Source organism: Chitinophaga tropicalis, from assembly GCF_009758205.1.
Classification (GTDB): domain Bacteria; phylum Bacteroidota; class Bacteroidia; order Chitinophagales; family Chitinophagaceae; genus Chitinophaga; species Chitinophaga tropicalis.
In genome coordinates this window covers 519,042-576,712 of sequence record NZ_WRXN01000003.1, presented here as the reverse complement: position 1 = coordinate 576,712, position 57,671 = coordinate 519,042, and the positions used below count along the sequence as shown (strand labels likewise).

At 46.2% G+C, this 57,671-nt stretch carries 51 protein-coding genes (2 of these 51 cut by a window edge); 20 read left to right on the top strand and 31 right to left on the bottom strand.

The features are described from left to right. Both recF and GO493_RS10310 read left to right on the top strand, forming a co-directional pair. Positions 1–867, top strand: partial view of a DNA replication/repair protein RecF gene (recF, locus tag GO493_RS10315; RefSeq protein ID WP_232538803.1) — the 3' portion only. Its footprint begins 210 nt before the window's first position; 867 of the gene's 1,077 nt are visible here — the last part of the coding sequence; the start codon falls outside the window, past its left edge; the stop codon is at positions 865–867. 24 nt (positions 868–891) lie between these two features. Further along, positions 892–1,179 (top strand): DUF721 domain-containing protein, encoded by a 288-nt coding sequence (locus tag GO493_RS10310; RefSeq protein WP_157306067.1) that lies wholly within the window; start codon positions 892–894, stop codon positions 1,177–1,179. Between the two features lie 370 nt (positions 1,180–1,549). Here GO493_RS10310 and GO493_RS10305 read toward each other — a convergent pair whose 3' ends face one another. The 7 genes from GO493_RS10305 to GO493_RS10275 all read right to left on the bottom strand — a co-directional run bounded on the left by GO493_RS10305 (position 1,550) and on the right by GO493_RS10275 (position 7,326). Continuing rightward, positions 1,550–2,614 carry a hypothetical protein gene (locus GO493_RS10305; protein ID WP_157306066.1) on the bottom strand — a complete coding sequence of 355 codons (1,065 nt, stop codon included), beginning with the start codon at positions 2,612–2,614 and terminating at the stop codon, positions 1,550–1,552. 375 nt (positions 2,615–2,989) lie between these two features. Then, positions 2,990–3,508, bottom strand: coding sequence for a DUF4252 domain-containing protein (locus GO493_RS10300; RefSeq protein ID WP_157306065.1), 519 nt, complete (start codon positions 3,506–3,508; stop codon positions 2,990–2,992). 5 nt (positions 3,509–3,513) lie between these two features. Further along, on the bottom strand, positions 3,514–4,032 hold the full coding sequence (locus GO493_RS10295; RefSeq protein WP_157306064.1) for a DUF4252 domain-containing protein: 519 nt from the start codon (positions 4,030–4,032) through the stop codon (positions 3,514–3,516). A gap of 41 nt (positions 4,033–4,073) precedes the next feature. Beyond that, the gene (locus GO493_RS10290) at positions 4,074–4,562 is read right to left on the bottom strand and encodes a hypothetical protein (protein ID WP_157306063.1); all 489 of its coding nucleotides are present in this window, start codon (positions 4,560–4,562) and stop codon (positions 4,074–4,076) included. After that, positions 4,549–5,067, bottom strand: a complete 519-nt coding sequence (locus tag GO493_RS10285) for an RNA polymerase sigma factor (RefSeq protein ID WP_157306062.1) — start codon at positions 5,065–5,067, stop codon at positions 4,549–4,551. Before GO493_RS10285 ends, GO493_RS10290 begins: the two co-directional genes overlap by 14 nt. A 114-nt stretch (positions 5,068–5,181) precedes the next feature. Then, positions 5,182–6,234: an ABC transporter permease gene (locus GO493_RS10280; protein WP_157306061.1), complete on the bottom strand. Its 1,053-nt coding sequence runs from the start codon at positions 6,232–6,234 to the stop codon at positions 5,182–5,184. Between the two features lie 3 nt (positions 6,235–6,237). Then, positions 6,238–7,326: a BT_3928 family protein gene (locus GO493_RS10275; RefSeq protein WP_157306060.1), complete on the bottom strand. Its 1,089-nt coding sequence runs from the start codon at positions 7,324–7,326 to the stop codon at positions 6,238–6,240. A 98-nt stretch (positions 7,327–7,424) separates the two neighbouring features. Here GO493_RS10275 and folP point away from each other — a divergent pair, with 98 nt between their 5' ends. Beyond that, the gene (folP, locus tag GO493_RS10270) at positions 7,425–8,279 is read left to right on the top strand and encodes a dihydropteroate synthase (RefSeq protein ID WP_232538802.1); all 855 of its coding nucleotides are present in this window, start codon (positions 7,425–7,427) and stop codon (positions 8,277–8,279) included. Between the two features lie 70 nt (positions 8,280–8,349). Then, positions 8,350–9,159 carry a diadenylate cyclase CdaA gene (gene cdaA, locus GO493_RS10265; RefSeq protein ID WP_157306058.1) on the top strand — a complete coding sequence of 270 codons (810 nt, stop codon included), beginning with the start codon at positions 8,350–8,352 and terminating at the stop codon, positions 9,157–9,159. Between the two features lie 156 nt (positions 9,160–9,315). Here the strand turns inward: cdaA and GO493_RS10260 are convergent, their stop codons facing one another. Together GO493_RS10260 and GO493_RS10255 are read right to left on the bottom strand one after the other, a co-directional pair. Further along, positions 9,316–10,197 carry an FKBP-type peptidyl-prolyl cis-trans isomerase gene (locus tag GO493_RS10260; RefSeq protein ID WP_157306057.1) on the bottom strand — a complete coding sequence of 294 codons (882 nt, stop codon included), beginning with the start codon at positions 10,195–10,197 and terminating at the stop codon, positions 9,316–9,318. Positions 10,198–10,227: 30 nt separating this feature from the next. Further along, entirely contained in the window at positions 10,228–11,172 is a 945-nt protein-coding gene (locus tag GO493_RS10255) for a DHH family phosphoesterase (RefSeq protein WP_232538801.1), read from the bottom strand. A gap of 221 nt (positions 11,173–11,393) precedes the next feature. On the opposite strand from GO493_RS10255, the gene GO493_RS10250 reads away from it, so the two are divergent. The 3 genes from GO493_RS10250 (at position 11,394) to GO493_RS10240 (ending at position 13,873) form a co-directional block, all read left to right on the top strand. After that, positions 11,394–11,813, top strand: a complete 420-nt coding sequence (locus tag GO493_RS10250) for a nucleoside-diphosphate kinase (protein ID WP_157306055.1) — start codon at positions 11,394–11,396, stop codon at positions 11,811–11,813. Between the two features lie 83 nt (positions 11,814–11,896). Continuing rightward, positions 11,897–12,793 carry a site-specific tyrosine recombinase XerD gene (xerD, locus tag GO493_RS10245; RefSeq protein WP_157306054.1) on the top strand — a complete coding sequence of 299 codons (897 nt, stop codon included), beginning with the start codon at positions 11,897–11,899 and terminating at the stop codon, positions 12,791–12,793. A 108-nt stretch (positions 12,794–12,901) separates the two neighbouring features. Continuing rightward, positions 12,902–13,873 carry a phosphatidylinositol-specific phospholipase C gene (locus GO493_RS10240; RefSeq protein ID WP_157306053.1) on the top strand — a complete coding sequence of 324 codons (972 nt, stop codon included), beginning with the start codon at positions 12,902–12,904 and terminating at the stop codon, positions 13,871–13,873. A 194-nt stretch (positions 13,874–14,067) separates the two neighbouring features. Here the strand turns inward: GO493_RS10240 and GO493_RS10235 are convergent, their stop codons facing one another. Further along, complete coding sequence (locus tag GO493_RS10235; protein WP_157306052.1) at positions 14,068–14,946, bottom strand: hypothetical protein; 879 nt, start codon at positions 14,944–14,946, stop codon at positions 14,068–14,070. Between the two features lie 420 nt (positions 14,947–15,366). Between GO493_RS10235 and GO493_RS10230 the strand changes: the two genes are divergently transcribed. The 5 genes from GO493_RS10230 (at position 15,367) to GO493_RS10210 (ending at position 19,062) form a co-directional block, all read left to right on the top strand. After that, positions 15,367–15,771 (top strand): hypothetical protein, encoded by a 405-nt coding sequence (locus GO493_RS10230; RefSeq protein ID WP_157306051.1) that lies wholly within the window; start codon positions 15,367–15,369, stop codon positions 15,769–15,771. Between the two features lie 194 nt (positions 15,772–15,965). Continuing rightward, entirely contained in the window at positions 15,966–16,466 is a 501-nt protein-coding gene (locus GO493_RS10225; protein WP_157306050.1) for a hypothetical protein, read from the top strand. Then, positions 16,463–17,266 carry a sensor histidine kinase gene (locus tag GO493_RS10220; RefSeq protein ID WP_157306049.1) on the top strand — a complete coding sequence of 268 codons (804 nt, stop codon included), beginning with the start codon at positions 16,463–16,465 and terminating at the stop codon, positions 17,264–17,266. The genes GO493_RS10225 and GO493_RS10220 overlap by 4 nt, the downstream gene beginning before the upstream one ends. Positions 17,267–17,395: 129 nt before the next feature. Beyond that, complete coding sequence (locus GO493_RS10215) at positions 17,396–18,055, top strand: response regulator transcription factor (RefSeq protein ID WP_157306048.1); 660 nt, start codon at positions 17,396–17,398, stop codon at positions 18,053–18,055. Positions 18,056–18,219: 164 nt separating this feature from the next. After that, positions 18,220–19,062: a DUF2911 domain-containing protein gene (locus GO493_RS10210; protein WP_157306047.1), complete on the top strand. Its 843-nt coding sequence runs from the start codon at positions 18,220–18,222 to the stop codon at positions 19,060–19,062. A gap of 54 nt (positions 19,063–19,116) precedes the next feature. On the opposite strand, the gene GO493_RS10205 is transcribed toward GO493_RS10210, so the two are convergent. From GO493_RS10205 to GO493_RS10190, 5 genes are all read right to left on the bottom strand, one after another. After that, positions 19,117–20,823, bottom strand: a complete 1,707-nt coding sequence (locus GO493_RS10205; protein WP_157306046.1) for a sodium:solute symporter — start codon at positions 20,821–20,823, stop codon at positions 19,117–19,119. 200 nt (positions 20,824–21,023) lie between these two features. Then, positions 21,024–21,188: a hypothetical protein gene (locus GO493_RS30830; protein ID WP_198315671.1), complete on the bottom strand. Its 165-nt coding sequence runs from the start codon at positions 21,186–21,188 to the stop codon at positions 21,024–21,026. Positions 21,189–21,197: 9 nt separating this feature from the next. Continuing rightward, on the bottom strand, positions 21,198–23,675 hold the full coding sequence (locus GO493_RS10200; protein WP_157306045.1) for a PIG-L family deacetylase: 2,478 nt from the start codon (positions 23,673–23,675) through the stop codon (positions 21,198–21,200). Between the two features lie 77 nt (positions 23,676–23,752). Then, positions 23,753–24,082: a DMT family protein gene (locus GO493_RS10195; protein ID WP_157306044.1), complete on the bottom strand. Its 330-nt coding sequence runs from the start codon at positions 24,080–24,082 to the stop codon at positions 23,753–23,755. Positions 24,083–24,282: 200 nt separating this feature from the next. Continuing rightward, complete coding sequence (locus GO493_RS10190; protein WP_157306043.1) at positions 24,283–24,600, bottom strand: carboxypeptidase-like regulatory domain-containing protein; 318 nt, start codon at positions 24,598–24,600, stop codon at positions 24,283–24,285. Positions 24,601–24,984: 384 nt separating this feature from the next. Here GO493_RS10190 and GO493_RS10185 point away from each other — a divergent pair, with 384 nt between their 5' ends. The 3 genes from GO493_RS10185 to GO493_RS10175 all read left to right on the top strand — a co-directional run bounded on the left by GO493_RS10185 (position 24,985) and on the right by GO493_RS10175 (position 30,098). Next, positions 24,985–25,527 (top strand): RNA polymerase sigma-70 factor, encoded by a 543-nt coding sequence (locus GO493_RS10185; protein WP_157306042.1) that lies wholly within the window; start codon positions 24,985–24,987, stop codon positions 25,525–25,527. 119 nt (positions 25,528–25,646) lie between these two features. Next, positions 25,647–26,636: a FecR family protein gene (locus GO493_RS10180; RefSeq protein ID WP_157306041.1), complete on the top strand. Its 990-nt coding sequence runs from the start codon at positions 25,647–25,649 to the stop codon at positions 26,634–26,636. Between the two features lie 99 nt (positions 26,637–26,735). After that, positions 26,736–30,098, top strand: coding sequence for a SusC/RagA family TonB-linked outer membrane protein (locus tag GO493_RS10175; RefSeq protein WP_198315670.1), 3,363 nt, complete (start codon positions 26,736–26,738; stop codon positions 30,096–30,098). Positions 30,099–30,167: 69 nt separating this feature from the next. Here GO493_RS10175 and GO493_RS10170 read toward each other — a convergent pair whose 3' ends face one another. Both GO493_RS10170 and pyrR read right to left on the bottom strand, forming a co-directional pair. Continuing rightward, complete coding sequence (locus GO493_RS10170) at positions 30,168–31,097, bottom strand: aspartate carbamoyltransferase catalytic subunit (RefSeq protein WP_157306039.1); 930 nt, start codon at positions 31,095–31,097, stop codon at positions 30,168–30,170. A gap of 50 nt (positions 31,098–31,147) precedes the next feature. After that, a complete protein-coding gene (gene pyrR / locus GO493_RS10165) occupies positions 31,148–31,675 on the bottom strand; it encodes a bifunctional pyr operon transcriptional regulator/uracil phosphoribosyltransferase PyrR (RefSeq protein WP_157306038.1) in 528 nt (175 codons plus the stop codon). A 68-nt stretch (positions 31,676–31,743) separates the two neighbouring features. Between pyrR and GO493_RS10160 the strand changes: the two genes are divergently transcribed. Continuing rightward, a complete protein-coding gene (locus tag GO493_RS10160) occupies positions 31,744–32,250 on the top strand; it encodes a peroxiredoxin (RefSeq protein WP_232538800.1) in 507 nt (168 codons plus the stop codon). 42 nt (positions 32,251–32,292) lie between these two features. Here the strand turns inward: GO493_RS10160 and pruA are convergent, their stop codons facing one another. Together pruA and prfB are read right to left on the bottom strand one after the other, a co-directional pair. Further along, positions 32,293–33,924, bottom strand: a complete 1,632-nt coding sequence (gene pruA / locus GO493_RS10155; protein WP_157306037.1) for an L-glutamate gamma-semialdehyde dehydrogenase — start codon at positions 33,922–33,924, stop codon at positions 32,293–32,295. A gap of 132 nt (positions 33,925–34,056) precedes the next feature. Continuing rightward, a protein-coding gene (prfB, locus tag GO493_RS10150) for a peptide chain release factor 2 (protein WP_157306036.1) occupies positions 34,057–35,143 on the bottom strand; the annotation gives its coding sequence in 2 pieces (ribosomal slippage) (positions 34,057–35,082 and positions 35,084–35,143; 1,086 coding nt in all). Positions 35,144–35,230: 87 nt separating this feature from the next. On the opposite strand from prfB, the gene GO493_RS10145 reads away from it, so the two are divergent. Then, positions 35,231–36,037: a hypothetical protein gene (locus GO493_RS10145; protein ID WP_157306035.1), complete on the top strand. Its 807-nt coding sequence runs from the start codon at positions 35,231–35,233 to the stop codon at positions 36,035–36,037. Positions 36,038–36,158: 121 nt separating this feature from the next. Beyond that, positions 36,159–37,811 (top strand): glucose-6-phosphate isomerase, encoded by a 1,653-nt coding sequence (gene pgi, locus GO493_RS10140; protein WP_157306034.1) that lies wholly within the window; start codon positions 36,159–36,161, stop codon positions 37,809–37,811. 158 nt (positions 37,812–37,969) lie between these two features. On the opposite strand, the gene GO493_RS10135 is transcribed toward pgi, so the two are convergent. From GO493_RS10135 to GO493_RS10115, 5 genes are all read right to left on the bottom strand, one after another. After that, positions 37,970–38,404 (bottom strand): DUF3276 family protein, encoded by a 435-nt coding sequence (locus tag GO493_RS10135; protein WP_317165414.1) that lies wholly within the window; start codon positions 38,402–38,404, stop codon positions 37,970–37,972. A gap of 159 nt (positions 38,405–38,563) precedes the next feature. Continuing rightward, entirely contained in the window at positions 38,564–40,360 is a 1,797-nt protein-coding gene (locus GO493_RS10130; RefSeq protein WP_157306033.1) for an ABC transporter ATP-binding protein, read from the bottom strand. Positions 40,361–40,434: 74 nt separating this feature from the next. Continuing rightward, positions 40,435–41,364 carry a phosphoribosylaminoimidazolesuccinocarboxamide synthase gene (locus GO493_RS10125; RefSeq protein WP_157306032.1) on the bottom strand — a complete coding sequence of 310 codons (930 nt, stop codon included), beginning with the start codon at positions 41,362–41,364 and terminating at the stop codon, positions 40,435–40,437. A gap of 84 nt (positions 41,365–41,448) precedes the next feature. Next, complete coding sequence (locus tag GO493_RS10120) at positions 41,449–42,819, bottom strand: exonuclease domain-containing protein (RefSeq protein WP_157306031.1); 1,371 nt, start codon at positions 42,817–42,819, stop codon at positions 41,449–41,451. Positions 42,820–43,127: 308 nt separating this feature from the next. Beyond that, positions 43,128–43,703, bottom strand: a complete 576-nt coding sequence (locus GO493_RS10115; protein WP_157306030.1) for a DUF4142 domain-containing protein — start codon at positions 43,701–43,703, stop codon at positions 43,128–43,130. 188 nt (positions 43,704–43,891) lie between these two features. Between GO493_RS10115 and GO493_RS10110 the strand changes: the two genes are divergently transcribed. Further along, positions 43,892–44,464, top strand: coding sequence for a TetR/AcrR family transcriptional regulator (locus tag GO493_RS10110; protein ID WP_157306029.1), 573 nt, complete (start codon positions 43,892–43,894; stop codon positions 44,462–44,464). A 57-nt stretch (positions 44,465–44,521) separates the two neighbouring features. Further along, positions 44,522–45,556: an alkene reductase gene (locus tag GO493_RS10105; RefSeq protein ID WP_157306028.1), complete on the top strand. Its 1,035-nt coding sequence runs from the start codon at positions 44,522–44,524 to the stop codon at positions 45,554–45,556. Between the two features lie 217 nt (positions 45,557–45,773). Here the strand turns inward: GO493_RS10105 and uxaC are convergent, their stop codons facing one another. The 7 genes from uxaC to GO493_RS10070 all read right to left on the bottom strand — a co-directional run. Continuing rightward, entirely contained in the window at positions 45,774–47,213 is a 1,440-nt protein-coding gene (gene uxaC, locus GO493_RS10100; RefSeq protein ID WP_317165413.1) for a glucuronate isomerase, read from the bottom strand. A 29-nt stretch (positions 47,214–47,242) separates the two neighbouring features. After that, positions 47,243–48,880, bottom strand: a complete 1,638-nt coding sequence (locus GO493_RS10095) for a UxaA family hydrolase (RefSeq protein WP_157306027.1) — start codon at positions 48,878–48,880, stop codon at positions 47,243–47,245. Positions 48,881–48,890: 10 nt separating this feature from the next. Beyond that, on the bottom strand, positions 48,891–50,336 hold the full coding sequence (locus GO493_RS10090; protein ID WP_157306026.1) for a tagaturonate reductase: 1,446 nt from the start codon (positions 50,334–50,336) through the stop codon (positions 48,891–48,893). Between the two features lie 18 nt (positions 50,337–50,354). Beyond that, entirely contained in the window at positions 50,355–52,244 is a 1,890-nt protein-coding gene (locus GO493_RS10085) for a glycoside hydrolase family 88 protein (protein ID WP_157306025.1), read from the bottom strand. A 10-nt stretch (positions 52,245–52,254) separates the two neighbouring features. Then, entirely contained in the window at positions 52,255–54,450 is a 2,196-nt protein-coding gene (locus tag GO493_RS10080; RefSeq protein ID WP_157306024.1) for a glycosyl hydrolase family 28 protein, read from the bottom strand. Positions 54,451–54,520: 70 nt separating this feature from the next. Further along, positions 54,521–56,155, bottom strand: a complete 1,635-nt coding sequence (locus tag GO493_RS10075) for a RagB/SusD family nutrient uptake outer membrane protein (protein ID WP_157306023.1) — start codon at positions 56,153–56,155, stop codon at positions 54,521–54,523. Positions 56,156–56,172: 17 nt separating this feature from the next. Beyond that, positions 56,173–57,671, bottom strand: partial view of a SusC/RagA family TonB-linked outer membrane protein gene (locus GO493_RS10070; protein ID WP_157306022.1) — the 3' portion only. The gene runs 1,462 nt beyond the window's last position; only the last 1,499 of its 2,961 coding nucleotides appear in the window; its start codon lies off the right edge, out of view; it ends in the stop codon at positions 56,173–56,175.

Genomic DNA, 57,671 nt, shown 5'->3' with positions numbered 1-57,671 from the left:
GCCTATATGGATAAAAAAGGACAGGAAGGCAAGATAGTATGTACTGTAAAAGACGGGAAAAAAGATATCTCACTGAATGACGAGCCATATGACCGCTTTTCCCACCATATCGGTAAATACCCGGCAGTTATGATAGCTCCTGACGATGCAGAGATCATCCTGGGAGGCAGCGAGGAACGCCGCAAATGGCTGGATGCCCTTCTTTGTCAGTTACACCCGGGCTACCTGGACAATCTCATCACCTATCAGAAAATACTCCAGCAACGTAATAGCCTGCTCAAAACCATTGCTACCCAGGGAGGCAACCAGGATGCCCTGCTGGATGTATTTGATGAACAGCTGGTATACCATGGCACTCCCGTTTTTGAAGTCCGCCGCGATTTTCTGCCGTCTTTTATCAGACAGGTCCAGGAACTCTATGATTATCTTGCAGGACAACATGAAGTAGTGAACATCCAGTACCAATGTGGCCTGCATGAACAGCCATTCAATAAACTGCTTGCCTCCAACAGGTACAAGGACATGATGATGCAAAGGACCACAGGAGGTATTCACCGGGATGATCTTCAATTTCTTTTGGATGATCATGCAATGAAAACAAGTGCCTCCCAGGGACAACGCAAAAGCTTCCTCTTTGCACTTAAACTGGCACAGTTTGAAGTGATCCGTCAACATAAAAAATTTCCCCCTCTCCTGTTACTTGACGATGTTTTCGAAAAACTTGACAGGGAAAGAGTGTCAAGGCTTATCAGTCTGGTGAGTGGTCCCACCTACGGACAGGTATTTATCACCGATACACATGCTGAAAGATTACTGGACGCATTTAAAGAAAATGAAGATAGTTTTCAACTTATAAAGATGCGGTAAAAGGGAATCCGTTACCTTTGCATCATGCGTCATGGAATTACATCAATGGGGGATGCCCTTAAGGAATTTATGAACAAAAGCCGCTTAAAACCACGGCTTACAGAAGTACGTATACAGGAGAACTGGGAACAACTTATGGGCAGGACCATTTCGCGTTATACTGAACAAATTCAACTGATTGACGGCAAACTGCTGATCACTACAACTGTGGCTCCACTAAAACAGGAGCTTTCCTACTCTAAAGACAGGATTATCAAGCTGGTCAATGAAATGCTGGGGGAACCGGCAGTGAGGGAAGTGGTGATTAAATAGGCCATTTCTGATATTTTCCTGACTTCACTTATTTTGCCTGTTTGATTTCACCATGAAAATTATTCAATCCCTTAATCCTTTCCTGAAAAAATGGGCTCCTATCATAACAATGTGCACGGGTGCAATAATAATTATCCTGGCATTTATCGGGCAAATGAACGGAATAGAATATTATAATTATTATGATACTCTTACCTTCAAGCACAAGCTTCCTTATCGGTTTAATAATATAAGTAGAACAAAATTGAAAATTTACTACAATTTTCTTTCCTGATCCGAAGGAGATCTCTCTGGTATGAATTCATCGCAATTAACCGGCATTTTCCAGTTCTTACGTTATAACAATTCATCTATTGTATATAGGTTAAAACTATTTCCTTTCTTTCTGAAGCTCTTTTATCTGGAATTTCATCCCTTCGAGTTCCTTTTTTATTTCCTCTTTCTCCTTATGCTCCTGTATTAACAGCAATGTCAGTTCTTCTACTTTCTGCAGCAATACCTTATTCATCTCCCCCACATCAATCCCATTCTCCTTTACCTCATTAGTTGACGGCACATCCGGCAAATGCCTGTTCACTTTGATATACTGCTCTACTTCCATCAAAGAAGGCAACTTATATCCCGGATCAAACACAAAGTCAGCCCATGTTCCCTGGTCAATTCTCAGCCTGCGGGCGCCGATGGTACCTTCAACCGCTAATTTGTATTGCTGGGTGGCAGTAGTTCCTATACCAACATTCCCGTTGGCATCTATCCTCATTCTTTCCACTCCTGTGTTTGTAGAAAATGTCATAAAACCACCAGTCATATCCCCTCCTCTATAAAAATTAATTGCGCTATTCAGCTTTCCATAAAACTTATGCTCCAATGCAAATGATTTTACCTGTCCACCGGTTGTACTATAAGCCTCCACTCCAATATAAGTGCCGGCATCAACGTCATTACCCTCGGGCAATCTTGCCAGTACACTGGCCCTGACATTATTGGCGGCAAAAGCCACATCAAAGTAAGCGCGGGGATCATTTACACCTATACCTACATATCCTTTTGAAGTAATACGCATTTTTACCGTGGGAATAGCATTGTCAGCTGTCGCAAAAAACAGATCTCCTGTAGCATTCGTGGTTGCATCCTGCATTGTACGGGCTGCAATATAGGCTACACCTTTATTACCGGTAGAATTTGGTGTCATCCATGACAATGTCCCTGTAGAGCCAAAATTACCGGTTGCGCCAGTACTCAATATCAAATGTGCCTGGCTGTTGGCCGAAGTATTGGAATTAAATATTTCCAGTCCCATGTTATTTCCACCATGATAATAAAAACTTGGAGTTTTAGTGCCAATGCCCAATGCAGAAGAAGTAGTATCTATTTTATTCTGCGCGCAAACAGTTAGAGTTCCCATAACGGGTAACAGGATGAAAATTGCTTTCATAAAACATTTATTTTTATTAAATTGTCCCAAAGAATTAAAATCAAGAGATCACATTCACATATTTTCAGCCATAATAATTTTTACCAGTTTATTGTTGTTAACAATATCGACAAGTCCATAATTTTCAGAAACAAACATTTGAATGCTCTGCAGGATACAGGAATTGAACAATGCTGATAAATTACATCTGAATGTGAGTAATATAGCCGAAGCAAAGTAAGTATAGGAACATTTACACCGATAAGGCGATAAGGTCCTCACCCAACAAAGTTATAAATGATAAGCACATACGATCATAACACCTTTGTGCTATAAATCAGCCACAAATAAAAAAACCGGACCTTCCAGTCCGGCTTTACAATATATTTCTAAAACCTAATTCTTCGCAAAATGATTTACCAGTGAATTCACATCTTTCATCTTCAATGTTGTCTTCAGATAAACTATCACAAAATCTGTCTCATCCTGGACCAGTATCACCATATTACCTAATTCATCCTCTTTCCCTTTATTCAATACATGCACTAAACTGCTTCCATCCCGTACTTCCACAAGCTGATCATACTTTTCCTTATTGATCAGTGTATTCTTTAACCGTTGCACATCTTCGTTTTTAACCGGAGGATGCGCCGGATCATATCCTTCAATGGTGTAGATCTTCATGCGATGCAGGTGAGAAAGCATATGTTTCAAGGGTACACTATCTTCGCTCATAGCGCTGGCAGGTACCACCCAGCTGGCCAGTTTCAACATCACTCTCCCAAGACCAAAGCGGAATGTTGAAGTTGATTCGCCCCGGTATTCCTTAAAAAATTTGCGAAGTTCTCTCTTCTGTGCTACTGCAGGGCTAACAACCAAAATCAATGCTACAACAAGGATGGAAAGATATTTCATAACAATTACTTTTTGATATTTTTCAGTTTATCGAATCCACCGATGTTCATATTCCCCGCTATCTGGCTGATCTCATTCAGATCAATATCTCCTACCAGGCTCATAGCAAGGAATTCATCATCACTACCCATCAGCATAATTAATTCCGCGATGTTCCCTTTCGCATTTTCCTTTACCATAAAACGAAGATCATCCTTTCCGTCCCGGATGGTCATCAGTTCTTCAAACTCTTTACTGAGCAAGCCTGAAGCTTCTTTAAACAACCGGGGCCCGTCTTTGGTATTTTCCTTGGAAAGCATCCGTAACCCACGGATCTTTTTAACTACCTGCATAAAATGTTGTCCTTCCGATGAGCCGGCATCCAGCTTGCTGAACATACTGAACATCTTAGGGGTTACACTTATAAGCGTGAAAGACTCATCACTCTCATACTTCTGGAAAAAACGGTCTATTACACTACCCTGCTGGGCAAAGAGTTCCGTGCCGGTCATTATCACCAGCAATAATAATACTAAGCGTTTCATAATTCGTTGTTTATATTATGTTTTAGAATGGCCTTCGTTCACTATTCCGCTTTCAGCTTTTCTGTCGCCTCATTGAAATAAGACAGCTTCTGTACCTGTGACGTTCCTTTGTTCAGGTTCTTAGCCAGCAGCTGTAATGCTTTCTGTGTGGCGGCAAATGCTTTCTGCGGATCATTATAGGTATCATGGTTTGCATCAGCAAACAGGATACGCTCCTGGCGCGACTGGAAACTTCTGGCTGCATATCCGACTCCCACTGCCATCAGGAAAATAGCGGCATATTTCATCCAGTGTTCCCATGGCCGTGGTGGCGGCATCTGCACAACAGGGGCTTCCATCTCCGGTAGTTCAGGCAATTCAATCGCCGCCTCTGCTGCAAAGTAGCCAAAGAGTGGCTGTGCTTCTTTCAGATCAGCAGGCAGGTCCTGCCTGTTCGTTGAAAAGAAACTGCGTAACTGTGCCTCATCCTCCAGAGAGGATTCTCCTTCCCAATACCGGTCCAGTAGTTCCCTGATCTTATTGAACTCCATACACTTGCACTTTTTGTAATTGTTCACGCACCGATTTTCTTGCACGGTGCAGGTTTATCTTCACATCTGCCATTTCAATTGCCAGTATATCAGCAATCTCCAGGTAGCTATACCCGTCAATATCCCTTAATTGTATAATAGTACGGTATTTTTCCGGCAATGACGCAATGATACTATGTACCCGCTTCATCACATCCTGTTGTTCTGCCGCTGCATACGGATTTTGCTGCTGCATGGCCGGCACATCCCCTGCTCTCTCCAGCTCTTCCGAACGCCTGTATTTCTTTGATTTCAGCCTGTCCAGAGCCAGGTTACGTACTATACGCATACACCAGGCTTCCAGGTTTTGCAGCTCTGTCATCCGCTCCTGCTGCTGCCAGACCTTCATCAACGCATCCTGTACCACATCCATTGCATCTTCTTCGTTACCAAGTAACCGGTAGGCAAAGCGATAAAGCTTGGGCCTCACGGGAACTACTTCTGAAAGAAAAAGCGCTAAAGACATATAATAACAGATTCCGGTTCGAATTTACAAATTCCCTACAGGGCGTTTATACAAAGAAGACGACTGGTATTATGCTTTGTTACAAAAAAAGCGAAATAAATTTAAGCCGTTGAATTACAGCTTAATACGTGGGTCAACAATACTATAAAGCAGGTCTGCCAGTAAATTTATAACCACAAAGATCCCGGCAGTAAAAAGCACGGAACCCATTAATACAGGGAAGTCAAACTTCTCAAGGGCATCTACGGTCACTTTACCAATACCCTTCCATCCAAAAATATATTCTACAAAAAAAGCACCTGCCAGCAATTCAGCAAACCAGCCGGTAATAGCAGTAATAACAGGGTTAAGGGCATTCCTCAGGGCATGACCGAAGATAACGGCCCTTGCCGGAAGCCCCTTTGCATAAGCAGTACGGATATAATCCTGGTGAAGTACATCCAGCATGGCACTGCGTGTCAGTTGTACTATAATAGCCAGCGGACGGATACCCAGGGTGATGGCAGGAAGTACCAGGTTACGTAAACTGAGCACCCGGCCGGAAAAAGGATCTGTATCAAAAAGACTGCCTGTCATATGCAAACCGGTATAATCACTCAGTACAAATCCGAAAAGATAAGCTACTACGATCCCCATGAAGAATGAAGGAGCTGAAATACCTACCACACTGGCAAAGACAGCCCCACTGTCCATCCAGGTATTCTGCTTCACAGCTGAGAGTATACCCAATGCTATTCCCACTACAGTAGCAAACAACATAGCAGCTACTGCCAGTACCAATGTGCCGGGAAGTGCTTCTGTAAGTATCTCCCATACATCCTTTTTCCCCTGGTAGGACCGCCTTAAGTAAGGCGTTTTCAATACCAGGATACGGTCCCCGGAAAAATGTAATAATGTAATATAGTTCAGGGAAGCATCCGCTTCCTGTTTGGAATGAAGGCTAATAGGCAACAGGTCATTCAGATACAGAAAGAACTGCACAGGGACCGGTTTGTCCAGGTGCAGTTCTTTACGTACGTTTTCAAGCGATGCCACATCTGCGCGTTGCCCCAGTGTAAGACGGGCAGGATCGCCCGGTAATACATTAAAAAGGAAAAACACCAGGATAACTACCCCAAGTAAAACCAGCAGGCCATAACTGAGTTTACGCAGCAGGAATCTGAACATGAATTATGGTATATCGTTATAATGCCATTTGCCTTTGATAGTTCCTTTTTCCAGCAGGATCAGGCAAGGATTGCTCCTCCCTGCGGTCTTGATGGCCGTACCGTCCATCTGCACAAAGGGGAACTGCAACCCGTGCGCAGCGGTAAAAGCCGACAAATCAGCTTTGCCGGAAGCTGTCACACCATAAATGTATATCTTGCCGTCCTGGAACTGTTTCTGCAAAGCATGCATTTTCTCATCCCAGCCTTTACCGGCTTTGGTTACATCTTTTACCAGGAAAAGATATACCGGCTGTGATTCAGAAAGGATAGCCTGCGTCTGGTTCACACCATCAAAGTCTGTCAGGATAAAATCCTTAACAGCTGCCTCTCCGGTAGCTTCTCTCACCAGCTTGTCCTTACGGTCCACAAACACCCAGGTACTGTCTGACCATGGATAGTTCTCTGCCGTAAATTCTTTCTGCTTACCATCCTTTTCATAGATCAGCACTGTTTCATATTCAGCCGGACGCGCACCGGGAGGCAGTTTCATTGCCTCGGGAATATTGTTGCCTACTTTATAACCAAGACAGTCCACAATAGGCAGGTGCTCCAGCGTATACCACTGAATACCGCCTGAAAACACCACAGATAACACCAGCACTGCAATTGATGCCTTTTTACCAAATAACGGCTGTATACGCTTATGATAGATAAAGATGATAAGGATCATTACCAGCAGGATAACATCTTTCCAGAAGGTTTCAGCAGGAGTAAGTTTAATACAATCCCCAAAGCAGCCGCACTCCTTGATAGTACCACTGAATAACGCATAGGCGGTCAGGAAAGTAAAGAATGCTATCATCAGCAATAACAGCCAGGATACAAGACGCATACCGTAGCCAAGCAGCAAAGCTACTCCCAGTATGATCTCAAGGCTGTTCATAATCACTGAGTAAGCCAATGAGTAGGGCGAGAGAAATGTCAGGTGTAACACTTCAAAGAATTCATCCATTTTATAACTAAGCCCCAGGGGATCGTTCGCTTTGATCAACCCGGAGAAAATGAACAATACGCCAACAATAATTCTTAATAGGTTCAGGAACAGTTTCATGGATACAACTTTAAAGGGTATTGATATACGTGTGTGCAGATCAACACATTGTTCTATTTTTGTGAAGCAAAATAATCAATAAAAAGCAAATGGTTACCATGGAAAGGAAGAACGGCAGTTACCGGGGAAGTATTAACTGCAGAGGCACATTACTGGATTTGTCCAAACCAGTTATAATGGGCATCATTAATATTACGGAAGATTCCTTTTACGCTAACAGCCGTACGCAGCATATTGATAACATACTTGAAAAAGCCGCGCAGCACCTGGAAGAAGGGGCACAGATACTGGATATAGGAGCCCAAAGCACCCGCCCGGGCGCTGTAACAGTCGGGGCGGACATAGAGCTGGAAAGATTGCTCCCTGCTATCAGCGCGCTGGCAGAACATTTTCCCGGGGCTATCCTCTCTGTGGATACTTATCACGCCATAGTAGCCGAAAAGTCAATAGAAACTGGTGCCGCCATTATCAACGATATCAGCGCAGGTGAGTTGGATAGCAACATGATAGCCACTGTCGCCAGGCTCCAGGCCCCTTACATAGCCATGCATATGCAGGGCACACCTGCCAATATGCAGCAGCAGCCACACTATGACGATGTATTGCAGGAAGTACTGGATTACTTTATCCGTAAACGGGCACAATGCCTGGAAGCTGGTATTAAAGACCTCATCATTGATCCCGGCTTTGGTTTCGGGAAAACACTGGCACACAATTATACATTACTCAAAAAACTCTCAGTTTTTCACATGCTGGATTGCCCGCTGCTGATCGGTATCTCCAGGAAGTCTATGATCTATAAGATGCTGAACAGCACGGCTTCTGAAGCTCTGAATGGTACTACCGTGCTGAATACCCTGGCGCTTCAGCAGGGCGCACATATACTACGTGTACATGACGTAAAAGCAGCTGCAGAGGCCGTGAAAATTACTCAATATATGCAGGCATTATAACAACTGCTGTCAGGCAAAGGGATATATTGATGCCCTTTAACTCAATAAATATTTACTATTTTTACAATCTATGGAGGAGTTGTTTAATTTTTATGGCTACAAATTCCACTGGCTCAACATCGTTGACCTGGCGATTGTAATTTTCCTGGTGGTGCAACTGTACCGGCTGTTAAAAGGCAGCCTTGCTTTTAATATTTTCGTAGGCCTGTTAATGGTATATATGGCTTACTTCATAGTGCAGATGCTGCACATGCCCATTCTTACCATTATACTGCAGAACTTCATCAACGTTGGCCTTATAGCTATCATCATCATTTTTCAGCCGGAGATCCGGAAATTCCTGCTGGTATTGGGTAAGAAAGCGCCATTAAGCAAGGACAGCTTTCTCACCAAACTGTTCCTGCCGGATAAGTTCAAGAGTTACCGGGAAGAAGAGAATATCATCAACGAAGTGATTACCGCCGTTGCACGTATGGCCGCCAGCCGCACAGGAGCGTTGATAGTAATAGCCAACACCTACCGCGTGAAATTTGATACAGCTTCCAGCATTGCTATCGACGGCAACATAAATGCAAAACTGCTGGAAAGCATTTTCTGCAAAGGCAGCCCACTGCACGATGGTGCGCTGATCATTGTAGGAAGTAAGATACTGGCAGCTAAAGTAATACTTCCCGTATCTGAAAACCCTAACCTGCCAACGCGTATAGGCCTGCGTCACCGTTCAGCAGTAGGTATTACAGAACACAGTGATAACCTGGCTATCGTTGTATCAGAAGAAAGGGGCAGTATTTCTTATGCGCAGGATGGGAACCTGGTACAGGATATATCGCTGGAGGAACTGAAAGTGAAGATGTACGAAGTGATGGTAGATGGATATTGATCAACTCATCAGGTATAAAAAAAGAAGAGGATGTATCAAAAATAAATAAACGTCCTGAGAATCACTTATATGACTACCTGACTCCATCAGGTATCCGAATAAAAAGAGCCTGTATCAAAAGTATGATACAGGCTCTCCTTTTTTTTATTCTTTCTATTATTTTTTACCAGGTACTACCGGAGCGGCAGCAGGTGCAGCCGGAGCAGGAGCACCAGGCTTAACGTCTACCAACTGTACTTCAAATGTCAGTACGGAGTTGGAAGGAATTGCCGGAGGACTGCCCTGTAAACCGTAAGCCAGTGTAGAAGGGATCAACAGAGTAGCTTTGCTGCCTTTTTTCAGTGCAGCAATACCTGCATCCCAGCCTTTGATAACAAAACCACGGCCCAGAGGGAATTTAATTGGCTCCAGCTTCATACCAGGCCTTAAAGTGCTGTCCAGGCTGGAATCAAAAGTTTTACCATTCAGCAGCTTACCGGTGTAATGAACAAAAACGGTATCACCTTCTTTAGGCTGTACACCTGTACCTTCCTGGCTAACGGCAACATAAACGCCTTCAGGAGTGGTAGTAGCTTTCAGCTTATTTTTATCCAGGTATTCTTTGATTTCTTTTTCGTCAGCTTCTTTCTGCTTTGCGGCAGAGTATTTACCTACTACAGCAAAAGTAACTTTCAGCTTATCGCCTTTTTTACCAAATGGAGGACGAGGCTCTGGTAAGCTATCGAAAGGAATGATGAAAGTAGCACTGTCACCTTCTTTCAGAAGGGCCAGACCTTCCATCAGATCGTATTTCTCAACGGATTTGGCGATCAGTACAGGTACGGGAGCACCTAACACCTTACGTGATTCTGCAAGTACGGAATCGTTCAGGCGTTGGCTGATGTTCATCAGAACAGTGTCACCCAGCTTCAGCTGCGCACCACTTCCGGATTTATGAACGATATATTCCACGCCACCAGGAGTTTTTTTCTGCCCGGTACCGCAGCTGGCCATAATCAGGCCTAATGCTGCAACTAACAACTGTTTGTTCTTTTTCATTTGACTGTATTAGTAGGATTGAATAACAAATTATTGTAACTGTTCCTCATTTTCCCTGATAGCACTCAGGAAACGTTGTACGGTCCTTTCAAGAGAGTCTGAACTGTGCCCGCCGGCTGCGTGGAAATGTCCCCCGCCATCAAAATATTTCCTGGCAAAGGTATTTACATCGAAATCGTCTTTGGAACGGAATGAAAGCTTAATTTCTACATGCCGGTCTATAATGAGGGCGGCCAGTTTGATACCCTGGATGGAAAGCAGAAAATTTACCACTCCTTCCGTATCTCCCGTCTGCAGATCAAAACGTTTCAGGTCAGCATAGGGAATGGCTATCAGTGCCGTGTTATATTCATAATATACCTCCATACGGTTCAGCAGGCTATGCCCCAGGAAACGCAGGCGGTTTTCGAGGAAATTATCGTAAATGGCCGAATGAATGATCTCATGCCTCAGGCCGCGGTCAAACAGGTCTGCCACCATCCGGTGTACCCGAGCAGTAGTAGAGGCAAAACGAAAAGACCCCGTGTCTGTCATAGTACCCGCATAGATACATTGGGCCATCTCTTCGTTAATATATTGCTCGTCACCTAGTTTATAGATAGTTTCATATACCAGCTGCGCCGTAGAGGAAGCAGAAGTATCGCTGACACCGTAATCAAAAGTAGGTTGTGGTTCCAGGTGATGATCTATCAGTATTTTAGTACAGGATAGCTGGGCAAGGTAAGGCTCCATTGATTTGGTACGGTAAAGGGCATTAAAATCAAGACAGAAAAGGAGATCAATACCATCCAGGGCCTTCAGGGCTTTCTCCTGCATAGATTCGAAATCAAGTACATCCTTCGCTCCCGGCATCCATATCAGGAAATCAGGAAAATTGGTAGGAGAAATAACCGTTACATCATGCCCTTTTTGTTTCAGATAATGGAACAAGGCCAGGGATGAGCCCATTGCGTCTGCATCTGGTTTCTGATGCATTGTTATCACCGCTCTTTTAGGGTCTTGCAGCAAGGGCTTAATTTCCTCTATCCTCTTCATTCTTAACCTTTAAGTACACAGGCTTACCTGCATTTAATATTAATAATAAAAAATAACTGTTTTTACCGAAAAATGAAGTGCGAAGTTCTCTTTTTTTTCATCACTAAACAAATTCTGGTTACATTTGCGCGCAAAATTAGTTAATTAGGAATTCTAAATATATGGCTAACAACAGAACTTTTACAATGATCAAGCCCGATGCCGTAGAAAACGGGCACATCGGGGGTATCCTGGACAAGATTAACGCTGCAGGTTTCCGCATCGTAGCAATGAAAATGACCAGGCTCTCGGCCGAAAAAGCAGGTGAATTTTATGCAGTTCACAAAGAAAGACCTTTCTATGGTGAGCTGGTAGAATTTATGAGCAGCGGTCACATCGTGGCAGCTATCCTGGAAAAAGCCAATGCTGTGGAAGATTTCCGTAAACTGATCGGCGCTACCAACCCAGCCAACGCTGAAGAAGGTACTATCCGTAAGATCTACGCTGAATCTGTAGGCCGTAACGCCGTACACGGTTCAGATTCTGATGAGAATGCCGAAATTGAAGGTAACTTCTTCTTCTCCGGCCTGGAAAAATTCTAATCACCTGCCGGCAACACCGGTAAGCATATAAAAGCGTCCCGCGGTAATACCCGGGACGCTTTTTGTTTGTTAATTTGCCATCTATGTGGGATATATATCTTAAAGGATTCAAAGCATATCTGCAGCTGGAACGTTCCCTGTCTGCCAATTCCATAGAAGCCTACCTTCGCGATGTAGAGAAACTGGTACAATACCTTTCATCCTCCGGTAACCGGCAAACACCCGATCAGCTGACTCTTGATCAGCTGCAATCCTTCGTTCACTGGGTAGCAGAACTGGGTATGACGGCCACCTCCCAGGCCAGGATCATCTCAGGAGTCAAAGCCTTTTATAAATACCTCCTCCTGGAAGACATGGTAAAACAAGACCCTACACAACTGCTGGAAGCCCCTAAAACCAGAAGACAACTGCCAGACGTCCTGAGCTTTGAAGAAATAGAACAGATCATTTCCCAGATAAAAGCCGGTACCCCCGAAGGACAACGCAACCGGGCCATACTGGAAACCATGTACAGCTGCGGCCTCCGTGTCAGTGAAGTCGTGAACCTGAAGATATCACAGCTTCATTTTGATGCAGGATTTATCCGTGTAGTGGGAAAAGGCGACAAAGAAAGACTGGTCCCCATAGGCAGTGACGCTATTAAATATATCAACATATACAAAGAAGAAATACGGGTACACGTACCGGTAAAACCCGGACAGGACGATATCCTGTTCCTCAACCGCCGGGGAAGTGCCCTGAGCAGGGTGATGATCTTCCTCGTTATAAAAGAACTCAGCGCTGCCGCCGGCATCAATAAACAGGTATCCCCCCATACCTTCCGGCATTCCTTTGCCACCCACCTGGTTGAAGGAGGCGCCGACCTCCGCGCCGTACAGGAAATGCTGGGACATGAAAGCATCACCACTACCGAGATCTATACCCACCTTGACAGGGAATTTTTGAGAGATACCCTCCAGCGCTTCCATCCCCGTTTTTAATACCTCTGCCCTTCCCAGGTTACCAGATTGTTAACTCCGCTATCTCTATAGTTACCGCTCTCATCTGTGGTGTCTTTATGGTATTAAACCCTGTTTAAACCTACAACAATGACCAAGCATCATTTTCTGCATGCCGCAGCCGCTGTGCTGTTGGCCGTATCCCTGGCGGGCTGTTCAAAAGAGTCCTCACCGAACGAACTGATCCTCCCTGACAACAAACTGGCCGCAGCCACAGAAGCGGCGGCAGTATCCCTGAACAGCTGGATGACCGGCCTGCCGGACAATACCAGCATTGCAGGACTGTCCATTCCAGGCACGCATGACAGCGGCGCCCGTTTTGAACCGGTATCCGGTACAGCCAAATGCCAGGACCTCACTATTGCTGCACAGCTGGAGGCCGGCATCCGTTTCCTGGATATCCGTTGCAGACACATTGGCAACGCCTTCGCCATCCACCACGGTTCCATCTACCAGAATCTTAATTTCAATGATGTCCTGCTGGCCTGTTCAGCATTTCTGAACAGCCATCCGGGTGAGTGTATCGTCATGAGCATAAAGGAAGAATATGACGCGACTGACAACACCCGCACCTTCGAACAAACCTTTGATTCTTACGTACAACAGTATTCAGGCTCCTGGTGGCTGGGTGCTGCCATTCCTACCCTCGGACAGGTAAGAGGAAAGATCGTATTACTCAGAAGATTTGGCGCATCTGCAACGCCAAAAGGTATTGAGGCTACAGCATGGGGTGATAATACCACTTTCACGATCACTAATAGTAATGCCAGTCTGCGCGTACAGGATCAATACGTAGTTCCTGACAACTCCGGGAAATGGAATACCATCACAACATTACTGAACGAAGCACGTACCCAGAACCCGGCAGTACTATACCTGAATTTTACCAGCGGATATAAGTCGCTCATCTTCGGTATACCCAGCATCACAACTGTGTCTAATTCAATCAATCCCTCTGTAACAAGCTATTTTACATCCAACACGCACGGCAGGTTCGGTATCATCCCGATGGACTTTGCAAATGCAGACAGGGCTTCGCTTATCGTGAATACGAATTTCTAGATCATAGAGTCCCCTCAAAAACAAAAACAGCTACCCGGGAACTGGCTGTAGTGGGTAGCTGTTTTAAATACATGGGTCACCAAACAAAGTGAGGGGCATATATTTTTAAAATATAGGTTAAATTGATCAGAGACTTATTTTGCTCTTGCCGGGGAAACTCAACCCCGGCAAGGTAAAGTAACGTTTACGGCCTGCTAATAACTGACTAGCGATGATCTCCTCCCTGTTGCCATAGCCAGGTTGCTGAGCCATCCTGTGAAATGCCCGGAGTTCTTACCCTGGCTTTTCGGGACGGGCTGCTGCGGTATCGTAATATTAATGATACTGCAGGACGGGATGGCTTTCCGGCCAGGCATCATGGCGGCATCTTCCCGTTCTTCCCATAACAGCTGGTTATTGCGGTAGATCTTAAAATAAACATCCGGTCCGCTCTCCTGCTGTGGCTCATGTAAGAAGGCTAAAGCGCCTGCCAGCTCTTTTTTCGTAAAATGAAGCTGATAACGCCCATTTTCATCAGTACCGCAGCAACCCAGTAAGCGATGATTTCCGGCATTGTACACTTCTACTTTCAATTGTGATTGTCCCTCGCTGGAGTGCATCTTCCGGACAGTTCCGGCGATCACCCAGGTACCATAATTGGCCCTAATCTGGCTCCAGCTTTCTGCTGGTATCACATAAGCATATGCAGCAACATAGCGCAATCCTGAACGTTTCCAGTGTGGCACCAGCCAACTCAGGTGATAATGGGTTTCCATTACCTTATTCCCCTCCTCAGGCAAATGATGCAGACATATGTCCAGTTCAAGCGGTTCCGTAAAAAGATGCAATTGTTCCCAGGTCATCATGAAATTACCCTTCTCATCCAGCCTCGTTTCAGCAAGCAGGCGATCGCTTTTAGCAGCCACCTGCGCAGCTGTAAGCAGCCCGGGACCATTAAAAATATTTTTTTTGGGGCGGCAACGGTTGGGGTAACCTGTTTCTGGCAGATAGACACGTAAACGGGCGTTTACCAGCGGCTCAGTACAGTCATCTGAGATCAATGCAGAAATGTTTCCAAGTAACAGGTAACACATAATTTTAAGTTTTTAAAGAAGGGGTTAACGAACTAACTCCATCTTAGCTGCAACTTCACAGCTAACTTTTTTTCTCTGCATGACTAAATCAAGGAACAAACATGGGAGAAAGGCCCAAAAGAATGCTCATTTTTTGAGTGATGGCTTTATTGTCACTCATGGTACAAAGGTGAAAAAGAACCCGTTACAGGACAAGAGTTAACCTACGGCTTTTACGGAATACGTAGAACTACGCATTTTTCTGAGAAGGCTACGTTTTCAATTCTTGGCTACACGTAGACATAATTACATAATTAATTGAAGTTAAATAATTTATGAATTATCAAAACAATTCATGGCACAAAGGTGTTATTTTGTCGCAGTCTTTGTAAAGTAATTATTTGTAATAATTTTACCATCACTTTAAAACTACAGCATAACATGAGTAACACAGCAAAAAAAACCTTCCCACCGGACACCGGCGACTTTATCTCCAAAAAGGAAGCCGAGAGATTAAGGGGTAATTATTGCTCCAAAAAAACAAAAAAGTTTGGTGATGATTTCATCCAGGCTTATTTCTTTGGCAAAGACAAACTGCAGGAACTCCTGAACTATCAGGAAGACATCGTAGGTCTGCGCATCTATTATGGTGATGATTGCGATCACGATGGTAAAGAAGACAAGAAAATGGTCATTTATGCAGTTGACAAAAATGGTCAGAATGTATTGTACAAACCCAAACAGAAGTCTACAGCTATTAACAGCCTGAGGGCAACAGGAGACGACGATCTCGATGACGGCGGCGCTCTTGATAATGGCTTGCCTTGCCCAACAAGCTGTCCGTGAGTGGTTCATTTACAAAACCCAAACAAGTGTACATACATCAGATTATTTTTTACATTATGTGGGGGATCGAATGCTTGCTTTTGATCCCCTTTACTTTACACCTCAGAAAGCTTCAGCCAGGTGGCAAATGGATTTACTTTTACCTTATTAACAGTGTGGTCTTTGCAGCAGGTTCTATACTTGTTGCGCTTATAATGAAGCATAACCTGTGGTTCTACAATATCATGTATTTTATACAGTTTGTGGTCGCCTCTTCATTCTTCCATGCCATTATTAAATCCAGAACCGCCAAACTGGTTATAGCTCTGATGATCTTACCTGTACTGACGCTGGTCCTGTTGGACTATTTTCACCTGGAAGGTCCATATGCTTATAATTCTTACGCTACATCAGCAGAAACGTTAATACTCATGGTCTACGCCGTATTGTTTTTCTGGCAATTACTGCGGGACGAAGAATTGGTCCGGAAATCAGTCTTTATCAACTCCCTGCCTGATTTTTGGTACAATGCTGGATTATTTGTTTACCACTGTAGCTATTTCCTCTTTACTTTAGCTAATAACTTTGCCCAGTTTTCAACAAAAGCCACCCAGAACGCATCACATGTATCCCTCGGTATTACCTTTGTAGCAGGTGCGATACAACTTATTCTGTTTTATATCGGCCTGTTGAAAGCTAAAAAGATCCGGCCATGAATATCTCTGAAATAATTATTATCGGTACTGCAGTCATGTTCCTGTTAGGCATACTAGTAGTAGTCCTGGTAATATTTCAGCAAAAACAGGTTATACAGCATAAGCTAGTCATTCAGGACAAAGACCTCCAACTGCAGAAAGAACGCTTAAAAGCAATCATGCAGGGCCAGGAACAGGAACGCAAACGCATAGCGGAAGACCTGCACGATGAAGTAGGCGCACATCTATCTGTATTGAAACTGAACCTCAATCACCTCCAGCCCTTATTAAAAAATGGTAACGGAGAGCTGGAACAGCTAAAAGAGACTAAAGAGTTTACAGACACTATCATACAACACCTGCGTTTCATCTCCCAAAGCCTGCACCCTCAGGCACTTGAAAATCTTGGTCTTTCAAAAGCCCTTGACTCCTTCTGCAACCTGATGAACAAAAACAGACAGGTACAGATCTCCTATAAAGATGATGGTAACCAGTACCCCGTAGATCTCGAAAAAGCATTGAACATCTACCGCGTTGTACAGGAACTCATTAACAACATCTTCAAACATGCTCAGGCTACTCAGATAGAAATATTCTACAACGCTAGCCCAAAAGAATTAAAAATCCAGGTAGTTGACAATGGCAACGGCTTATTGCTCCGCTCCCTGGATAGCTCAAAGAAGAAATCAGGAAGCCTCGGACTGAAGAACATAGAAAGCCGGCTGAATATCATAGGAGGCAGTATCAGTTACCTGCCCGGCACTACATCCGGCACAATCGCAGAAATAACAGTAGAAAATTATCAAAGCGCCGGGGAATAAGCCGATTTTTTCTAGCTTTGTTCCTGCTGAGCAGTCATGATCCCTGTCGGTCGGTATATCCGGGGTAGGTTCAATGTACCTGCCGGGCAGGGACAATTCTATATAAATCAACTAAAACAGCCACCTCTTATGGCGAACAACATAAAGGTAGCCATTGCCGACGATCATAAGATCTTCCGCAGCGGCGTAATCAATACGCTCACCCCTTACGAGAACATAAGTGTTGTATTTGAGGCTGAAGATGGGGTACACCTGTTGCAGATCATGGAAGAGCAACAGCCGGACGTTATACTGATGGACCTTAAAATGCCCAATATGGACGGCATCGAGGCCACTAAAAAAGTACGTGAAAAATATGCACACGTAAAAATCATCGTACTCACCATGTATGAAGACGATAACTTCATTGTACACCTCATAGAGAACGGCGCCAACGCCTACCTGCTGAAAAACGCAGAACCCGGCGAAATATATGAAGCCATCTGCACCACCTACGAAAAAGGCTTCTATTTCAATGAAAATGTAAACCTTGCCTTACTCAAAAAGGTAATGCACAAAAATAAACAGCACTTCAAACCTACCTTCAAAAATGAAGTACAACTGACTGACCGTGAACTGGAAGTGCTGAAACTTATCTGTAACGAATACACGACACAGGAAATATCAAAAGAGATATTCCTAAGCCCCCGTACAGTAGAAGGATTACGCCAGAAGTTACTGGAAAAGACCGGAGCTAAGAATATAGTCGGCCTGGTCATGCATGCCTTCAGAAATGGTATCATAGAATAAAAAAACAGACTAAAATTCTATCATAAAAAAAGGCTTTTACCCGGAAGGTGAAAGCCTTTTTTGTCCCCCCCTGCTAAATATCAGTTTGCCCCAAATACACGAACGGGTTGATGAAATGAGTGGGATAACAGATATTTGCGCAGAATTAAACCACCAATTTCTTTATGAAAAAATTATTCCTTTGCTCAGCTGTAGCATGTGCATTCCTGATCAGCGCACAATTCGCTTCTGCTCAGGGAGTTAAAATGCCCGCTCCAAGTCCTGGCCAGACTATCCACCAGGACTTCGCCCTGTCCTCTATTGATGTAAGCTATTCCCGTCCGGCTATAAAAGGTAGAACCGTTATGGGCGACCTCGTTCCCTATGGTAAAGTATGGAGAACAGGTGCTAACGGCGCTACCACCATCACCTTCGGAGAAGATGTGAACTTTGGCGGTAAACCAGTAAAAGCAGGTAAATACGGCCTGCTCACCATTCCGGGAGAAAAAGAATGGACCGTGATCCTCAGCAAAAGCCTGGATGTAACCAGCCCTGCCGCCTACAAAGAAGAAAACGACGTAGTACGTGTAAAAGGTACCGTTACCACCCTCCCCTTTGCTGTAGAAAACTTCATGATCACCTTTGATGATGTAATGCCATCCTCAGTGAATATGCTGATGATCTGGGAAAAAACAATGGTATCTGTAGAAGTAACCGCTGAAATAGATAGCAAAGTAATGGCACAGCTGGAAACTGCTATGAAAGGTGAAAAAAAACCTTACTTCCAGGCAGCTCTGTACTACCTGGAAACAAATCGCGACCTGAAACAGGCGCAAACCTGGATAGATGCAGCCATTAAAGAAAACCCACAGGGTTTCTGGATGTACTACCAGAAAGCTCGTATCCAGGCTAAAGCCGGCGATAAAAAAGGAGCAAAAGCTACCGCAGAAAAAGGTATCGAACTGGCACAGACCGCAAAGAATGATGACTATGTAGCTTTAAATAAAAAGCTGATCGCATCTCTATAAGCTAATAAAAAACAGCTTCCACATAATGGAAGCTGTTTTTTTATTAAGCACCGCTTATACAGCAGATTTCAATTCCTTCTCCTTCCCTCTTACAATCTGTATCCCCCATGCTATTCCCATCACCAGGAAACAACCAATCGCATTCAGCCACAGGAAAGATACTATATTCATCAGGAAAATAACGATGATAGCTATCTCAGATACAACGGCTGCCCAGAAAGTGGCAAATCCTCCAATCCTCTTACAATAGAAAGCCACCAGGAATATACCCAGTATCACACCGTAGAATAACGATCCCAATACATTAACAGCCTCTATCAGACTGCCCAGCTGACTGGCAAACTGCGCTACAATAATACAGAACACTCCCCACAACACCGTCCACCAGCGTGACACTTTCAGAAAATGCTCGTCAGAACCTTCCTTACGGAACATACGCTGGTAAATATCTATCACCGTAGTAGAAGCCAGCGAATTTAAAGCAGCAGCAATACTTCCCCACGCGGCCAGGAAAATAATGGCAATCAGCAATCCCACCAATCCCCGGGGCAGGTTGTTCACCACAAAATGCAGAAAGATATAATTAGTATCATTGACATCCGCCGCAGGATCTGCCTTATGGATAATGTCCACGGCCTGCTTACGTACTTCGGCAGATTGTGCCTCCGTCTGCTGCAACTGTTCCTTCGTCAGCGCTATCGCCCTTTCATCTTCCCGGTCTATAGCTATCGCCATCTCCTTCACCTGCCGCTGTTTCAGATCAGAAAGATGGTTATATTCTTTTTCAACAGCAGCTAACGCCGCACTATGCTCCGTTTTATGCACTTTCTTTAACTGTGCTTCATTAAAGAATACAGGAGCACGGAAATAGAGATAGAACACAAATACCATGGCGCCTATCAGCAGGATAAGGAACTGCATAGGCACTTTCACCAATCCGTTCATAAGTAGTCCCAGCCTGCTCTCGGAAACAGAACGGGCCGTAAGATAACGGCCTACCTGCGACTGGTCCGTCCCAAAATAAGACAGCGCCAAAAAGAACCCTCCTATCAATCCGCTCCATATATTGTATTTATCCTGCCAGTCAAAATCTGTTACAATAACATTCAGCTTGTTCATCTTACCAGATACCTTCAGGGCATCAGCAAACCCAATATCTGCCGGTAGCAGATGCACTACCATCCACCCAGCCAGGAACATAGCCGTAAAAATAATGACCAGTTGTAGTGTCTGTGTATAACTGACCGCCCTGGTGCCACCTGATACAGTGTAGATGATGAGCATACCGCCCATCACTATGTTGGTCCAGTAAATATTCCAACCCATCAGGGAAGACAGGATAATAGAAGGCGCATAGATGCTGATACCGGTTGATAATCCCCGCTGAATAAGAAATAAGGCAGAAGTAAAGGTGCGGGTCTTCAGGTCAAATCTTTGTTCAAGATATTCATACGCCGTATAGACCTTCAGTCTATGAAAGATAGGTACAAAAGTGATGCACAACACCACCATTGCCAGCGGCAGACCAAAGTAGTACTGCACAAAACGCATTCCGTCAGTATATGCCTGCCCGGGCGCGGAAAGAAAGGTAACAGCGCTGGCCTGCGTACCAATAATAGAAAGTAATACAATATACCAGGGCATGGATTGGTTATCCAGGAAATATCCTGCTATATCCCGCTGCCCGCGGCTTTTCCAGATACCATACAATATGATGCCGGCCAGTGTTACCACCAGCACTATCCAGTCTGCTAAGCTCATGAATATACTTTAGTAAATAAATAAAATCCTCCTATCAGAAATGCCAGCCAGGCAATCACAAATGTGTACCACATCCACCAATGCGGGAGTAATGGCGGTTTATCTTCTTTCATAACCGGATCAATTACAGGTCGTATTAATTTTATGATGGTTCCGTTTCATTCTCCCGGCAGGAATAAGCCCGCCGGGAAAATGAGCTTTTATCTTTTTTTCAGCATGTTGCCACTGAGCAAGCCCAGTCCCAGCCCTATCAGTAAGCCTATATGTACTCTTTTTATCTCAAAACCTATCACCAGCCCCAGCACAATGCAGAGAACAGCCATAATGGTAAGTCTTGACCCGCTTTCTCTTTTCTTCGTAGCCATGCTATTGTATTATTGCTTATGTGAAATTAAGTTGACGAATAAACGGTATGCACCCGGTACTCCTGCAGGCAATTGTCTGAAGAAGGACAGGGAAGTATATACGTATCTGCCCTTACCATATACAGCCACCAGGGTAGAGCCCTGAAGCGCTTCCTCTCCCTTGTCATGCATAGCAAACAGTTTCTGGTAAGCAGGGTCCGCCATCTGCGTAAAGTATAACCCTCTCTCCTGCACCCAGCCTTCAAAATCATGAGCCGTGATCTTATTAGGATACTGCATGATCTCATTCTCCGGCTGCAACGTTGTCACTTCTGCATTTTCATCAGTGACCCTGTCCCTCGTAATACTGAAAGGATAAGGCCCTATCTCAGTGATCATGAGCGGCGAGTTCACATTATATTGTACCAGCATAGTGCCCCCGTTCTTCACATATTCCATAAGACGGGGCTGCCAGTATTTGATACGGGAATTGGTATTATATGCACGTACACCGGTGATAATGGCATCATATTGCTGAAGATTGCCGTTCATGATCTCTTTCTCATCCAGCACGGTTACCTGGTAACCTACCTGCTGAAGGGAGGTTGCTACCATATCTCCCGCACCAGGTATATATCCCAGCTTACGTCCGTTATGATGAAGGTCCACTATCACCAGCCTGGCCGTTGCTTCAGGAAAAAGGGTGATAGCTGGAATATGATCATAGTTAATGGAACGGAGGCCTTGCGTATAGGTCTTACCATTACAGATCATTTCTACCGTCAGTGTATCCGTTCTATTTATACCCGTCACCTGCCTGGGAGCAATATGAAACTCTACAGTAGTTTCATCTCCTTTTGATGACAGGCTATACGGCAGCGACTTCTCAGCGCTTGTAAAGCCCGCCGGCAATCGCAAACTAACGGCGCCGGTTATATTTGCTTCCATTGCCCTCAGCTTTACCTGTACAGCCTGGGAAGTCGTCGCTGTAAAAATGAATACATTATTCGTAAGAGAAGCTACCACCGGCGGAGCTACTACCAGGGGCTCATACAGCTCTCCCTTTACCTGGTCGGTATATTTATATTGCACAGGCCTGTTAACAACAAAGTCCTCGCCATTGATCTTCAGTTTGATAACCGCCTCCAGCGCAGGTCTATTTTCCGGATAGCCTGTCAGCATCGGGTCGTCCACAGTGTACATTCCTATCGGATGCGTGGAGCGCAGCCAGTAAGGCTGGGTAAGTGGCAGAGACGCAGGCAGCGTCTGTAATTCAGTGAAAGTACATAAACGGTTATACTCCAGCGGAAGATTGCCGGTAAGTGTATCTTTACCTCCATAAGTTACCTGCTGCACAGTAACAGGTATATTACTGTTACAGATGATCTGCACACTGCCCTGTATCTGTTGCCCGGGCACTACCACCTGGGTATTGCTGTAAGCTTCCATCCACAAACCGGCACAGGCCAGGATCAGTTGTTCTGTTTCCTGTAGCTTCTGGTTGCGCCAGTACCCATCCGGCAGGGCATGTATAGCTTTACGTACAGCCAGGAGGCCCGGTACGGAAGCAGAAGGATCATCTATATTATAGGAGGCCTGAACCTTATCTATCATTTCTGCAATGGCTTTACCTCCGGCAACACGCTCCCAGGTAGTGTTCACCCCATCCAGCAGGCCATATTTCGGGGCATTGCCATTTACAACAGCAAAATATTCAAATGAACTGCCCCTCGACGCCGGCACACCAAAGCCCTGGCTCTTGTGCTGGGAACGGCTTTCAGCAGCTATCTCTCCATATCCCCTGCCCAGCAGGTAATTAAAAGCACCTACGTCTATACGGAACTGGTCATTGGAAGTAGTATTGATACTGCCAAAGCTGTATGTATTCCAGAGAATACGGTGAGCTTTCCAGGGCTTCAGCACTTTAAGCTGTTCAGGATAACGGTTCGGGTCCCCGGCAGCTTCATAAGCCTCTGCCGCCAGTATGGCGGAAGCGGTATGGTGACCATGTCCCGCGCGACTATCAGGCGGGAAACGGCAAACTATCACATCCGGCTGGAATTTGCGGATCATCCAAACCACATCTCCCAGTATTTTATCCTTGTCCCATATAGTAAATGTCTCTGCCGGGTTCTTGGAAAACCCGAAGTCCAGCGCACGGGTAAAGAACTGTTCTGCTCCGTCTATACGACGGGCTGCCAGCAGTTCCTGCGTGCGGATCAACCCCAGAAGCTCTCCCTGCTCATCCCCTACCAGGTTTTGTCCGCCATCCCCCCTGGTAAGGGAAAGATATCCGGTACGGTACAATTTCTCTTTGGCAAGATATCCCAGCAGGCGGGTATTCTCATCGTCTGGATGAGCGGCGATATATAATACGCTTCCCAGCGTATCCAGTTTTTTGAGTTGCAGTCTTATATCTGCTGCATTTACTATCCGGGAGGGTTGCGCCCAGGCAGTTGCAGCGGCAAGCAGTCCTGTTAACAGTGCTAAACAGCTTCTTCTAACCATTGTCCTTTGTGTATTAAACGATGGTCAAAAATAGTGATTAAATATAGCTGTAAAAGAAAATGTGATGGAAGGTGCGCCTATTTCTTGAACATAAAATAAACAGCCCCAAGTATGAAGAGGAAGGAAACCAGGTAATTCCATCTCAGCGGCTCCTTCAGTATGAAGATAGCAAAGAGGCTGAACACCGTCAGGGTGATAACTTCCTGGATGGTTTTGAGCTGAAAGCCACTGAATCCCTCCTGGGCGCCCAAACGGTTGGCAGGCACCATAAAGCAGTATTCGAAAAACGCAATTCCCCAGCTGGCCAGGATAACTTTCCAATAGGGCACATTTTCATATTTCAGGTGTCCATACCAGGCAAAGGTCATAAAGGTGTTCGAAATAAAAAGAAGTATAATGGTACGCATGGGCGCAAAGATAGACGATAGAACAAAAATAATTCCACTTACAGGCAAGCACTTGCAGAACTACCCGGTTCTATCGTCTGTCTTGCAATGATCTGAGGGGATGAAAAAAATAAACCGGCCCAAAAGAGCCGGCCGGTTGTTACAGGTCTCAACTTTCCTATCATGCTTAGGAGTTGTAAGTTTAGAACACCAAAGCAGAACTATTGTTCCAGCTTTATCTCCCCAAGATCTGTTACTTTCCCTTCTTCTACTTTCACATCCTGGAGAGTGGCATCCTTATAAGGATCTTTAGCGTCGATTATCACGGTATAGGCACCTGCTTTTGCAGGCTGTATTGAAAAAGCGCCGTCGGTAACCAGAGCTTTAAGCGTATCTGCACCACTAATGGCCCAGACCTCTTTAGCCCCGTCCCCCGGTGTTACTTTGCCACTGATCGACCCTCCTTCAAGAGTCCTGAAAGCTAACGCCCCCAGTACCAGTATGACAAGAGCCGATAGGCCGTACTTCGTCATTTTCATACACTTGGTTTTAGGTTTTATAATAAAGAGAATGGTTATGAAATCCTTTTATTTAAAACCGCACTTTAATTAGCAGGCGCCTGCCAAGTGCCGGCTTATTCACTGTCTACATATATAATACAACCATTAAATTGGTTACCATTAGTCCATTCTAAAAAAAAGTTGTCTTTTTTTTATCATTTTGGCCCTTTCGTCGCAAACCCTTTACCATGGCGAGTATTATTTTCAGGAATTTCAAAAATTCCTATTCCTGCGGCTCTCTGGCAGACAGAGGGCGGATTAATTGCCAGAATAAATTAATTTTGCTTCGTTCTGTTTTTGATAGCCGACTTTAGTCCGTTGCATTAGCAAGTACATAAATAGATCAGAAAAGATAGTTACAGGATGCTGCCGCTCAACAATACAGATATCGTTACCGGGGTTCGGAACAGGGATAAGCGTGTGTTTGAAATAATATTCAATCAATTTTCACCATCCATGTTCAGTATAGCCTTACGCTACCTGCGCGATCAGGACGAGGCTCAGGATATTGTACAGGATGTATTCCTGAACCTGTGGCGTACTGCGGAAAACCTGGATGAACGGGCGCCTGTTCAACACTATCTGGCTCGGGCTACCGTCAATACCTGCCTCAACCGTATAAAAAAAGCCCAGCGGCAACAGCAATATGCCAAAGAACAACAGGCTGACAGTATAGAACCCACTGTAGAACACCTTTTACTTGAACATAAAGAACTGGAAGCCCAATACTTATCCATATTGGAAAAACTGCCGGACCAGTGCCGCCGTGTATTTGAAATGAGCCGGATAAAGGGACTGTCCCCCGCCGAAATATCTGAACAACTGAATATTTCCATTAACACCGTCTATACACACCTTACCACTGCATTAAAAAAGATCAGGCTCGGGTTATTGAACCAGCAATGATCCGAAGAGGTTATATATATTATTATATACCTCCGGAGCCATACACTGAAACAACCAAACAAGGTTTTTTTGAGAAAGACTAATGGTAAGGATATTTTTGATTGTATTAATACTAAGAGATGAAACAGCAACCTGATATCGATGTCGTTATCCGCTACCTGGAAGACCCAGGGCATGAGGAGCACAAACGTTCACTGGATGAATGGTTGCAGCTGGACGCTGCCAATCTTGATATCTTCCTGGAAACCAAAGCCTTATGGCAAGGGGAAGTATTGCCGGCACCCGCATCTTATAACACCTCCCTCCAATGGCAGCAGCTGGATACCCGCTTAACTGCCTCCAACCTCACACCTGTTACCAATCCTCAGCCGGTACAGGCGTCTAAAGGGAAGCTCCGCTCCATAGCCAGCCGCTACTGGTGGGCGGCAGCAGCAATAGTGGGCATTATTACAGCCATCACACTGTACCGCCAGCCCTTATATATAGCACAACAAACCGCTCAGAATACAGACAGCCTTTTACTGCCGGACGGCACTAAACTCTATCTGAACGCTCATACCAGCGTAAAATACCCCCGCCATTTTAAAGGGAACAGCCGGGAGGTATTTGTACAGCAGGGTGAAGTTTTTGTAGATGTAAAGCATATGCCGGAAAAACCCTTCTCCGTTCACCTCAAAAATGTAGACATAGAAGTGCTCGGTACCTCTTTTGACGTAAAAGAGACTAAAAAAGGCGTAAACGTCTTTGTACAGACCGGTAAAGTAAAAGCCGTTTATAAGAACGGTAAGAAATCAGTTGTATTAACCCCCGGTGAAGAAGCAGAAATGTTGCTGGCAGGAGCCACCATCAGCACCCGCTATCACCGCAATAATAATCCCATTGCCTGGAAAACAGGACAGCTCACCTTCTATGATACTCCTCTGTCTGAAGTAACAGCCATCCTGGAGGATTATTACAAAGTACGTATCTCTCTTAAAGGAGAAGGATTGGCCGATAAACGGCTGATTGCTACCTTCCATAAAGAGTCTCTCTCCGAGGTATTGGATATCCTGTCCAAAACATTGCAGGTAAACGCCGTGCAAAAAGATAGCCTTGTAGAAATTTATTAGTCGTCCGGAGTAGAAATGCAGGGTATTCAACAGGCACTCCGTAAGGCGGCTTTACAAAAGCGCTGGTACATACTACTATTTTGTATATGTATAAGCCCATTGTATGCCCATTCCGAAAAAATTACCAACCCTTCAACTGTTACCTCTCCTCATCCCTACCAGGATGCCGATACCATTAAAGTTACCCTCAAAGTATACCGGGCCAGCCTCCGCCAGGTCATCCGCCAGATAGAAAAACAAACAGGCCTGACCTTCGCCATCTCCTCCACAGTACTGGAAAATGCACATTCCGTTTCCATGCAGGTAAGAAAAGAACCCCTGCCCTCCGTATTACGGCAGCTCTTTGCCGGTACCCGCTACGCATTCGAGATCAGGAATAAACAGATCATCGTTTACCCCATTTCAGAAGCACCACCCATTACAGGAGCCCCCCACCGGACTATCAGCACCGAAGCAGAAAAATATGTTGTGACAGGTATCATTACCGACGGAGAAAGGCCACTGGCAGGCGTCTCAATCCGGGAAAAAGAAACCCATAACGGCGCCAGCACCAATGAATACGGCCGCTTCAGGATTCCCGTAGCCAATGGACAGGCCACCCTCCAGTTTTCCCTCATCGGCTATGAAACGAGAGAAATAACCCTGCGCGAACGGCATAACCTGGATATCATCCTGCAAAATGACACCAAAACATTGAACGACCTGGTGATAATCGGGTACGGCATACAGAACAAAGCGAATATCACAGGGTCTATTACAAAAGTGGAAGGCAGGCGGCTGAAAAGCAGACCCGTCACCAACGTCATGGCAGCCCTACAGGGCACGGCGCCAGGATTGCTGGTCACCCGGAATAACGGTCAGCCAGGTAAGGAAGGATTTAACCTGCAGATCCGCGGACTATCATCCGGCAACTACAGCGCTCCGCTGGTACTGGTTGATGGCGCGCCCGGCTCCATCACCTACATGAACCCCAACGATATTGAGTCCATCTCCGTACTGAAAGATGCTGCTGCTACCTCCATCTACGGCCCCCTGGCAGCAGGCGGCGTAGTACTGGTTACCACCAAAAGAGGTAAGCCCGGCAGGATCAGCGTGGAGTATAACAGCCTGTTTGGTATAGAACGCCCCATCAGCCTGCCGGAACGCGTACACTCCTGGGAAGCGGCTAACATGCAGAACGAGGCTGCTAAAAATACAGGCATGCCCGTAGTATGGACCCCATTAGATATACAACGGATGAAAGATCCCAACATCACCTACCTGCCCAAAACAGATGGAAGTGGTAACTATGACTACTATGACGACTTCAATCCCCTGGATAACGTAACCCGCAATAACAGCACTACCACTACCTATAATATCAGCGCCAGAGGCGGCACTGAAAAACATCAGTATCTGTTTGCCCTCGGCCAGTTCTCCCGCCAGGGATTATTCAATACCGGTTTTGACAAAACCTCCAGGACCAACCTGCAGTTCAACGCCAACAACCGGCTGAGCGCTGTACTGAGCCTGGAAACCAGCCTCCAGTACGCCCAAAGCTCCACCCTCTCTCCGGGATGGCGGGTAGATGGCAACAACGGTCTGCTCAACTTCCTCTACCAGGCACCGGGAAATGTACCCACATATGTACCAGGCACCGATCACTATACCAGAGGGTTCAATGCCTACGCCCTTCTGAAAGATGCAGGAAGACGGGAAGAAAAAGCAACTTTTGCCGACGCCGTAATAACCCTGAAAGCAGAGAACCTCTACAAAGGACTAACGCTGAAAGCTGTATACAGCCCTCAGCTTACCACTACACATGATGGCCTCGGCAAACAGAAAGTAGATTTTTATGACGGTAGCGGCTATATCAACAGCGTAAATGATCCCAACTCACTGAAAAGGGCCAACCTGCTGGAAATACAACATAGCCTGCAATTACTGGCAGATTATGACCTGCCCGCCGGCAAACAGCATACCATCCATATACTGGGAGGTTTCGCCTACGAAAACCATTACCAGCATCAACGTATAGCCACCGGGTTTGGACTCGGGCCCAACGAGCTGCAGCAGCTGTCATTCAACAACCCTGAAGCAGCCACCACCCTTCACTTTAAAGGCTCCGGCTTCCTGTCCTCCCTCTTCACCCGCGTCAATTATAACTTCAGCGACCGCTACCTGCTGGAAGCCAACCTGGTTGCAGCACAGCTATTCTATAATAATACTCAATCGCCCAATCTGAAAAGACAGCATATCTTCCCATCGCTCTCAGCAGGCTGGCGACTGAACAACGAAAAATGGTTTGCATCCGCATTCCCCTTCTTTGATGAGTTCAAACTAAGGGCCTCCTGGGGTATGCTGGGCAACTTTAACTGGCGCAGCGGACTGAATGACTTCAACTTCCGTGATCAGTTGCTACATCCACAGGCCTACCCTATCATGTCTTATGAAGACAATGACAGGTTTGTACCAGGTAACAACAACTGGGAAACAGTGACCACTACAAATGCCGGCCTGGATATGGCTTTCTTCAAAGGCCGCCTCAATATCAATGCAGATTATTTCGTGAAGCATAATTCACGTATGCAGATAGCCACACAGACATCCCCTCTCTTCAACCCCTTATTCCCTACTTTCTTCCGCGCACAGATGCGCTCCTGGGGTTGGGAACTGAACCTGGGATGGAGAGATAACCGCGGCCCGCTAAGCTATTGGGTGAATGCCAACCTGTTCGATAACCAGAACAAAATATTGCAGACATACGGCCCCACCGCCTGGCTCATAGGTAACAACCGGGGCCTTGAAGGATTGCCTTACAACGCTATCATGGGGTATAGGGCCAATGGTTACTTCCAGCAGTCCTCTGAGGTAGATGGTCATGCCTATCAGACCGCTGCCACTGCTCCGGGAGATCTTCGTTATGAAGATGTCAATAATGACGGGATAATTAACGGGGGAAACTATACGAAGGCAGATCATGGCGACCTGGTGTATCTTGGCAGCACACAACCCCGCTACTCTTACGGCTTTGATGCGGGCTTTTCCTGGAAGGGACTGGATTTCTCTATCTTTTTCCAGGGTATTGGCCAGAGAAAGGTATTGGTGCCGGCCAATTTCAGCATGCCTTTCACAGATAACTGGCAACAGCCATGGGAGATTCACCGGGATCACTGGACAGCCGGTAATCCTGCTGCTGCTTTTCCAAGATTATATATGGGATACAATCAGAATCTCCTCCCCTCCTCCTTCTGGGTGATGAATGCCTCCTATATCCGGCTGAAAAACCTGCAGCTGGGATATACCTTCCATTTTGCAGACGCTAAGTTCATGAACAGCCTAAGGCTGTATTTTTCAGGACAGGACCTGTGGGAAGTGAACCGTATGAAGATCCGGTATTACGATCCTGAAGCGTCCACAAACACAGGATACCAATATCCCTTCTTCAGATCATTCACTTTAGGCGTAAATGCAAACTTCTGACTACCGCAAATAAAAAAGGGAAGAACTACCGCCCTTCCCTCTTGCTATTTTTTAGTTGTGTTATACTTATTATTCCGCTTTCTTCCCTGCCAGCAGATACAGCACCGCCATACGCACCGCTACACCATTCTCCACCTGGTTCAGGATAATAGAATGCCCTGAATCCGCAACATCCGAACTTAATTCCACACCACGGTTAATCGGTCCCGGGTGCATGATCACGATCTCTTTCTTCAGACTATCCAGCAACTCCCTGTTCACTCCATAGCTCAGAGAATATTCTCTCAAAGACGAGAACAGCGGGGTATTCTGCCTTTCCAGCTGAATACGCAGCACATTCGCTACATCACACCATTCAAGCGCCTCCCCGATATTATAGCTTACATTTACGCCCAACGCACTTTCCATATATTTGGGAATCAATGTGGGCGGACCAACAACCGTTACTTCCGCTCCCAGTTCCTTCAGGCAGTAGATATTTGACAATGCCACGCGGGAGTGCATAATATCGCCACAGATAGCCACTTTCTTGCCCGTTACGCTTCCCAGCCTTTCACGGATAGAAAAAGCATCCAGCAGCGCCTGCGTAGGATGCTCATTGATCCCGTCTCCGGCATTCACAATAGGGACGTCAATATGTTTCGAGAGAAAATGCGGCGCCCCGGTAGCAGAATGCCTCATTACCACCATATCCACTTTCATTGAAAGGATATTGTTAACAGTATCGATAAGCGTTTCACCTTTAGAGACAGAAGAACCTGATGCGGAGAAATTCACCACATCTGCACCCAGTCTTTTCTCAGCCAGCTCAAACGAGATGCGCGTACGGGTGGAATTTTCGAAAAATAAATTGACGATGGTAGTATCTCTGAGCGTCGGAACTTTTTTGATGGGCCTTTGTAAAACCTCTTTGAATTGGTCAGCCGTTTGAAAAATAAGTTCTATATCCTGACGCTGCAGACCACGGATCCCGAGAAGATGATTTACTGATAATGACATTTAAGATGCAAATATAAATGACCTGATTACAAATCCCAAAAGCAAAATTCTTATTCAATCACCACTTCATCCGCGCCATCACGTTCAGCCCAACGCACTTTCACCTTCTCAGACATCACCGCATCAATTGTACGCCCTGTATAATCCGCCTGTATAGGCAACTGACGGGTAAAACGACGATCTATCAACACCAGCAGCTCAACCGCCGACGGACGGCCAAAATCCAGCATGGCATCCAATGCCGAACGGGTAGTACGGCCTGTATACAGCACATCATCGATCAGCACTACTCTCTTATTTTCTATGGAAAAGTCTATCGCTGTTTCATTTGGCACATGCAACTGGGAGCCTTTATTAAAGTCATCCCTGTAAAAAGTAATATCCAGCTTCCCGTAATGAATCTGCACGCCGGGCAATAACTTCTGCAGTGTGCGGTAGATACGTTCAGACAGGAAAATACCCCTTGGCTGTAATCCGATAAGTACAGTCTGTGAGAAGTCCAGGTGATTTTCAATCAGCTGATGGCAAAGCCGGTCAACGGTAATAGCCACTTGCGTATCATTCAATATGGTCTTCAAAATACTTGAGTTTAGGCGTCAAAAATACGGATTTCTATATAGTCCGTATCTTTAATCATATAATAATCATGAAAAGACTCATTTCAATTACATTACTGCTTATGTTTTTATTCGGCAACGCACATTCACAACTGAAAGTGGGCGATAAAATACCCTCATTCCAACTGAAGGACCAGGACGGACAACTGTTTGATATTAACAGCGTACTGGGAAAACAACCACTGGTTATCTACTTCTATCCTAAAGACGAAACCAGGGGTTGCACAGCAGAAGCCTGCTCATTCAGGGATAACTACGAACAGTTCACTGCTAAAGGCGTAAAAGTGATAGGCATCAGCTCTGATGGCGTAACATCCCATAAGAACTTTGCCACCCATCACAAACTGCCCTTTACATTGCTGAGCGATACCAGCAACACCGTACGTAAACAGTTCGGAGTGCCCAGAAAAATGTTTATTCCCGGACGCGTTACTTATATAGTCAATAAGGAAGGTGTCATCATCCATACTTTCAATAACCTCATGGATGGAGAGAAACATGTAGCAGAAGCGTTAACTGCCCTGGAGAAATTATAGAAATAAAAAAGGTTGCCCGTTGGCAACCTTTTTTATTTCTGTTTAATCTTCTTTCAGGAACGGATACCTGTAATCTGTAGGCGGTACCAGCGTTTCCTTAATAGTACGCGCACTCAGCCAGCGATACAGGTTCAGCATAGAACCGGCCTTATCGTTGGTACCGGAAGCACGGGCGCCGCCAAAAGGCTGCTGGCCAACTACTGCGCCGGTAGGCTTATCGTTGATATAGAAGTTACCCGCACTGTTCACCAGCTTTTTGGTAGCCAGGTCAATGGCATAACGGTCCTGTGCAATAATAGAACCAGTCAGCGCATAGCTGGATGTGCTGTCAACAGTTGCAATGATCTCTTCGAATTTCTCAGCATCATAAGTATAGATAGTCAGCACCGGTCCGAATATCTCTTCACACATTGTTACATAGTGAGGATCGGTCACCTCTATTACAGTAGGCGCAATAAAATAACCTTCCGCTTTACTGTAAGTACCACCGGCAATGATCTTTGCCTTAGGGTCCTTCTTCGCATTTTCTATATAGTTAGTGATCTTGTTGAAAGATCGCTCATCTATCACAGCATTGATGAAGTTGCTGAAATCTTCAGTAGTACCCATTTTCATGGTGGCCAGCTCTGCTACTAGCTTCGCCTTTACCGCATCTGCAATATTGGACGGCAGGTAAGCGCGGGAAGCAGCGGAACATTTCTGTCCCTGGTACTCAAAAGCGCCACGGGCCAGAGCAATGGCAGTCACATCAACATCAGCCGATTTATGAGCCAGGACAAAGTCCTTACCGCCTGTTTCACCAACAATACGGGGATAGGTTTTGTACTTGCTGATGTTGGTACCGATAGTCTTCCACATCTGCTGGAATACAGCCGTAGAACCAGTAAAGTGAATACCGGCAAAATCAGGATGAGAAAAAGCTACATCACCCAGCAGAGGTCCGTCAGTGTAGATCAGGTTGATCACACCTGCCGGCAATCCGGCTTCTATCAGCACTTTCATAATCACATTGGCCGCATATACCTGGGTATCAGCCGGTTTCCATACTACCACATTACCACAGAGCGCTGCAGAAGTAGGCAGGTTACCTGCAATAGCAGTAAAGTTGAATGGAGTGACAGCCAGTACAAAACCTTCCAGCGGACGGTATTCCAGCCTGTTGTGAATACCCTGCGGACTGTAAGGTTGCTGATTATATATTTCAGAGAGATAATGTACGTTGAAGCGGAGAAAGTCTATCAGCTCACAGGCACTGTCTATTTCAGCCTGGTAGGCATTCTTGCTCTGTCCCAGCATAGTAGCCGCATTCAGATGGTAGCGGTACTTGGTAGCGATCAGTTCTGCCGCTTTGAGAAATATGCCGGCACGTTGTTCCCAGGGAGTATCCGCCCATTGGGCGCGTGCCTGTAACGCAGCAGTAATGGCATCATTGATATGAGTAGCGTCCCCTGTATGGAACTGTCCCAGTTTATGTTTGATCTCATGAGGCGGACGGAGTTCCTGCGTCTTACCGGTACGCACTTCTTTGCCGCCGATATACATGGGAATATCAGCCTCCTGCGCTTTAAATGCGGCCAGCTGTTTTTTCAGCGCAACCCTTTCGGGGGAACCCGGAGCATAGCTGTATACCGGCTCATTAACCGGTGCAGCAAAGTGGAAATAAGCATTATGCATTCTCTGCAGTTTTGGTTTTGATCTTGTTGTAACCTGCCAGGCAGGGCTTAAAATGAGTGATATGCAGCATGTGCCGGGAAACTGGCTTTTTCAGTTCACCGGCACATCTGCATATCTTGCAAATTTAAAATATTATTCTGCTTTAGCCATCATCAGGTACGCTTTGATGAAGCCTTCCAGCTCGCCATCCATTACAGGCTGAACGTTTCCTACCTCAAAATCCGTGCGGTGATCTTTAATCATCTTATACGGATGGAAAACGTAGGAACGGATCTGAGACCCCCATTCAATCTTGCGTTTGTTGGCGTTGGCTGCGTTCTTCAGCTCCTCGCGTTTACGCAGTTCCTCTTCATACAGACGGGATTTCAGCATGGTGAGGGCCTTCTCACGGTTCTCACCCTGCGTACGGGCCTGCTGGCATTCAATGATGATGCCTGAAGGAATGTGTTTCAAACGTACCGCCGTTTCCACTTTGTTTACGTTCTGTCCGCCTTTACCACCGGAACGGTAGAATTCCCATTCCAGGTCGGCCGGGTTGACAGCTATTTCGATAGTATCATCTACCAGCGGATAAACAAAGATAGAAGCAAAGGAAGTGTGCCTGCGGGCATTGGCATCGAACGGAGAGATACGCACCAGTCGGTGTACACCACTTTCCGCTTTGAGCAGGCCATAGGCAAATGAGCCGTCAAATTCCAGGGAAGCCGACTTGATACCAGCGCCATCCCCGTATTGTACGTCAATTTCAGATACTTTCCACCCCTGCTTCTCACCATACATACGATACATACGCAGCAGCATTTCCGCCCAGTCCTGGCTCTCAGTACCACCGGCACCGGAGTTGATAGTGAGCACTGCCGGCATCTCGTCTTCCGGTTCGTTCAGTGTAGATTTAAATTCAAGTTCATCAAGAGCAACAGTAGCAGCCTGGTAAGCAGTCTCTACCTCTTCCTCAGAAGCTTCTCCTTCTTTCTGGAAGTCCAGCAGTACCGCACTATCCTCTATGGCCGTTTGTACCTGGTCATAAAGATCTACCCAAAACTTGTTTACTTTGATCTCTTTCAGAATGGACGTAGCCCGGGCATTGTCGTCCCAGAAGCCGGGGGCTAACGTAAGTTGTTTATCATTTTCGATTTTTGCTATGCGGTCCTGGACGTTAAAGAAAACCTCCCAGGACATGGAGACGGTCCCTCATAGCTTTGAGTTGTTCTGCTGTCATAATGGGCGCAAATGTAAGGAAAAAGGGGAACAATATTTGCGGGTTTTACGTTAATGTTCCCTGTAAATTTAAAAAAAGATACTATCTATGGCATCCAACCATGAAACCCTCTATTACAAGAATAGCGCGATTTTCAACACAATAGGGTACATAATGGTGATCGTGATCAATGCTATGGCTGGTTCCTCAATGATCAACAATCTTTCGCCTGCTGAAGTTTCAGAAAAATACGAGAGCCTTTTCGTACCTGCAGCACTTACCTTCTCCATCTGGGGCCTCATTTATCTTTCATTACTCGGATTTATCATTTACCAGTTATGGCTGGCTTTTTCCGGTCACCATCAACAGGAACTGGAGATCTTTATGGAACGGCTCAGAGGCTGGTGGCTGATCAGCTGCCTGGCCAACTCATGCTGGCTGTTCGCCTGGCATTATGAGCTCCTGCCGCTATCTTTTCTGCTGATACTGACACTGCTCGTCTGCCTCCTGGCTATTAACCTGAATTTTAATATCGCCCTGCCACAGGCTTACGCTACCCGTGCAGAAAAACTCCTTATCCACCTGCCCTTCAGCCTCTACCTTGGCTGGATATGCATCGCTGCCATCGGCAATATGGCAGCCCTGTTCGTCTACGCAGGACTGGACATGACCAGCATTCCGTGGACAATTTTTCTCATACTGTTATCTACCGTTGCATCAACGGTGCTGATTATACGCAGATATAACATCGTTGCAGGCCTGGTAGCCCTTTGGGCCCTGTACGGCATCATCCTGAAAAGACAAACAGTGCACGGACCTGACGCCGGCCCCGTCATCACCACCTGCATCACCGCCATGTCAGTCATCACTCTCACCGGCGTCTGGAGAATACTGAAACGTCCCTCCTCATGGTGATCCCGTAGTACAAACCCGCCAAAGACTTGTATATTTTACGGTACGCTGACCAACGCCCGGGCATAATCTCCTGTAGACTTTCATCTTATTTATTACTTTTGAGTCCACAAAATGCGTTTATATGTTTCCAACGACTAATCCGACAGCTACGAAGGCCTGGCAACAACTGCAGCAGCACGCTGCCAGGATGAAAGAAACGCACCTGCGCACATTGTTTGCCGGGGATGCCGAGAGATTCAACAAGTTCACCCTTTCTTTTGAAGATATATTGTTCGACTATTCCAAGAACATCATCACAGAAGAAACTATGACCACCTTATTCGTGCTGGCAAAAGAATGCGGCGTGGAAGAAGGTATAAAGGCCATGTTCAGCGCTGAAAAGATCAACGCTACTGAGAACAGGGCCGTACTGCATACCGCCCTCCGTAATGTATCCAATACCCCTGTAGTACTGGACGGAAAGGATGTAATGCCCGATGTGAACGCCGTTCTGGAAAAAATGGAACATTTCTGCCACCGCATCCATAACGGAGAATGGAAAGGCTACACCGGCAAGACCATCCGCTATATCGTAAATATCGGTATCGGTGGTTCCGACCTGGGCCCGGTAATGGTCACCGAAGCCCTGAAACCCTACTGGAAAGAAGGCATACAACCCTATTTCGTTTCCAATGTAGACGGTACGCACATCGCCGAAACACTTAAAAAAGTAAACCCGGAAGAAACCCTCTTCCTCATTGCCTCCAAAACTTTCACCACACAGGAAACTATGACCAACGCGCACACTGCACGTAACTGGTTCCTGCAGTATGCAAAAGATGAGGCGCATGTAGCTAAACATTTTGCGGCACTGTCTACCAACGAAAAAGCTGTAAAAGCTTTCGGTATAGACCCTGCCAATATGTTTGAGTTCTGGGATTGGGTAGGCGGCCGCTATTCCTTATGGTCCGCCATTGGCCTGAGCATTGCATTGACCACCGGCTTTGCACACTTCAAAGCATTACTGGAAGGTGCACATGCAGTAGATAACCACTTCCGCACTACCCCTCTGGAAAAGAATATTCCCGCTATCATGGCCCTCATAGGCCTTTGGTACGGTAACTTCTTCGATACCGCAACAGAAGCCATCCTGGCATATGACCAGTACATGCACCGCTTTGCAGCTTATTTCCAGCAGGGAAATATGGAAAGCAACGGTAAATATGTAGACCGCACCGGCAAAGCCGTTACCTACGAAACAGGCCCTATCGTATGGGGAGAACCAGGCACCAACGGCCAGCACGCCTTCTACCAGCTCATCCACCAGGGCACACGCATCATCCCATGCGATTTCATCGCTCCTGCCATAAGCCACAATCCCATAGGCGATCACCACGTAAAACTGCTCTCTAACTTTTTCGCACAAACGGAAGCGCTGATGAACGGTAAAACTGAAGAAGAAGTAAGAGCCGAACTGGTGAAATCAGGACTGAAAGAAGAAGAGATCAAAACGCTGCTGCCCTATAAAGTATTTACCGGTAACAGACCTACCAACTCTTTCCTGGTAAAACAGATCACCCCCAGAACGCTGGGCTCCCTGGTAGCGCTGTACGAACATAAGATCTTTGTACAGGGCGTTATCTGGAACATCTACAGCTTTGATCAGTGGGGTGTTGAGCTGGGTAAACAACTCGCTAACAAAATACTGCCTGAACTGGAAAGCACAGATAAGGTAACAAGCCATGATGCTTCCACTAATGGCCTGATCAACGCCTGGAAACAGATGAAGAAATAAAACTCTTTTCACCACATTTTAAAAACGCTTTTACCCAGATAGTAAAAGCGTTTTTTTTATTCTAAAACGCTAATAAAAAATACCCCCTCCGAAACAAAAAAGACCCCCGGAGAAACCGGAGGTCTTATATATCAATCTAATAGAATGATCTTACTAAATTACCACTTATCTACGTCTTCGCTATGAGAAGAAGAAGCTGCAGCAGCGGGAGCTGCTTCTACGGCAACAGCAGCTTCAACTTCTGCTGGTTCTGCAGAAGCTTCAGCACCTTCACCATCTTCATCATCGCGTACATAGTCGTGATTGTAGGCATCAAAATCGAAGTCGGGCATCAACTCAGTTTTCACATAGTTGATGGTCTCTGTCAGAGCATTGAGGAATTTGTTGAAGTCTTCTTTGTACAGGAACACTTTGTGCCTGTCATAACCATTGTCATTAAAGCGCTTTTTGCTTTCTGTAATGGTCAGAAAATAATCATTTCCCCGAGTGGTCTTTACATCAAAGAAGTAAGTCCTTCTTTTGCCCGCTTTCAATCGTTTAGAAAAGATACTGTCATTATTTCTTTCCTGCTGATTGGTATTTTCGTACGCCACAGTTGTTAGATTTAAGTTGTTAACGAATCAAATCCTTTTTCCAATAAGAGACAAATATACTATTAGTTTACAAATATCAAAATAATTTTAAATGATTTTGAAAAATGATAGAACATCCCCTTACCTATTGGTTTACAGGCATATATAATAATTTGATTACTATTCTATTAAAGGTTCCTCTTCTCCTGACTGCTGGCGGGCATACAAATCCGTATAATAACCGTTTAATGACAGTAATTCTTCATGTGTACCGGTCTCCACGATCCTTCCATCATCCAGTACAATGATCTTGTCAAATTCAAACAACGCAAAGATCCGGTGAGTAATAATAATAGCAGTTTTATCTTTCAGATAAGCATATAGGTTACCAATGATCTCTTTCTCAGTTCGGGCGTCTACAGCAGAAAGACAATCATCAAAAACAAGCAGGTTAGGGTCCTTTATCAATCCCCTTGCAATAGAGATCCTTTGTTTCTGACCACCACTCAGCGTTACGCCCCTCTCTCCCACCAAAGTATCAAAACCTTCCTTAAAACCCAGTATATCCCTTTCTACAGATGCCTGCCTCGCAGCAGTCTGCACAGCCTCTATCCCCGCTTCCGGTGTACCAAAACGTATATTGTTCGCAATTGTATCGGAAAACAGGAAAACATCCTGCGGTACATAACTGATCTGCGTACGCAGACTTTCCAGCTTCACCTGCCGGATATCCTGCCCGTCAATCAGCACCGCCCCCTCCTGCGGGTCATACATACGTATGAGCAGCTGCGCCAGCGTAGATTTGCCGGAACCAGTACGGCCTATCACCGCTATCTTCTGTCCCGGTTTTATGGTCAGGTTAAAGTCTTTGATAGCCTGGATACCGGTATGCGGATAAGTGAACGAAACATTACTGAACGTCACCTCCCCTTCTATAGTAATATTCCTTGCACCAACAGGATTCTTTATCTGCGGCTCTATCTGCAGGAACTCATTCAGCCGTTGCTGACTGGCCGACGCACGCTGTATCATAGATGCTACCATGCCAATAGAAAAGAACGGAAACATCAGCATGTTCACATAAATCACAAACTCCGCCAGGTTACCCACTGTTATCACCCCATTAATTACCTGGATACCGCCTGCAAAGATGGTAAGCACCACACTTAACCCGATCATCAGGGCCATGCTGGGCTGAAACAGGGCATCTGTTTTGGCAAGACTGACAGAACTTTCCTTGTACGCCTCACTGGCTTCCTCAAAATGCTTTATACTGCCTTCCTCCTGTATATAGGATTTAATAACACGTATACCCGAATAAGATTCCTGCGCAATGGAAGTAATATTGGAGAGCTGCGCCTGTATACGCTCACTCTTACGATGAATAATGCGGTTCACGTAATAGATGATCAATGCCAGCAGAGGCAATGGCGACAAAGTATACAACGTAAGCAACGGATTAACTTCTATCATCAGGTACACAACTATCACTATCATGAAAACGGTGCGGGTAGCATACATAATAGCCGGCCCAACGTACATACGTACACGGGATACATCTTCCGTAATACGGCTCATCAGATCACCGGTACGGTGCATCTTGAAAAAATTCAGGTCCAGCACCTGGTAATGCTGGTAAATTTCGTTCTTGAGGTCATATTCAATATAGCGGCTCATTACAATGAGCGTTTGCCGCTGCAGGTAGAGAAAGAAACCGCTCAGCAGCGCAAAGAGAAGGATACTGATGCCATAAAATGCCAGTACACGGGAAAATTCAGCGCGAAAGAAACCTTTCAGACCAGTATCGCTGATAAGACGGTAATTGTCAAGATTCTGCGCCAGCAGGTCAAATATCTGCCGGACCATAATAGGCTGAAACACACTGAAAACAATGGAGATAACAGTACAAATCAACCCGGTCAGGAACCTCCATTTGTACTTGATAAAATATTTGTTAAGCGTGGCCAGGTGTTTCATGCGGTGACTAAAGTATGAAAAAAACAAAGTCCATAGCATCTCTGCTACAGACTTTGGTTGAATAGTTTACACGATTATAACGATTTCAGCGTATCGATGACCTTCTTTTCAGCATCAGCTACAGAAACATCTTCCTTCACAAATTTCTGACCGGTAATGTTCTCGAACAGCTCTATATAGCGCTCGCTCACACTGTTTACAAACGCATCCGTCATTTCAGGTACAGTCTGCCCGTCCTTACCCTGGAAACCATTTTCCATAAGCCATTCACGTACAAACTCCTTACTCAGCTGTTTCTGAGCCTCGCCCTTCTGCTGTTTCTCTTCATAACCTTCTGCATAGAAGTAACGGGAAGAATCCGGTGTATGGATCTCATCGATCACATAGATAGTATCCCCGATTTTACCAAACTCGTATTTGGTATCTACGAGGATCAGTCCACGTTTTGCCGCCAGTTGCTTACCACGTTCAAACAAGGCCAGGGTATATTTTTCCAGCTTTTCGTAGTCTTCTTTGCTTACCAGCCCCTGAGCAATGATCTCCTCACGGGAAATATCCTCATCATGACCTTCATGAGCTTTCGTAGTAGGAGTAATGATGGGAGCAGGGAAAAAGTCATTCTCCTTCAGGCCCTCCGGCATGGTTACACCACACAGTTCACGCTTCCCGCTTTTATAAGTCCTCCAGGCGTGACCGGTAAGGTTACCACGTACCACCATCTCTACGGGGAATGTCTCACATTTCAGGCCAATGGTTACATTCGGCAGGGGAACCGCCTTTACCCAGTTAGGCACGATATCTTTTGTAGCTTCCAGCATAATGGCCGCTACCTGGTTCAATACCTGGCCCTTGTAAGGAATGGGGCGGGGCAATACCACGTCAAAAGCAGAGATACGATCACTCACCACCATTGCCATATACTTGTCGTCTATCGTATATACATCCCTAACCTTTCCCTTGTAGAAAGCCGTTTGCCCGGGGAAATTAAACTTTGACTCTAACATGAAAATTACCTATTAAATTGATTAATGAATTGCATTCAGGTTCGCAAAAATACTGTAGGAAGCATTAATTACCACGTATTCTTTTTAAGAAAACTTCAGGAGCCCTTCTGTATTGGCCCCGGCGTACTGGTGGAGGAGATTCAGAATGTATTCATTTTCAGGGTAAGGGGTCAGCCATTCCTTCATGCCGCTCCCCTCTGTAATAGCAGTATCCCGCGGAATATACCCCATTCCGTAAAAACGCCCCTTTTCCATAAGGATACAGCTCTGCTCCGCCGGCTCCCGGCCACTGCCCACAATAGCAAAAGAAGGCTGTTGCTGCTGCATATGAATGATAGCGGCTTTTACACGCAGGTTGTAAGTATCTGCCTCTTCCTTCTTCTGACAGGCGCCCCTGCAGGTATGGTCCTGTAAAGGAAAACACGCACCATCCCCTTTCTGCAGGAAACAAAGCCTAGGGCACAGGTCAAATTCCCTGATCAGACTGCGCAACATCTGATGCCCCTGTACCAGCAACGGAAAAGCATACAACGGTGTAGTATGCTTACGCCGCTTCTCTATGACCAGGCGGAGATATCCCTGCTGATCTTCAAAACAATAGAAACCATACCTGAAATCAATATTCTTCTGGGACTTATTGTAAACAGGCCAGAGACGCTTGATCTCCACACTCTCCAGGATATTCGCCATCAGTTCTGTACCAGTCACCTCATGTGAAATAGTATAGATATTCCGCAGGAATTCCTGCCTTTTCCGGCCGGCATTATTGCCCGTAAAATGACTGTTCACCCTTTTGCGGATATTCTTGGCCTTACCCACATAAATCACCTTCCCCTTCTGATCATGGAAATAATACACTCCCGGCAATAACGGCAACGCAAAAACCTGCTCAGGGGCAAGATTAGGCGGCAGGAACTGCTCTTTGGAACGTACACTCAGCGCAGCAGCGATCGCCTTGTTCACATCCTCTTTCAGAAGATGACTGAAAAGCTTGACTGTAGCCGCAGCATCGCCCGAAGCCCTGTGCCGGTTGGTAATACCTATCCCGAGCGAGCGGCAGAGATTGCCCAGGCTATAGGAAGGCAACCCGGGAATGATCTTCCGGCTCAGACGTACAGTACATAGCTTCTTGCTGCGCAGACTGTACCCCGCCTGCTGAAGATGATGCTGTAAGAAAGAATAGTCAAAATTGACATTATGAGCCACAAAAATGTTCTCTCCCAGCAATCCATATACCTCCTCCGCCACCTCTTCAAAACGGGGAGCGTTTTCAACCATCTCGTCCGTAATACCTGTAAGGGATTGTACGTAACGGGGAATAGGTATACCGGGATTGACCAGCGTTTCATACCGCTGCACAACCTGGTGTCCGTCGTATATAAAAATGGCGATTTCCGTAATGCCGTTGGCACTGGCGTGCCCTCCTGTAGTTTCTATGTCAACAATAGCGTACATAACAATCCACTCAGGAGGCAAATATAAGATAAGTTAACAGGGTTTCAGATTCAATTTTAAAACTGATCACGTCCCCCTTTAATGCAGGGATAATGTATGGATAGTGTATGTCTCAAGCATGTCTCAAGCATGTTTAAAGCATGTTTAAAGCATGTTTAGTGTATGTATTGCGGTAGCTAAAGTACACCACAGAACAAGATAACTATAAAAAGTCGTTAGCCGTCAGGAGCGACATTCCCGAACTCAACACTAAACAAAATCCCCCGGCGACTAACAACCTCTTAATAACACCTGGCAACGGCCGTTGTTTACTTCCTGGTCATCGAGCTCTGAATGCCTTTAGCTACGTCCAGATGCCCTCTCAGCGTAGGTAGCGTATTACCTGCAAATGTCTTCAGGTCCGGATCTGTCAGGTTAGTCGACGCTTTTTCAAACATGTCTATGTCTTTGGTGTGGTCCTGCACCATCATATCAATAAAATGTTTGTCAAAATCCTTCCCTGTCAGTTTACTCATATCTCTTATATGATCACTTTTATCATTGCTCACACTGTCAGGAAGAGTAATATTCTTATTGGCTGCCAGTGTCTTTAACTCTTCATTGGCCTTGGAATGATCTTTCACCAGCAGGGCCCCGAAATCCTTCACCTGCTGGTTTTGCCCCTTCTCCTGGGCAAGTTTACCTAATTCTACTTCCATCATTCCACCATCTGCCGCTTTTACGGCAAAATCAGAAGACTCCTTATCAACCGGAGCTACTTCCTTATTAACGGCCTGAGCGCTATCCACACTGTCTTCATGCTTCGCCCCCGTATTACCACCGCCGCAAGCCTGGAACATCCATGCAGACAATAACATGGCTGCAAAAAAAGTGAGCTTTTTCATTTGTTACTTTTTTGGTTTAAACAATCTCCCAATAATTTTACAAAAAGAATACCATCCCCTTCCCCTAAAGGCCAAAGCCGCTTATGTGAGCAGTTCTTTCCGCATTCTGTATCAGGAAAGACCTCAAACTATCCTGCCCCGGGAAAATTTATTTTGGAACACTCGTTCTGAAATAATACTTTTGCATCATGGCACGAAACAAAGCATTTGATCCTGAAGAAAAGCTGGAAAAAGCAAGAGACCTGTTCTGGGAGAAGGGGTACAATGCTACATCCATGCAGGACCTCGTGGACGGAATGCAACTGAATAGAGCCAGCATATACGACACATACGGCGATAAATATGCTCTTTTCCAGCAGTGTCTGCAGAACTACGCAAAGGAAAAGTTGCAGGATTATAAACAATGCTGCGCGAAAGGGTCGCCACTCGCAGCGGTGGAAAGTATAGTGCGGAAAGCAGTAGAAAAGAAACAGCAGGGAAAAACCTGCCTGATGGTCAAAACATCCTTTGAACTGGCATCCATGGACGAATGCATTAAGAACCTCGTACGGGAACAGGCCCAGCAGAGCGTCAACATTCTGCAGGAGTTGCTGGAAAAAGCGAAACAGATTGGCGAAATACCGGAATCAAAAGACCCCGCAACACTGGCACAGTTCCTTTACGCAAGCTTCAGTTCATTATGGATGATGGAAGTATTATTTGAAGACAAACAGATGCTGAACAGACTGGCAGATCATATCTTGGAAAGTATCAGGCATTAAAAATTTTTTACCCTTTTTCGGAACGATCATTCTGGAATTATTAAAACAGATAGGCACATGTATCCAACTTTATTATCATCCGCAACTATAGGCAAATACGCCCTTTCAAACAAAGTAGTGATGGCCCCCGCCATCAACAAACGTCCGGTCCCCGCGGGCATACCCAACGATGTAATGGTAAATTATTACAGTCAGCGGGCAGGCGCAGGCCTGATCATAGCAGAAGGCACCGGATTCGTGGAAAGCGGCATGGGACATGCACACATGCCTGGTATTTATAGCAGGGAACAAATAACAGGCTGGAAAAAAGTAACACAGGCTGTGCATGAAAAAGGCGGCAGGATCTTCTTACAGATCCTCCATACAGGAAGGATCTCCCATCCCGCCAATATGCCCGCCCGCTCAGAGATAATAGCTCCGTCTGCTGTTACAGCCCGCGGAGAAATATGGACGGAAACTTTAGGCTGGCAGCCGCATGCAACTCCCCGCGCTATGACAACAAGGGAAGTAGAGAAAATGGTACAACAATACGTGAAGGCAGCTACGCAAGCCATAGCTGCAGGCTTTGACGGTGTTGAGCTGCATGCGGCCAATGGCTACCTGATGGACCAGTTCCTCCATCCGGACATCAATCAACGTACAGATAAATATGGCGGTAGTATCATGAACCGTACCCGCTTTATTATTGAGACAATAGCTGCCGTAAGCCATGCTATAGGAAAAGACCGCACAGGAATATTGCTGTCACCATACAGCCAGGCAAACGATCTGCAGCATCATGCAGAGCTCGATGCTACTTATGAATTCCTCGCCGATGCACTGGACGTTTTCTCCTTGTCCCATATACACCTCATCAAAGATCCCGCTGTACCGGCTACCCTGATTGCCGGCATCAGGGCCAGGTTCAATGGTACATTGATCCTGAACGGAAATTATGATGCAAAACATGCAGAGAAAAGCGTACAGAACGGATTGGCAGACCTTGTAGCATTCGATGCCCCCTGCTTATCAGCTCCTCTGCCCGGACAGCTTTGCTCCACAGCAAGCGGAGATGTTCATAAAAAACCGGATTACGCCTCCACAAATTATTAGTAATACTCAAAAAAAATGGGTTTCACCTCAGAGGCAAAACCCATTTTTCTGAGCTATTCTTCAGCCCGGAATATCAGATAAACTATAAATAAAATTGGCTGAATCTATTTGGTTGAATATCCATTCAACTTTCAAACGTATCAATATTGTTTCTCTATTATACTGCATCAAACGTTTGTCAGATAGATAAGGCCAATTTTATTATTCCCTGGATCCCCTATATTACTTCTATCCTGGCCTGTTGCTCCGATGGCTTCCAGTTAAAATACTGCTGCGCATTATAATAACAGATATCCTGTATCACCTTCCCTATCCATTCCACATCATTCGGCAATTCCCCTGATTCAACTTCCTGCCCGAACAGATCACATACCAGTCGACGGAAATATTCATGACGCGGATAAGAAAGAAAACTCCTTGAATCCGTCAGCATTCCCACAAACCGGCTGATCAGCCCCATATTGGAAAGCGCATTCAGTTGCCTGGTCATACCATCCTTCTGATCAAGGAACCACCAGGCAGAACCAAACTGCACCTTACCTGCTACAGAACCATCATTGAAATTACCGATCATAGTAGCCATCAGCTCATTATCCGCAGGATTAAGATTATACAGGATAGTACGCGCCAGCTTATCCTGGCTGTCAAGCCGGTCCAGGAACCTGGCCAGCGCACGGGCCTGCGAAAAATCCCCTATGGAATCCCAACCGGTATCCGGTCCCAGCAAACGCATCATACGGGAATTATTATTACGCAAAGCACCAAGATGATACTGCTGTACCCAGCCCTTTTCCCAGTCCCATTCCGCCAGCTGCAGCAACAAAGCTGATTTGAACTGTCTCGCTTCAGCAACAGTAAGAACATTGTTACCTCTTACTTTCAGAAAAATAGCATCTATCTCCTTTTCCAGGAAGTCTTCTGCATAGATCTCCTCTATACCATGATCTGATACAGAACAACCCATCGACGCAAAGAAATCATGACGGTTCTTTAACGCATCCAGCAGATCGTTATAGGTCCTGATAGTAATACCACTGGCCTTCTCAAGCCGGGTCAGATATTGATTATATTTTGCAGGATCGTCAACATTCATCGCCATATCCGGACGGAAAGCAGGCAGAATAGGTATTTCAAAACCATCTTCCTTCAGTTGCCGGTGATGCTCCAGCGTATCTGCCGGATCGTCCGTAGTACATACAACAGCCACATTCATTTTCCTTAACAGGTTGCGGGTACTGTATGCAGAAGATTGCAATTGCTCATTCGTAGCCTTGAAAATTGCTGCTGCAGACTTAGACGAAAGAATATCGTTCACGTCAAAATAACGCTGCAACTCCAGGTGAGTCCAGTGATACAGCGGGTTTCTTAAGGTATATGGAACAGTGGCAGCCCACTTCTCAAATTTCTCCCAGTCAGATCTGTTGCCCGTACAGAAACTCTCATGCACACCATTTGTACGCATAGCCCTCCATTTGTAATGGTCTCCGTACAGCCATGCCTGCGTAATATTCTCAAACTGCGTATCAGCCGCTATCTGCGCAGGCGGCAGATGACAGTGATAATCTATTATCGGCATATCCCTGGCATAGTCATGATACAGTCGTTGCGCAGTAGCCGTATTCAACAGAAAATGTTCATCCATGAACTTCTTCATCATTAATGTCTGTTATTGGTGAATAGATCGTTTTACAAAGACACACCCCGCTTCCAGGGAATAAAATCATCCTGTCCGTTAAGCACCGACTTTGCAGGAGTTACCCCACTGGCCACATCAATTACATAATTCAGAATGCGTTCCCCTGCCTGCGGAATAGTCTCCTTACCATCTATGATAGTACCTGTATTGATATCGATGATATCAGGCATACGCTCATAGAGACGGGTATTACTGGACAGCTTAAGCACCGGGGCTATAGGATTGCCCGTAGGCGTGCCCAGTCCGGTAGTGAAGAGCACAATAGTAGCTCCTGATCCCACTTCAGCCGTCGTAGATTCCACATCATTGCCGGGCGTACAGAGCAGGTTCAGACCAGGAAGGGATACTTTTTCGGGATAATCAAGTACAGCTGCAACAGGTGATGTTCCTCCTTTTTTAGCTGCTCCTGCCGACTTAATAGCGTCTGTTATCAAACCATCTTTTATATTGCCGGGAGAAGGGTTCATATCAAATCCTGAACCTGCTTCTTCTGCCCTGCGCTGATAAGTGCGCATCAGGTCAATAAAACGGAGGGCATCCTTCTCATCCACACAACGGTCACTCATCTCCTGCTCCACTCCGCAAAGCTCAGGGAATTCAGAAAGGATCACACTTCCCCCTAATGCTACCAGCAGGTCCGAAGTATAACCAATGGCCGGATTAGCAGAAATACCGGAAAAACCGTCAGAACCGCCACACTCAAGTCCTATACAGAGCTTCGACAAAGGCGCCGGCTGACGCGTCAGGGTATTAGCCTCCATCAGACCCGAAAACGTCTGTTTCATAGCGGCAGTGATCAATGCCTGTTCAGTACCCGTCTGCTGCTGGTCCAGTATATACAGCGGTTTGCTGAATTGAGGAGAACGCTTGCGGATCTCCTCCTGCAACATACTGATCTGGGCGTTCTGACATCCCAGGCTCAACACCGTGGCGCCCGCAACATTAGCATGTGTGATATAACCTGCCAGCAATCCGCAGAGGGTCTGCGCATCCTGCCTTATACCACCACAACCACCATCATGCGTCAGGAACTTTATCCCGTCAATGTTTTCAAAAAGGCGGCGCTGCTGCCCGTTCTGTACATCTTCTGTGTAAACGGTTTCCAGTATACCGTTTACATCAGTTCCCTGCTTATACTGACGTACCAGCTGCTTTGCAAAGTCCTGGTACTTTTTAGGACGGCCATAACCCAGCTCTTCCGCCAGTGCTTCACGCAACACCTCAATATTCCTGTTCTCACAGAACACCAGCGGGATCACCAGCCAGTAGTTGGCTGTTCCCACACTCCCGTCGTCACGGTGATATCCCAGGAAAGTACGGTCCTTCCAGGTGGAGATGTCCGGAATATGCCAGCTGGTTTTCCGCTGTGCAGCCAGGCGGAAATCGCTCGCTGCATGCTTTACATTGTTAACCGAAATTCGGCTTCCGGCAGGCAGGGCCTCTTTCGCTCGGCCTACCAGTACCCCGTACATAGTGATCGCATCTCCCGGGCTGAGAGCAGCTTCAGTAAATTTATGCTTGGCCGGAATGTCTTCTGTAAGTGTGTATTGTTCTATTGTCTCCCCTTTTTTCAGGTCTGTCAGTGCCACTATCACATTATCCTGCGGGTGAACCTTCAATATTTTCATATACTGTCTTTTAAGCTATCATCGTTTCTTCAGATATACGCCTGATAAGAGAAGGCGCTCCCTCCTGCATCAATGCGTTCAACATCACGGTCACGGCCTGCGTAAACCCTTTAAGTGCTGTGAGATCTGTTCCCCAGAGCATCTGGTCTGCAAGTACATCTTTCACCAGCGCAGCAGGTTCCTGCTGCTGCCATTTACTGCTCAGCAAAGCAGCATGATCATCCGTAGCATGGTTGCCCTTCATGAATAGCAACCATGAGGCAAAACCCAGGGCTATCAACGCCGGCACCTCCTCAGAACGATGATAGTGACTGGTAAGAATAGGTACTACCCTCATCTTCAGCTTGGAAGTATATTGCATGGTGATACTGATCCAGCGATGCTCAATGAACGGGTTCCGGAACCGGTCCAGCACACTTCCCGCAAAACGGAGCGCAGCGTCCTCACGTACCTTCACGCTGGTAATAGCAGGTATGATCTCACTCTTCATAAGAGCAGCAATACAGGACTCCATTACAGGGTCTTCCATTGCATCCTTAACGGTCTCATAACCTGCCAGCACCGCCAGCCCGCACATAAGCGTATGCGTACCGTTAAGCAGCCGGAGCTTCAGCTCCCTGAACACATCTATGTCCGGGGCTATCACAATACCATTATCTGCCCTGCTGAAAGAGAGCCTGTTTCGTACCTCTTCACTGCCGGTCTCTATCGCCCATAGGGCATAGGCTTCAGACATGATCATCAGGCTGTCTGTATATCCCAGTTGCTGCTCTGTTGCAGCATGAGCTGCCGCAGGCAAAGCACCTGGCACAATACGGTCTACCAGCGAATTACAGCAATGATTAGCCTCCTGCAGCCAGGCAATGAAGCCAGCATCCAGCTTATTACGCTGAGCAAGCTGTAACAGGATGTCCCTCAGCTTTGTGCCATTGTCAGGGATAAGTTCTGTGGGTATGATCACCATTCCTTTGGCAGCATCGCCATTGAAATGCTGATAACGGTGATGGAGAAAGGCCAGCAGTTTACCGGGGAACGATGATGGCGGCGCAGCCGTAATATCATCTTCTGTCAGGGTGATCCCCACTTCGGTAGTATTGGAGATGACAATCTCCATTTCAGGATTTTCAGCACAGGCCAGGATATCCTGCCACTGGGAAGCGGCAGACAACACACGGCTGATAGCACTGTTGATAATATATTCTTCCACCCTCTTACCCTGCACTATACCTTGTATACAATGGGTAAAAAGGTTGTCCTGTTCTGTATATGCGTCCGTATTTCCTTTGTCTGTCGATTTTATCACGACAATACTGCCATTAAATGTCCCTCCCTTGTTCGCTTTATCAATAAAGTAGTCCGGTAATCCGCGGAGCAGCACTCCTGTACCGAACTGCAGCACTTTCTCCGGCAGGGATGCCCGGAAAATGCCACTCGTTACGTTCTTGTTCAATTGCATATCCCGAGTTGTTATTATTTACTTACGTGAGACCTGTTTAAAAATCCATTCCGTCAGGTCCGTCGCGGCCTGGTAGTTCTCAAATGAAGCAGGCAAACGGCGGCCATCCAGGTACTCGTTATAGAACCAGGGATCGCCTACGGCAAAGACAGTACCTTTACCCACACGGGCTACTGTCATGATCACATCTCCCTTATCTTCAAATACCGCCTTAGCAGGTGATTGTACTTTTATAGTGGAGATCTCCTTGATATAGATCTTCTTTGTATTCGGAAAAACAGGATTGCCTGCCGGCAGGAATAAAGCTCCCTGCTCAAACTGCTTGCCTTCAACATGATTACGGCTGTCTTCATTGAAGTGAATACCGAAACGCTCTGTCAGCGTATTGAACTGCTTTATCTCCGAATTACCGGCATCATTCTGCAATATCACCAGCACTCCCCCTTTCTTTACCCAGCTCTCAATAACAGCAGCATACGCAGCAGTCATGTAATTAGGCTTTTCCGTCTCTTTTTCAGTGTCAGGGTCTACTATGATCAGAACATTAGCACCGGACAGATTTGCTGCCGTAGGAGCCTCAGAAATCATTTTTGTACGTGCTTCTCTGTTACGGATGATATCTCCCCAGAGGGAATATCCTCCGTTATCCATTTCATCCCATACATAATGCCAGCTGGCAGGATTACCGGTAACGTCCTTCCTCCATTCATTATTGAAGAAATTATCTATTGCCACGGTGATACCCTTACCCGTTTTAGGAATAGCAACCAGGTCCATCTCATTGGCGGCCATCATGTAAGCCCCAACACCTTTAGCATCATTCGTCACCACCTTCTCACTGAGATAGTACTCATAGCTGCCGTCACGGTAAGGATCACCGCCCAGACCAGCCACACTGACAGTACCTTCCAGGTTCACACCGCCTTCCGGGCCAGGCCTCACAAACTGTTTGGTAATACCCGCATACCCTTTCTGCGCTACAGGCAGATAAGTAGCAGGCAGATACCCCAGTCTTACGCCTTTAGCCAGCGCATATACAAACATACAGGAAGCAGAAGCCTCCAGGTAATTGCCTTTTCCCGTTGGTTTGTCCAGCACCTGGTACCAGCAGCCGCTGGCAGGGTCCTGGTATTTCTTAACAGCTGCGGCCATACGGTTAAGTATCTGCAAAAGACTGTCACGGCCCGGATGTTTCGCAGGAAAATACTCCAGCGCATCTACCAGCGCCATGCCATACCAGCCCATCGCACGGCCCCAGAAATTGGGAGAACGGCCTGTGGTCTTGTCTGCCCAACGCTGCTGACGGGATTCATCCCAGCCATGATACAACAGACCTGTCTTACTATCTCTTGAATGCTGTTCCATCAGCACAAACTGACGGGTAATATCCTTAAATGCCTCCTCCTGGTGAAAGAGAGCTGCATATTCCGCATAGAACGGCTCTCCCATATACAGACCATCCAGCCACATCTGGTAAGGATAGCGTTTCTTATGCCAGAAACCACCGCTGTTAGTGCGGGGCTGCTTATCCAGCTGAGCTTTCAGCCTCTGCGCAGCCAGCAGGTACTTCTGCTCGCCGGTTACTTTATATAACAGCAACAGGGAACGGCCGTTCTTAATATGATCTATGTTATAATCTTCACTTTTGTAAGTGCGGATAGTACCGTCTTTTTCAATATAGTGGTCCATCCCTGTCTGTATAAAGCGGAAATACTTACCGTCACCGGTATTCTTCCAGAGACCGGCAAACCCTTCCAGCACCACGCCCTGGTCATATGTCCAATGCGCCGGCCTGCCCGCCAGCTGCAGGGAATCTCCCCAGATGCGGATCATCGTTTCAGCCATCTTCGCAGATTGGGCAAAAGCACAGGCAGGCAGCAGGAGTATTAAAGTCAGCAGTTTTTTCATGAAGTCCGGTTTATCTTTTGGTAATATCCAGTTTAACCTGTTTACTGTCCTGTACATTGATCTTACCATTATCTGCAGTAACAAGCGTTACATTGTTGAGATAGATGTTTGACCCCACTATGCAATCGCCCGCCTTATCAGCCTTAATAGTAATATCCTGCAAATGAATATCGCTGATAGGCATTTCCGGCAACCCGCGGATAAAGATGGCCTTTGCCGCTCCATAACACACCACATTGCTGATATGGAAATCACGGAATTGAGGAGTAGCCTCTGTAACAGGGAAAAGTTCTGCTTTAGGCGCATCCCTTTTCTCTCCCGCCAGAAGTACAGGGTCTTTCGCCATGTAGTACATATCAAAGAGAATAGCCTCCGCAGGAATATCCTTCATGTTAATGTTATGTACATAGATCTTTTCTACGATACCGCCACGTCCACGAGTGGTTTTGAATCGAAGACCAATATCCGTACCCAGGAATGAACAATCTGACACATACAGGTTACGTGCGCCTCCTGACATTTCACTCCCTATTACAAATCCGCCATGCGCATGATAAACAGTACAGTTATTCACGATCACATCTTCCGTTGCCACTCCACGTTTACGGCCCTGCTCATCACGGCCCGACTTGATACAGATCCCATCATCCCCCACATCAAATGTACAACCCTCAACCCGCGCATAACGACAGGATTCAAGGTCCAGTCCATCCCCATTCTGGGCATACCACGGATTCTTGGCATATACATTACGCAGGGTGATATGCTCAGTTAACAACGGATGCAGACACCAGGCAGGTGAGTTCTGGAAAGTAACACCTTCCAGCAACACATACTTGCAGGAAGTAATACTCAGCATATTTGGACGCAGAAAGTCCTTGATACTGTCATAATCCGCCGCCGTCTTTTCAGGCGAGATCACACCAGCCAGTTTGGTATGCGATCCCTTGAAAGATTTAGCCGAAGGATACCATGTCCGTTTATCCTCCCCTTCTATACCACCGGAAGCCACCAGCTTCTTCCACTGGGTTTCAGTCAGTTTATCCTTCTTCACAATACGCCAGGCATCCCCGCCTCCATCCAGTATACCCTTCCCTGTTATAGCAATGTTTTCTGCATTTACAGCAGAAACAGGCGCCTGACAACGCATGGCTTTCAACCCTTCATAAGTCGTCTCGATCAGGGGATACTGGTCAAAGTCCGTCGTAAACTGTAATATGGCATTGGATGCCAGGTAAAGATTAACATTACTTTTCAGCGTAATAGGCCCTGTCAGCCAGAGCCCTGCAGGAATCATTACCACACCGCCGCCTTTACTGTTACAATCGTCTATTGCTTTATTAATACTTTTTGTATTCAGGGTAATACCATCAGCTTTTGCACCATAAGCAGCAATACTGAATGTATCCCTCCTGAAATGCGGTTCATAGATCTCTGGCAGATCAAAACGGTATTTACCTTCAAACACCGTGGTCTGAAGATATTTTTCCAGCTCTATATGTTTATCACGGATCTCTTTCGCCACCAATCCGGCAACAAGTGTAGCGCCGTATTCAGAGAAATGTGTATTGTCCGTAATACCATTGGGCAATGTCTTATAATGTCCCGCAGGTGTAGTACGGAACAGCTTTTCAGAGCCCTGCACACCATGCTGCACGATCAGTGCTTCACTGCTTTTGTGCAGATCTATCAGCGGTACTTTCTGCGCGGCAGCCAATTGTCTTACTACTCCGGGATACAGTCCATGCTGGTCTGTAAAAGCTCCCTTATCATCAAATTTGCGGCGCATCACCGGAGTAACCAGGATAGGGTTGGCTCCCTTGGAACGGGCTTCTTTGATGAAACGGGTGAGGTTATCTTTATAAGCTCCTTCCGGATCAGCATAACGGGTGGGATCTTCCTTTTTCTGATCATTATGTCCAAACTGGATAATGAGCCAGTCGCCCGGTCTCAGCTGGGCCAATACACTATCCCAACGGTGTTCCGTAATAAAGCTTTTGGTGCTGCGGCCATTCACCGCATAGTTCTTAACAGTCACACCCTGTTTCAGGAAAAGAGGGAATAATTGCCCCCAGCCCCGTTCGGGATTGTCTTCAAGCGGTTTGTCGGCCATTGTGGAATCTCCGATCATGAACACGCGCGGCAGTTCTTCTGCGGGGATCCAGCTGGTCAATGTAAGCAGCAGCGCCAATAAATACAACTTCATGAGCATTCTGTTTTATAGTCCTGTTTTAAATAGCGTCTCAGTTTGCTGGCAAACTGAGACGCTATCTGTTTTATTGGTAGTTCGGGTTCTGCGTAAATTCAGTTTTATTGGTCACCGCGTCTATCTGTTCCTGTGGAATAGGACGCAATGTATGATAAGACTGGAAATACTTCGCAGCATCCGGGTTATGAGCACTAATACGCTCGCCCAGCTTACCGGTACGCTTCAGATCAAACCAGCGGAGCTGTTCTCCCACCAGTTCACGGGCCCTTTCATCCAGGATGAAGTCCAGCGTAATATCTGAAGCTGACACCACCATCTCAGCCTCATGACCGGGAATGGCAGCTCTTTTACGGATCACATTGATATAATCAGCTGCTTTGGCAGAGTTACCGAGATTGAACTGGGCTTCAGCAGCAATGAGATACAATTCTGCCAGACGGATAATAAAAGCGTCCCGCGCACTTTGCTCCTCATCTTTACCCAAACGGGTAGGATCATCAAATTTCTTCAGGGAAACATAATGGGTACGGTCTTTACCACCCTCATTCTCCGCATAGGAAGCATTACGGTCATAGATTCTGTATTTCTTACCGGTGCCGTTTACTGCCTTTTTGGAACAGAATACAGCGGTATCTCCCAGTTTCATACCATCAGGTGCTGTTTTCAGGTTATTGCAGTACCATACCTGCCTGAAGGAACCTTCATAACGGGCATCTGCATTTTCATTGTAAAGATTCAGCATGAAAAGTGTAGGCATATACCTGTTAAACGGCCGCCCGTTGGCTATATCACGCTGCATACCAGGAAGATCGTCATATTTCATACCAAACATCAGGTGACCATTATGCGCTCCCCTGGAGTGACCGGTAGGATATAAAGTAGCATTGGTCCTATCGTCAAATACCAGGTTCTTCATGTAATTAACCGCCCATACAACCTCTTTGTTCTGCAGATTATCCATACTCCAGAGACGTGCATAATTGGATTCAAGGGCAAAACTGTAATTGTTGATTACAGAATCTGCCAGTACAGCCGCCCGCTGGTTAAGCCCACGGGTAAGGCATATACGGGCCAGGAAAGCCTGGGCGGCTGGTTTTGTAACACGGCCATAGTCTCCCGTAGTGGCCGGCAGATTGGTTACCGCTACCTCCAGATCGCGGAATATCTGGGCATAGAAAGTATCCACCGGAGTACGGTTGGCTGTAGTCACCACGCCCTCCGTTGGCTGGGTAGTGAAATGGACACCACCCCATGTTTCCACAATATGCCAGTAGTAAAAGGCACGGAGAAAACGGAGCTCCGCATCCCGGGTAACCCTTATATTATCCGTAAACCCGGCTTTATCCACCCTGGCAATACCCAGGTTACAAAGGTTCACAGCAGCATATAACTGTTTCCACAACCCGGCCATCACGGAATTGCTGGCCTGGAGGTTAAGATACTGCGTAAGGTCGGAATATTTATCCCCCGTACCACTGGTCCACAGGTCAGTGCCCATTTCAGCAATACTGTAACCTTCTTCTTTACCGTACCACCAGCGGTTGTACGAGTAAGCTGCGGTAACCAGCGTTTCAAATCCATCAGGAGTACTGAATACCTGGTCTACCGTAAGACCGGAAGGATTGTATTCTTCCAGTTGTTTGTTGCACGCACCGAGCAGAGTGATGCTGAGCAGGAATGTATATATTACAGAGCGTTTCATGAGTTGTTGTTTTAAGATCAGAATTCTACATTCAGGCCGGCTACATACATTTTGGTGAGTGGATTGCTGAGATCACCTCCCCTTTCCGGATCATATTCCTTGATCTTACTGAAAGTGAAAAGGTTCTTGCCTGTCACATACACACGCAGGTTACTGATGTGCAGCTGCTTCAGCGCTGACGCCGGCAATGTATATCCCAGGGAGATATTACGGATCTTCACAAAAGAGCCATCCTTATAGTTGAGTGATTTGATATACAACCTGCCATCTTTCGAAATACTGGCATTAGGTCTTGGATATTCGTTGCTGGGATTTTCCGGTGTCCAGTAGTTAACCGGCGCACTGTTCTCCAATCCCTGCGGATCATATTTTCCTGCATATTCAGAATTGATCCACTGACCCATACGGGCAAATACATAGATATTCAGATCGAAATTCTTATACTTGATATCGTTGTTGAAACCACCACTCCAGGTAGGCACCTGTTTGCCTATTATTACACGATCCTGTGTATTGATAGCGCCACTATTGTCAATATCCTTCACCCTGATGTCACCTGGGCTCTGACCATACTTGGTAGCTTCGTCCTTATCGCCTGTCTGCCAGATACCTGTTTTCTGATAGTCGTAGAATACTTTTACCGGTTGACCAATAAACCAGCCATTAGCTACATCATTGGTCCTGGCATCAGCCAGCGCCACGATCTCTTCCTTGTTCTTTGAGAACACGATGTTGGAGCTCCAGGTGAATGAACGGGTGCTGACATTGGTAGTATTGATACCAACTTCCACGCCCCTGTTACGGGTTTTACCAATATTCTGGATCACACTGCCAACACCGGAAGAAGTGGGCAGGGTACGCTGCAGCAGCAGGTCTTTGGTATGTGTATCATAGTAATCCACCGTAGCGCCAATTCTGCCGTTCAATATGCTGAAATCCACACCAATGTCTGTAGTAGAAGAGAGTTCCCATTTCAGGTTCCTGTTTCCGATCTGGCTGCCAATAGCATAGGCCAGCGCAGAGTTGGTATCATCCCAGGAAAAAGGGATTTTAGTCAGGTAACTGGCCGTAGCATAAGGAGGCACAGCATCATTGCCTGCAATACCATAACTTGCACGGAGCTTCAGATCACTGAAGAAATGTTGTCCGCGCATGAAGTTCTCATCTCCAATACGCCACGCGCCTGCAACTGAAGGGAAGAAAGCCCATTTATTACCAGGAGCCAGTTTGGAAGAACCATCAGAACGTCCCGTCAGTGAGAGCAGGTATTTACCCTTATAATTATAGTTGATACGGCCGGTGAACGAAATCAGCTTATTAGCCATATAGCTGGTGCGAACAGCTATACCGCTCACGTTGTTAGCCAGCGCATAATACAGTTGTGAAGGCAGCAACTGGCCTTCGCCCTGCAGGAAGCTGGAATCACGCTGGTCTGACAGCAAGCTGGCTACGCCGGTCAGCCCAAAGGAATGATCGCCGATCTTCTGCTGGTAGTTCAACACATTTTCCCAGCTGA

Coding starts and splice junctions, on each gene's coding strand:
- GO493_RS10115 (WP_157306030.1), bottom strand. CDS start 43,703: ATGAAAAAGCTCACTTTTTTTGCAGCCATGTTATTGTCTGCATGGATG.
- GO493_RS10145 (WP_157306035.1), top strand. CDS start 35,231: ATGGCATCCAACCATGAAACCCTCTATTACAAGAATAGCGCGATTTTC.
- GO493_RS10305 (WP_157306066.1), bottom strand. CDS start 2,614: ATGAAAGCAATTTTCATCCTGTTACCCGTTATGGGAACTCTAACTGTT.
- GO493_RS10240 (WP_157306053.1), top strand. CDS start 12,902: ATGACCAAGCATCATTTTCTGCATGCCGCAGCCGCTGTGCTGTTGGCC.
- folP (WP_232538802.1), top strand. CDS start 7,425: ATGGAAAGGAAGAACGGCAGTTACCGGGGAAGTATTAACTGCAGAGGC.
- GO493_RS10285 (WP_157306062.1), bottom strand. CDS start 5,067: ATGTCTTTAGCGCTTTTTCTTTCAGAAGTAGTTCCCGTGAGGCCCAAG.
- GO493_RS10295 (WP_157306064.1), bottom strand. CDS start 4,032: ATGAAACGCTTAGTATTATTATTGCTGGTGATAATGACCGGCACGGAA.
- GO493_RS10210 (WP_157306047.1), top strand. CDS start 18,220: ATGAAAAAATTATTCCTTTGCTCAGCTGTAGCATGTGCATTCCTGATC.
- GO493_RS10090 (WP_157306026.1), bottom strand. CDS start 50,336: ATGCAATTGAACAAGAACGTAACGAGTGGCATTTTCCGGGCATCCCTG.
- GO493_RS10260 (WP_157306057.1), bottom strand. CDS start 10,197: ATGAAAAAGAACAAACAGTTGTTAGTTGCAGCATTAGGCCTGATTATG.
- GO493_RS10095 (WP_157306027.1), bottom strand. CDS start 48,880: ATGAAAATATTGAAGGTTCACCCGCAGGATAATGTGATAGTGGCACTG.
- uxaC (WP_317165413.1), bottom strand. CDS start 47,213: ATGATGAAGAAGTTCATGGATGAACATTTTCTGTTGAATACGGCTACT.
- pruA (WP_157306037.1), bottom strand. CDS start 33,924: ATGCATAATGCTTATTTCCACTTTGCTGCACCGGTTAATGAGCCGGTA.
- GO493_RS10160 (WP_232538800.1), top strand. CDS start 31,744: ATGAAAAGACTCATTTCAATTACATTACTGCTTATGTTTTTATTCGGC.
- GO493_RS10080 (WP_157306024.1), bottom strand. CDS start 54,450: ATGAAGTTGTATTTATTGGCGCTGCTGCTTACATTGACCAGCTGGATC.
- GO493_RS10125 (WP_157306032.1), bottom strand. CDS start 41,364: ATGTTAGAGTCAAAGTTTAATTTCCCCGGGCAAACGGCTTTCTACAAG.
- GO493_RS10200 (WP_157306045.1), bottom strand. CDS start 23,675: ATGGTTAGAAGAAGCTGTTTAGCACTGTTAACAGGACTGCTTGCCGCT.
- pgi (WP_157306034.1), top strand. CDS start 36,159: ATGTTTCCAACGACTAATCCGACAGCTACGAAGGCCTGGCAACAACTG.
- GO493_RS30830 (WP_198315671.1), bottom strand. CDS start 21,188: ATGGCTACGAAGAAAAGAGAAAGCGGGTCAAGACTTACCATTATGGCT.
- GO493_RS10195 (WP_157306044.1), bottom strand. CDS start 24,082: ATGCGTACCATTATACTTCTTTTTATTTCGAACACCTTTATGACCTTT.
- GO493_RS10185 (WP_157306042.1), top strand. CDS start 24,985: ATGCTGCCGCTCAACAATACAGATATCGTTACCGGGGTTCGGAACAGG.
- GO493_RS10075 (WP_157306023.1), bottom strand. CDS start 56,155: ATGAAACGCTCTGTAATATATACATTCCTGCTCAGCATCACTCTGCTC.
- GO493_RS10110 (WP_157306029.1), top strand. CDS start 43,892: ATGGCACGAAACAAAGCATTTGATCCTGAAGAAAAGCTGGAAAAAGCA.
- GO493_RS10170 (WP_157306039.1), bottom strand. CDS start 31,097: ATGTCATTATCAGTAAATCATCTTCTCGGGATCCGTGGTCTGCAGCGT.
- cdaA (WP_157306058.1), top strand. CDS start 8,350: ATGGAGGAGTTGTTTAATTTTTATGGCTACAAATTCCACTGGCTCAAC.
- GO493_RS10250 (WP_157306055.1), top strand. CDS start 11,394: ATGGCTAACAACAGAACTTTTACAATGATCAAGCCCGATGCCGTAGAA.
- GO493_RS10255 (WP_232538801.1), bottom strand. CDS start 11,172: ATGCATCAGAAACCAGATGCAGACGCAATGGGCTCATCCCTGGCCTTG.
- GO493_RS10130 (WP_157306033.1), bottom strand. CDS start 40,360: ATGAAACACCTGGCCACGCTTAACAAATATTTTATCAAGTACAAATGG.
- GO493_RS10205 (WP_157306046.1), bottom strand. CDS start 20,823: ATGAGCTTAGCAGACTGGATAGTGCTGGTGGTAACACTGGCCGGCATC.
- GO493_RS10215 (WP_157306048.1), top strand. CDS start 17,396: ATGGCGAACAACATAAAGGTAGCCATTGCCGACGATCATAAGATCTTC.
- GO493_RS10230 (WP_157306051.1), top strand. CDS start 15,367: ATGAGTAACACAGCAAAAAAAACCTTCCCACCGGACACCGGCGACTTT.
- GO493_RS10225 (WP_157306050.1), top strand. CDS start 15,966: ATGAAGCATAACCTGTGGTTCTACAATATCATGTATTTTATACAGTTT.
- GO493_RS10180 (WP_157306041.1), top strand. CDS start 25,647: ATGAAACAGCAACCTGATATCGATGTCGTTATCCGCTACCTGGAAGAC.
- GO493_RS10280 (WP_157306061.1), bottom strand. CDS start 6,234: ATGTTCAGATTCCTGCTGCGTAAACTCAGTTATGGCCTGCTGGTTTTA.
- GO493_RS10085 (WP_157306025.1), bottom strand. CDS start 52,244: ATGAAAAAACTGCTGACTTTAATACTCCTGCTGCCTGCCTGTGCTTTT.
- GO493_RS10105 (WP_157306028.1), top strand. CDS start 44,522: ATGTATCCAACTTTATTATCATCCGCAACTATAGGCAAATACGCCCTT.
- GO493_RS10220 (WP_157306049.1), top strand. CDS start 16,463: ATGAATATCTCTGAAATAATTATTATCGGTACTGCAGTCATGTTCCTG.
- xerD (WP_157306054.1), top strand. CDS start 11,897: ATGTGGGATATATATCTTAAAGGATTCAAAGCATATCTGCAGCTGGAA.
- GO493_RS10300 (WP_157306065.1), bottom strand. CDS start 3,508: ATGAAATATCTTTCCATCCTTGTTGTAGCATTGATTTTGGTTGTTAGC.
- GO493_RS10120 (WP_157306031.1), bottom strand. CDS start 42,819: ATGTACGCTATTGTTGACATAGAAACTACAGGAGGGCACGCCAGTGCC.
- GO493_RS10190 (WP_157306043.1), bottom strand. CDS start 24,600: ATGAAAATGACGAAGTACGGCCTATCGGCTCTTGTCATACTGGTACTG.
- GO493_RS10290 (WP_157306063.1), bottom strand. CDS start 4,562: ATGGAGTTCAATAAGATCAGGGAACTACTGGACCGGTATTGGGAAGGA.
- GO493_RS10235 (WP_157306052.1), bottom strand. CDS start 14,946: ATGTGTTACCTGTTACTTGGAAACATTTCTGCATTGATCTCAGATGAC.
- GO493_RS10310 (WP_157306067.1), top strand. CDS start 892: ATGCGTCATGGAATTACATCAATGGGGGATGCCCTTAAGGAATTTATG.
- GO493_RS10275 (WP_157306060.1), bottom strand. CDS start 7,326: ATGAAACTGTTCCTGAACCTATTAAGAATTATTGTTGGCGTATTGTTC.